The organism is Streptomyces sp. NPDC018031 (assembly GCF_044327625.1).
In the GTDB taxonomy this organism is placed as follows: Bacteria; Actinomycetota; Actinomycetes; order Streptomycetales; family Streptomycetaceae; genus Streptomyces.
This window is the reverse complement of sequence record NZ_JBIRFT010000016.1, coordinates 1-56,239: the sequence shown is the minus strand read 5'-3', so window position 1 is coordinate 56,239 and position 56,239 is coordinate 1. Positions and strand designations below refer to the sequence as shown.

49 protein-coding genes and 4 pseudogenes (1 of these 53 cut by a window edge) are annotated in these 56,239 nt (G+C 73.6%); 36 read left to right on the top strand and 17 right to left on the bottom strand.

Going from position 1 to position 56,239, the window contains the following annotated elements; all coding sequences use genetic code 11:
* From ACH4B3_RS27565 to ACH4B3_RS27555, 3 genes are all read left to right on the top strand, one after another.
* A protein-coding gene (locus ACH4B3_RS27565) for a lanthionine synthetase C family protein (protein WP_398467207.1) crosses the window boundary here: on the top strand, positions 1 to 920 show its 3' portion. Its footprint begins 448 nt before the window's first position; the window shows 920 of its 1,368 coding nt (coding positions 449-1,368); its start codon lies off the left edge, out of view; the stop codon is at positions 918 to 920.
* Positions 921 to 936: 16 nt separating this feature from the next.
* Entirely contained in the window at positions 937 to 4,233 is a 3,297-nt protein-coding gene (locus tag ACH4B3_RS27560) for a lantibiotic dehydratase (protein ID WP_398467205.1), read from the top strand.
* 334 nt (positions 4,234 to 4,567) lie between these two features.
* Positions 4,568 to 4,954 carry a RidA family protein gene (locus tag ACH4B3_RS27555; protein ID WP_398467203.1) on the top strand — a complete coding sequence of 129 codons (387 nt, stop codon included), beginning with the start codon at positions 4,568 to 4,570 and terminating at the stop codon, positions 4,952 to 4,954.
* 383 nt (positions 4,955 to 5,337) lie between these two features.
* On the opposite strand, the gene ACH4B3_RS27550 is transcribed toward ACH4B3_RS27555, so the two are convergent.
* Positions 5,338 to 5,853 (bottom strand): MarR family winged helix-turn-helix transcriptional regulator, encoded by a 516-nt coding sequence (locus tag ACH4B3_RS27550; RefSeq protein WP_398467201.1) that lies wholly within the window; start codon positions 5,851 to 5,853, stop codon positions 5,338 to 5,340.
* 112 nt (positions 5,854 to 5,965) lie between these two features.
* Here ACH4B3_RS27550 and ACH4B3_RS27545 point away from each other — a divergent pair, with 112 nt between their 5' ends.
* The 3 genes from ACH4B3_RS27545 to ACH4B3_RS27535 all read left to right on the top strand — a co-directional run bounded on the left by ACH4B3_RS27545 (position 5,966) and on the right by ACH4B3_RS27535 (position 8,216).
* Positions 5,966 to 6,748 (top strand): alpha/beta fold hydrolase, encoded by a 783-nt coding sequence (locus ACH4B3_RS27545; RefSeq protein WP_398467199.1) that lies wholly within the window; start codon positions 5,966 to 5,968, stop codon positions 6,746 to 6,748.
* A 47-nt stretch (positions 6,749 to 6,795) separates the two neighbouring features.
* Positions 6,796 to 7,320, top strand: a complete 525-nt coding sequence (locus ACH4B3_RS27540; protein ID WP_398467197.1) for a cupin domain-containing protein — start codon at positions 6,796 to 6,798, stop codon at positions 7,318 to 7,320.
* 239 nt (positions 7,321 to 7,559) lie between these two features.
* On the top strand, positions 7,560 to 8,216 hold the full coding sequence (locus ACH4B3_RS27535) for a DUF5701 family protein (RefSeq protein ID WP_398467195.1): 657 nt from the start codon (positions 7,560 to 7,562) through the stop codon (positions 8,214 to 8,216).
* A 117-nt stretch (positions 8,217 to 8,333) separates the two neighbouring features.
* Here the strand turns inward: ACH4B3_RS27535 and ACH4B3_RS27530 are convergent, their stop codons facing one another.
* Positions 8,334 to 9,578, bottom strand: coding sequence for an MFS transporter (locus ACH4B3_RS27530; RefSeq protein ID WP_398467193.1), 1,245 nt, complete (start codon positions 9,576 to 9,578; stop codon positions 8,334 to 8,336).
* Positions 9,579 to 9,717: 139 nt separating this feature from the next.
* Here ACH4B3_RS27530 and ACH4B3_RS27525 point away from each other — a divergent pair, with 139 nt between their 5' ends.
* A complete protein-coding gene (locus ACH4B3_RS27525; protein ID WP_398467191.1) occupies positions 9,718 to 10,653 on the top strand; it encodes a LysR family transcriptional regulator in 936 nt (311 codons plus the stop codon).
* 237 nt (positions 10,654 to 10,890) lie between these two features.
* Here ACH4B3_RS27525 and ACH4B3_RS27520 read toward each other — a convergent pair whose 3' ends face one another.
* On the bottom strand, positions 10,891 to 11,991 hold the full coding sequence (locus ACH4B3_RS27520; RefSeq protein ID WP_398467189.1) for a hypothetical protein: 1,101 nt from the start codon (positions 11,989 to 11,991) through the stop codon (positions 10,891 to 10,893).
* 2 nt (positions 11,992 to 11,993) lie between these two features.
* Complete coding sequence (locus tag ACH4B3_RS27515; protein WP_398467187.1) at positions 11,994 to 13,043, bottom strand: hypothetical protein; 1,050 nt, start codon at positions 13,041 to 13,043, stop codon at positions 11,994 to 11,996.
* Positions 13,044 to 13,314: 271 nt separating this feature from the next.
* Between ACH4B3_RS27515 and ACH4B3_RS27510 the strand changes: the two genes are divergently transcribed.
* Positions 13,315 to 14,454 (top strand): hypothetical protein, encoded by a 1,140-nt coding sequence (locus tag ACH4B3_RS27510; protein ID WP_398467185.1) that lies wholly within the window; start codon positions 13,315 to 13,317, stop codon positions 14,452 to 14,454.
* A 244-nt stretch (positions 14,455 to 14,698) separates the two neighbouring features.
* On the opposite strand, the gene ACH4B3_RS27505 is transcribed toward ACH4B3_RS27510, so the two are convergent.
* On the bottom strand, positions 14,699 to 15,352 hold the full coding sequence (locus tag ACH4B3_RS27505; RefSeq protein WP_398467183.1) for a TetR/AcrR family transcriptional regulator: 654 nt from the start codon (positions 15,350 to 15,352) through the stop codon (positions 14,699 to 14,701).
* Positions 15,353 to 15,484: 132 nt separating this feature from the next.
* On the opposite strand from ACH4B3_RS27505, the gene ACH4B3_RS27500 reads away from it, so the two are divergent.
* From ACH4B3_RS27500 to ACH4B3_RS27460, 9 genes are all read left to right on the top strand, one after another.
* Positions 15,485 to 16,447 carry an alpha/beta hydrolase gene (locus ACH4B3_RS27500; RefSeq protein ID WP_398467181.1) on the top strand — a complete coding sequence of 321 codons (963 nt, stop codon included), beginning with the start codon at positions 15,485 to 15,487 and terminating at the stop codon, positions 16,445 to 16,447.
* Positions 16,448 to 17,293: 846 nt separating this feature from the next.
* A complete protein-coding gene (locus tag ACH4B3_RS27495; RefSeq protein ID WP_398467179.1) occupies positions 17,294 to 18,703 on the top strand; it encodes a purine-cytosine permease family protein in 1,410 nt (469 codons plus the stop codon).
* Positions 18,700 to 20,262, top strand: coding sequence for a hydantoinase/oxoprolinase N-terminal domain-containing protein (locus tag ACH4B3_RS27490; protein WP_398467177.1), 1,563 nt, complete (start codon positions 18,700 to 18,702; stop codon positions 20,260 to 20,262). Before ACH4B3_RS27495 ends, ACH4B3_RS27490 begins: the two co-directional genes overlap by 4 nt.
* The gene (locus ACH4B3_RS27485) at positions 20,262 to 21,353 is read left to right on the top strand and encodes a DUF917 domain-containing protein (protein WP_398467175.1); all 1,092 of its coding nucleotides are present in this window, start codon (positions 20,262 to 20,264) and stop codon (positions 21,351 to 21,353) included. The genes ACH4B3_RS27490 and ACH4B3_RS27485 overlap by 1 nt, the downstream gene beginning before the upstream one ends.
* A gap of 70 nt (positions 21,354 to 21,423) precedes the next feature.
* Entirely contained in the window at positions 21,424 to 21,822 is a 399-nt protein-coding gene (locus ACH4B3_RS27480; protein WP_398467173.1) for an OsmC family protein, read from the top strand.
* Between the two features lie 213 nt (positions 21,823 to 22,035).
* Complete coding sequence (locus tag ACH4B3_RS27475) at positions 22,036 to 23,217, top strand: DUF917 domain-containing protein (protein WP_398467171.1); 1,182 nt, start codon at positions 22,036 to 22,038, stop codon at positions 23,215 to 23,217.
* Positions 23,190 to 24,779, top strand: a complete 1,590-nt coding sequence (locus ACH4B3_RS27470) for a helix-turn-helix domain-containing protein (protein ID WP_398467169.1) — start codon at positions 23,190 to 23,192, stop codon at positions 24,777 to 24,779. Before ACH4B3_RS27475 ends, ACH4B3_RS27470 begins: the two co-directional genes overlap by 28 nt.
* A 58-nt stretch (positions 24,780 to 24,837) precedes the next feature.
* Positions 24,838 to 25,341: a hypothetical protein gene (locus ACH4B3_RS27465; protein ID WP_398467168.1), complete on the top strand. Its 504-nt coding sequence runs from the start codon at positions 24,838 to 24,840 to the stop codon at positions 25,339 to 25,341.
* A gap of 372 nt (positions 25,342 to 25,713) precedes the next feature.
* Entirely contained in the window at positions 25,714 to 27,066 is a 1,353-nt protein-coding gene (locus tag ACH4B3_RS27460; RefSeq protein ID WP_398467166.1) for a M14 family metallopeptidase, read from the top strand.
* A gap of 541 nt (positions 27,067 to 27,607) precedes the next feature.
* On the opposite strand, the gene ACH4B3_RS27455 is transcribed toward ACH4B3_RS27460, so the two are convergent.
* Positions 27,608 to 28,504 carry an alpha/beta hydrolase gene (locus ACH4B3_RS27455; RefSeq protein ID WP_398467164.1) on the bottom strand — a complete coding sequence of 299 codons (897 nt, stop codon included), beginning with the start codon at positions 28,502 to 28,504 and terminating at the stop codon, positions 27,608 to 27,610.
* A gap of 389 nt (positions 28,505 to 28,893) precedes the next feature.
* Here ACH4B3_RS27455 and ACH4B3_RS27450 point away from each other — a divergent pair, with 389 nt between their 5' ends.
* The 5 genes and pseudogenes from ACH4B3_RS27450 (at position 28,894) to ACH4B3_RS27430 (ending at position 32,270) form a co-directional block, all read left to right on the top strand.
* Positions 28,894 to 29,499, top strand: coding sequence for a GNAT family N-acetyltransferase (locus ACH4B3_RS27450; protein ID WP_398467162.1), 606 nt, complete (start codon positions 28,894 to 28,896; stop codon positions 29,497 to 29,499).
* A gap of 186 nt (positions 29,500 to 29,685) precedes the next feature.
* Positions 29,686 to 30,084, top strand: a pseudogene (locus ACH4B3_RS27445) (DUF5701 family protein); the annotation flags it as partial.
* Positions 30,085 to 30,198: 114 nt separating this feature from the next.
* Positions 30,199 to 30,503: pseudogene (locus ACH4B3_RS27440) on the top strand (IS701 family transposase); the annotation flags it as partial.
* Between the two features lie 231 nt (positions 30,504 to 30,734).
* Positions 30,735 to 31,301, top strand: a complete 567-nt coding sequence (locus ACH4B3_RS27435) for a hypothetical protein (protein WP_398467160.1) — start codon at positions 30,735 to 30,737, stop codon at positions 31,299 to 31,301.
* 450 nt (positions 31,302 to 31,751) lie between these two features.
* Entirely contained in the window at positions 31,752 to 32,270 is a 519-nt protein-coding gene (locus ACH4B3_RS27430) for a GNAT family N-acetyltransferase (protein WP_398467159.1), read from the top strand.
* Positions 32,271 to 32,400: 130 nt separating this feature from the next.
* On the opposite strand, the gene ACH4B3_RS27425 is transcribed toward ACH4B3_RS27430, so the two are convergent.
* Positions 32,401 to 33,297, bottom strand: coding sequence for a winged helix-turn-helix transcriptional regulator (locus ACH4B3_RS27425; protein WP_398467157.1), 897 nt, complete (start codon positions 33,295 to 33,297; stop codon positions 32,401 to 32,403).
* A 90-nt stretch (positions 33,298 to 33,387) separates the two neighbouring features.
* Between ACH4B3_RS27425 and ACH4B3_RS27420 the strand changes: the two genes are divergently transcribed.
* Both ACH4B3_RS27420 and ACH4B3_RS27415 read left to right on the top strand, forming a co-directional pair.
* Positions 33,388 to 34,056, top strand: a complete 669-nt coding sequence (locus ACH4B3_RS27420; RefSeq protein ID WP_398467155.1) for an O-methyltransferase — start codon at positions 33,388 to 33,390, stop codon at positions 34,054 to 34,056.
* A 16-nt stretch (positions 34,057 to 34,072) separates the two neighbouring features.
* On the top strand, positions 34,073 to 34,900 hold the full coding sequence (locus ACH4B3_RS27415; RefSeq protein ID WP_398467153.1) for an MOSC domain-containing protein: 828 nt from the start codon (positions 34,073 to 34,075) through the stop codon (positions 34,898 to 34,900).
* A 200-nt stretch (positions 34,901 to 35,100) separates the two neighbouring features.
* On the opposite strand, the gene ACH4B3_RS27410 is transcribed toward ACH4B3_RS27415, so the two are convergent.
* Together ACH4B3_RS27410 and ACH4B3_RS27405 are read right to left on the bottom strand one after the other, a co-directional pair.
* Positions 35,101 to 35,331, bottom strand: coding sequence for a hypothetical protein (locus ACH4B3_RS27410; protein WP_398467151.1), 231 nt, complete (start codon positions 35,329 to 35,331; stop codon positions 35,101 to 35,103).
* A 400-nt stretch (positions 35,332 to 35,731) separates the two neighbouring features.
* Positions 35,732 to 36,427, bottom strand: coding sequence for a hypothetical protein (locus tag ACH4B3_RS27405; RefSeq protein WP_398467149.1), 696 nt, complete (start codon positions 36,425 to 36,427; stop codon positions 35,732 to 35,734).
* A 389-nt stretch (positions 36,428 to 36,816) separates the two neighbouring features.
* Between ACH4B3_RS27405 and ACH4B3_RS27400 the strand changes: the two genes are divergently transcribed.
* Positions 36,817 to 37,077 carry a hypothetical protein gene (locus ACH4B3_RS27400; protein WP_398467147.1) on the top strand — a complete coding sequence of 87 codons (261 nt, stop codon included), beginning with the start codon at positions 36,817 to 36,819 and terminating at the stop codon, positions 37,075 to 37,077.
* Positions 37,078 to 37,245: 168 nt separating this feature from the next.
* Positions 37,246 to 37,815 carry a hypothetical protein gene (locus ACH4B3_RS27395; protein WP_398467145.1) on the top strand — a complete coding sequence of 190 codons (570 nt, stop codon included), beginning with the start codon at positions 37,246 to 37,248 and terminating at the stop codon, positions 37,813 to 37,815.
* A gap of 170 nt (positions 37,816 to 37,985) precedes the next feature.
* On the opposite strand, the gene ACH4B3_RS27390 is transcribed toward ACH4B3_RS27395, so the two are convergent.
* Positions 37,986 to 39,422 carry an aminopeptidase P family protein gene (locus ACH4B3_RS27390; protein ID WP_398467143.1) on the bottom strand — a complete coding sequence of 479 codons (1,437 nt, stop codon included), beginning with the start codon at positions 39,420 to 39,422 and terminating at the stop codon, positions 37,986 to 37,988.
* Between the two features lie 530 nt (positions 39,423 to 39,952).
* Between ACH4B3_RS27390 and ACH4B3_RS27385 the strand changes: the two genes are divergently transcribed.
* On the top strand, positions 39,953 to 40,426 hold the full coding sequence (locus ACH4B3_RS27385) for a hypothetical protein (RefSeq protein ID WP_398467141.1): 474 nt from the start codon (positions 39,953 to 39,955) through the stop codon (positions 40,424 to 40,426).
* A 105-nt stretch (positions 40,427 to 40,531) separates the two neighbouring features.
* On the opposite strand, the gene ACH4B3_RS27380 is transcribed toward ACH4B3_RS27385, so the two are convergent.
* Both ACH4B3_RS27380 and ACH4B3_RS27375 read right to left on the bottom strand, forming a co-directional pair.
* Positions 40,532 to 41,215, bottom strand: a complete 684-nt coding sequence (locus ACH4B3_RS27380; RefSeq protein ID WP_398467139.1) for an ABC transporter ATP-binding protein — start codon at positions 41,213 to 41,215, stop codon at positions 40,532 to 40,534.
* Positions 41,212 to 42,300 (bottom strand): ABC transporter permease, encoded by a 1,089-nt coding sequence (locus tag ACH4B3_RS27375; protein ID WP_398467137.1) that lies wholly within the window; start codon positions 42,298 to 42,300, stop codon positions 41,212 to 41,214. Before ACH4B3_RS27375 ends, ACH4B3_RS27380 begins: the two co-directional genes overlap by 4 nt.
* 172 nt (positions 42,301 to 42,472) lie before the next feature.
* On the opposite strand from ACH4B3_RS27375, the gene ACH4B3_RS27370 reads away from it, so the two are divergent.
* From ACH4B3_RS27370 to ACH4B3_RS27355, 4 genes are all read left to right on the top strand, one after another.
* Complete coding sequence (locus ACH4B3_RS27370; protein WP_398467135.1) at positions 42,473 to 43,705, top strand: sensor histidine kinase; 1,233 nt, start codon at positions 42,473 to 42,475, stop codon at positions 43,703 to 43,705.
* Positions 43,702 to 44,337 (top strand): response regulator, encoded by a 636-nt coding sequence (locus ACH4B3_RS27365; protein WP_398467133.1) that lies wholly within the window; start codon positions 43,702 to 43,704, stop codon positions 44,335 to 44,337. Before ACH4B3_RS27370 ends, ACH4B3_RS27365 begins: the two co-directional genes overlap by 4 nt.
* Before the next feature lie 234 nt (positions 44,338 to 44,571).
* Complete coding sequence (locus ACH4B3_RS27360; RefSeq protein ID WP_398467131.1) at positions 44,572 to 45,993, top strand: MFS transporter; 1,422 nt, start codon at positions 44,572 to 44,574, stop codon at positions 45,991 to 45,993.
* Positions 45,994 to 46,604: 611 nt separating this feature from the next.
* Complete coding sequence (locus ACH4B3_RS27355; protein ID WP_398467129.1) at positions 46,605 to 47,204, top strand: lipoprotein; 600 nt, start codon at positions 46,605 to 46,607, stop codon at positions 47,202 to 47,204.
* Between the two features lie 109 nt (positions 47,205 to 47,313).
* On the opposite strand, the gene ACH4B3_RS27350 is transcribed toward ACH4B3_RS27355, so the two are convergent.
* Positions 47,314 to 47,793 (bottom strand): MarR family winged helix-turn-helix transcriptional regulator, encoded by a 480-nt coding sequence (locus tag ACH4B3_RS27350; RefSeq protein WP_398467128.1) that lies wholly within the window; start codon positions 47,791 to 47,793, stop codon positions 47,314 to 47,316.
* Between the two features lie 120 nt (positions 47,794 to 47,913).
* On the opposite strand from ACH4B3_RS27350, the gene ACH4B3_RS27345 reads away from it, so the two are divergent.
* A complete protein-coding gene (locus tag ACH4B3_RS27345; RefSeq protein ID WP_398467126.1) occupies positions 47,914 to 48,381 on the top strand; it encodes an SRPBCC family protein in 468 nt (155 codons plus the stop codon).
* Positions 48,382 to 48,445: 64 nt separating this feature from the next.
* On the opposite strand, the gene ACH4B3_RS27340 is transcribed toward ACH4B3_RS27345, so the two are convergent.
* The 3 genes from ACH4B3_RS27340 to ACH4B3_RS27330 form a co-directional block, all read right to left on the bottom strand.
* On the bottom strand, positions 48,446 to 48,736 hold the full coding sequence (locus ACH4B3_RS27340; RefSeq protein WP_398467124.1) for a hypothetical protein: 291 nt from the start codon (positions 48,734 to 48,736) through the stop codon (positions 48,446 to 48,448).
* 113 nt (positions 48,737 to 48,849) lie between these two features.
* A complete protein-coding gene (locus ACH4B3_RS27335) occupies positions 48,850 to 49,761 on the bottom strand; it encodes a hypothetical protein (RefSeq protein WP_398467122.1) in 912 nt (303 codons plus the stop codon).
* A gap of 210 nt (positions 49,762 to 49,971) precedes the next feature.
* On the bottom strand, positions 49,972 to 52,056 hold the full coding sequence (locus ACH4B3_RS27330; protein ID WP_398467120.1) for an AAA family ATPase: 2,085 nt from the start codon (positions 52,054 to 52,056) through the stop codon (positions 49,972 to 49,974).
* A 371-nt stretch (positions 52,057 to 52,427) separates the two neighbouring features.
* On the opposite strand from ACH4B3_RS27330, the gene ACH4B3_RS27325 reads away from it, so the two are divergent.
* On the top strand, positions 52,428 to 53,294 hold the full coding sequence (locus ACH4B3_RS27325) for a GNAT family N-acetyltransferase (protein ID WP_398467118.1): 867 nt from the start codon (positions 52,428 to 52,430) through the stop codon (positions 53,292 to 53,294).
* 233 nt (positions 53,295 to 53,527) lie between these two features.
* Here ACH4B3_RS27325 and ACH4B3_RS27320 read toward each other — a convergent pair whose 3' ends face one another.
* A complete protein-coding gene (locus tag ACH4B3_RS27320) occupies positions 53,528 to 54,142 on the bottom strand; it encodes a TetR/AcrR family transcriptional regulator (protein ID WP_398467116.1) in 615 nt (204 codons plus the stop codon).
* 118 nt (positions 54,143 to 54,260) lie between these two features.
* Here ACH4B3_RS27320 and ACH4B3_RS27315 point away from each other — a divergent pair, with 118 nt between their 5' ends.
* The 3 genes and pseudogenes from ACH4B3_RS27315 to ACH4B3_RS27305 form a co-directional block, all read left to right on the top strand.
* Positions 54,261 to 55,283 (top strand): hypothetical protein, encoded by a 1,023-nt coding sequence (locus ACH4B3_RS27315; protein ID WP_398467114.1) that lies wholly within the window; start codon positions 54,261 to 54,263, stop codon positions 55,281 to 55,283.
* 92 nt (positions 55,284 to 55,375) lie between these two features.
* Positions 55,376 to 55,762 (top strand): annotated as a pseudogene (locus ACH4B3_RS27310) (helix-turn-helix domain-containing protein); the annotation flags it as partial.
* 274 nt (positions 55,763 to 56,036) lie between these two features.
* Positions 56,037 to 56,239 (top strand): annotated as a pseudogene (locus tag ACH4B3_RS27305) (IS701 family transposase); the annotation flags it as partial.

Sequence of the window (56,239 nt, the reverse complement as noted above, 5' to 3'; positions counted from 1 at the left end):
CCGTGCTGCTGCCCCGGGTGATCCGGCTCGCCGACGAGCTGCGGGGCCCGCCGGACGGCCTCAGCGTGGGCGTCTTCGACCTGATCTCCGGGCTCACCGGCGTCGGCGCCCGGCTGCTGACCCGCCGGGAGGACGGCGGCGCGGCCCACGCGCTCACGGCGGTGCTGACCGGCCTGATCTCGATGTGCCAGGCCGGCGACCGGCTCCCCCCGTGGCACACGCCGCCGCACCTGATCGGCGACGAAGCCATGGCCCGCGCGAACCCCCACGGTGTGCTCAACTGCGGTCTGGCGCACGGGATCCCGGGTCCGCTGGCGCTGCTGGCGCTCGCTCTCGACCACGGGGTGGAGGTCCGGGGCCTGCCGGAAACCGTCGAGCGGCTGGCACACTGGCTGGTCGCCCACCGGCTGGAGACGGACACCGGGGTGGGCTGGCCCACGACGATCCCGCTCACCGCCGAGGGAAAGCTCGGCACACCGCCGCCCAGCCGTACCGCCTGGTGCTACGGGACCCCCGGCGTGGCCCGCGCCCTCTGGCTCGCCGGGCGGGCCCTGCACCGGGCAGACCTGTGCGACCTCGCGCTCGACGGCATGGCCGAGGTCTACCGGCGGGACACCCGTGACCGCGGCATCGACGCACCCACCTTCTGCCACGGAGTCGCCGGACTGCTGCAGATCACCCTGCGCTTCGCCCACGACACGCGCCGCCCCGAATTCGTCCGGTGGACCGACGCGCTGACGGACCAGGTGCTCGCGGCCTACGAGCCCGGGTCCTTGCTGGGCTACCGCGATGTGGAGCCCGGAGACCGGCCGGTGGACCGCCCCGGACTTCTGGACGGCGCACCCGGCGTCGTCCTGACGCTCCTGGCCGCCGGCACCCGAGTGCGGCCCGACTGGGACCGGCTCTTCCTGCTCTCCTGAAGGAGGGACCGCGTTCATGACGCGAACGACCGCACACCGCGACGGTGGCCGGGCACGTCCGCGGCCGCCCGCGACCGGCCGCTACCGGCTCCTGGACCAGGTCCTGGTACGGGCGCCGCTGCTGCCCGCCGAAACGTACTTCGCCCTGGGCCGCGACGTCCCCGCGGGCGGGGCGCGGGGCGAAGGAGGCACGGAACCCGACGGGCACGGCTCCGGCCCGGACGCCGGGCGGCTGATGCCCGGCGACCCGCGGATCCGCAGGGCGCTCGCGGTGGGCAGCCACGACCTGTACGAGGCACTGCGGCGGTCCGACGGCGACGGCGCGGACAGGTCCGCGCTCCGCGGCAAGCTGCTGCGCTACCTGATCAGGATGTCGACCCGGCCGACACCGTACGGGCTGTTCGCCGGAGTCGCGCTGGCCCGATGGGGGCCCGGCACCGACCTCGAGCTGTCCGGCGAGGCACCCGCGACCCAGACGCGGCCGGACATGGAGTGGCTGCTGCGCCTGGTGTTCGAGCTGGAGGCACGCCCGGAGATCCGCCGCCACCTGCGCTTCCTCACCCACTCCGAGGCCTTCTGCCACGCCGGCCGGGTCTTCCTCCCGGAGCGGGCACCCGGCCCGGGCACGGACGGGGCCGGGGCCGGGGCCGGGGTGTCGATCCGCGCGGGGCAGGCGGTGCGCCGCGCCATCGCCCTGGCCCGCACCCCGATCGGCTACCAGGACCTGGTCACGGAGTTGCTGCACACACCGGGGGCCACCCCGGAGAAGGCGGCCCACCTCGTCGACCAGCTGTGGGAGCAGACGATCCTGCTGACCGACCTGCGTCCGCCGCTCACCGTGGCCAGTCCGACGCGTTATGTGCTGGACAGACTCGGCGCCATCCCCGCCGCGCGGCAGGAGTGCGCCGTGCTGCGCCGGGTGCTGGACGCGATGGAGGACTGGGACGGGCTCGCCGTGGCACGAGGGCCGGAGGCCTACCGGGAACTGCTGACCCTGGCCGGCTCGGCGAACGCCGGCTCTGCCCGGCATGCGGTGCAGGTCGACATGGCCCTTCCGCTCGCGGGCCGGGAGATCAACAGGGCGGTCGGCGAGGAGGCCGTCCGGGCCGCGGAACTGCTCCTCGCGATCAGCCCGTGGCCGACCGGACCCCCGCACCTGGAGGCGTACCGGCAGGCGTTCGAGCACCGGTACGGAGAGGACCGCGAAGTGCCGCTGCCGGAGCTCCTCGATCCCGATCTCGGGCTCGGCCCGCCGGCGCTGTACGGGCAGAGTGCCGCTCCCCCCGGTGTCGACGCGGACGCCCTGGCGCGACGCCGGCGAACCCTGCGCGACCTGGCCCTCGAGGCCGTCCGCGACCACCGGCGGGCCGTGCGGCTCTCCGAGGACACGGTGGCCCGGCTGCGGACGTGTCCGCCGGAGCGGGCGACGTTGCCGCCCTCCCTGGACCTCGCACTGTTCGTGAGCGCCGAATCCGCCGCGGCGCTCGACGCCGGCGAGTTCCGGATCATCGTCGGTCCCAATCTCGGGGCGCCCGCTGCCGGACGCAATCTCGGCAGGTTCGCGCCCCTGCTCGGTCCCGAGGCCGAGCAGGTGCTGCGCCAGGTCGCCTCCGCCGAGCACGGCGGCGCCCCCCACTGCCTGTGGGCCGAGGTCTCCTACCTGCCGCAGGAGTTGCGCACGGCGAACGTGGTGGTCCGCCCCCTGGTCCGGGACCACGAGATCGTCGTCGGCGCGACGGCCGGCGGACCGGCCGAGCGTGTGGTACCCGCGTCCGAGCTGACCGTGGTGCTGCGTGACGGCCGGCTCGGCATCCGCTGGCCCGCGGCCGGCACGGAGTTGCGCGGTTGCGCCGGGCACATGCTCAACAGCTTTCGGGCACCCGCCGTGTGCCGCTTCCTCGATGAACTGCCGCAGGCGGGGGTGGCGCAGTTCAGCGGCTTCGACTGGGGGCCGGCCGCGGACTTCCCGTTCCTGCCGCGGGTGGAGTACGGCCGCATCGTCCTCTCCCCGGCCCAGTGGCGGCTGGAGGGCGCGCTGCCGGGCGGAACGCCGGAGGACGACGCCCGCGCGGTGAGCGACTGGCGGCGGACATGGCAGGTCCCCCGGTACGTGTACCTGACCGAAGGCGACAACCGGCTGCTGCTGGACCTGGCGGACGACACACAGGCCGGGCAGCTGCGCACCGCCTGCGAGCGCGGCCCGGGAGCGCTGTTGCAGGAGGCCCTGCCGTTCCCGGGCCAGGCGTGGACCCGCGGCCCGGAGGGGCACCACACGATCGAGCTGGTGGTACCCATGGCGCTGCGCCCCGGCGCGGCGGACCGGGAACCACCGGCTGCCGCGGCGCCGCCCGCCCAGGCCTCCCCCGGCTCCGCCGTCACCGCCGTCACCGCCGTCACCGCCGTCACCGCCGTCGAGCGGATGCGCCCACCCGGCAGCGACTGGCTGTTCGCCAAGCTGTACTGCCCGAAGACCTTCGCGGACGACCTGATCACCGGTCATGTCGCTCGGTTCTGCCAGTTCGTCTGCGGCAGCGGCCTGGCCGAGGACTGGTTCTTCGTCCGTTACGCCGATCCCGCGTTCCATGTCCGCCTGCGCTTCCGCGGTGACGCCGGCCGGCTGACCCACGAGCTGGCGCCCCAGCTCTTCTCCTGGGCGTCCGGGCTGATGGCGGACGACATCTGCACCCGTGTCTGCCTGGACACCTACGAGCGGGAGCTGGAACGGTACGGCGGACTCCAGGGCATGGCGGCGGCGGAGCGGCTCTTCTGCGCCGACAGCCGCGCGACCGCCGGGCTCCTGAGGGTGTGGCACGGCGCGCGGTCGGAGATCGACCCGACGCTGCTCGCGGTCCTCAACACCGACGATCTGCTCGCCGGGCTGGGCATGGGCGAGGCCCAGCGGCTCCGGTGGTACGGGGCGAACGTTCGCCCCAGCCGCGAGACCGGCGTCGAGTACCGGCGGCGGAAGGACGACCTCCGCAACCTGCTGGCCCATCCGGGACACCCACCGCCGGAAGCCGGGGGCAGTGCGGTGGCGGACGCCCTGTCATCCCGCCGCCGCGAACTGGCCGCCCTCTTCGGGGACCCCGCCGGACCGGGTGCGCACGGTCACGCGCCCGGTGCCGGCGACGAGAGTGACCTGTGGCGGCGCGCCGCGAGTTTCGTGCACCTGAGCTGCAACCGGCTGATGGGCCCCGACTGGCCCCCGGAGGGCCACGTCCTGGGGCTGCTGCTGCGGACGCGCACCGCACTGGACCGGTCCCCCGTCCGGCAGCCGGCAGCATCGCCCGAGCCGGCGGCGGGGCTTCGATGAGTACGGGTCCTGCCCCGGGGCGCCGGTTCCGACGGTGCCGCCGGGCCGCTGTTCCGGCAGGGTCGGCTCGGCGGCGCTGCCCATCGCCTCCCCCTGCGGCCGGCGGCGATCCGCGCCGCCCGCGGCCGGCCCGCTGAGCACCGCCCGCCGTCCTGCGGTGGCAGCGACCCCGGTACCCGGTGGCGAGGCCGTGCCGATTTCCCCCCGCCGCCGGCCAATCGGGTTCGCGGGCACCGCGGTTGCTCCGGGAAATGACTTTCCCGGCACCCCGGTCGTGCTCGATGATCGGTCCGCAGTCGTGCGCGTCCGCCCCCGAGAGCGAAGCAGGCAGTCCATGGAACTCAAGCCGCACAATCCGACCGAAGGCGTCTACCCCGCCACCGACGACTACGTGCACGCCATGGAGGTCCGAGGAGCCGACCGCCTGCTGTTCGTGGCCGGCACCATGGGCCTGGACCCGGCGGGGAAGCCCGGGGCCGACCTGGAGGCGCAGCTCGAGCTGATCTGGTCGAACATCCGCGCCATCCTCGCCTCTGCCGATATGACCGTCGACAACATCGTGCGCCTGACCAGCTACCTGCGAGACCCCGGCTACGCGGAGGCCAACGCCGCCGCCCGAACGGCCGCGCTCGGCGGCAGGCCCGTCCCGACGACCGCGATCGTCGCCACCACCCTGGTCAGCGACTGGCTCGTCGAGATCGAGGTCGTCGCCGCGGGCTGACGCCCGTGCTGCCCGGGTCTGAGCCAGCCCTTGCCGGGACTTTCCCGACGGGTCCGGTTCGGGCTTCGGCGGGTGAGCCGTGGTGGGGCCGGCAATCCGGCACCAGGGGATCGTGGGCCGGTCGCCGTGGGCGGAACGTGCGACTCGGCCACCGTCGAGCGCCAGGATGCCGGCGGCGGGCGGTAGCCCGCTGGAGTCAGCGGGTCCGCAGCGTCACTGCCGCCTTGTAGGTGCGCAGCACCGGGGCCGTCTCGATGTGCCGCACCCACGAGGTGTCCGACCGGCGCGCGAGCGCCATCGCGATGTCGTGCGCGCTGCGCGGCCGTGACGATGTCGTCTTCCCGCCTCGGCACGCGCCCCCGCGGGGTACGCGAGGACCGGGTCTAGCCGCCGGCCGCGCGGGGATTCGGGGTGTCGCCGTAGGACTGCAGAAGGGTCGTCAGCGTCGCCGCCAGGTGCCGGCGCTCGTCGGGGTCGAGTGCCTGGAGGAGACGGGCCTCGTTGGCCACGTGCAGGGGCAGGACGCGGTCGATGACCTCGAGGCCGCGGTCGGTGAGACGGATCTTGACCGAGCGGCGGTCGTTCTCGTCACGGTCCCGCGTGACCAGGCCTTTGTCCCGCATCCGGTCCACCCGCAGGGTGATGGCACCGGTGGTGACGAGTGACGTCTTGAGGAAGGCGCCCGCGGTCAGCTCGTACGGGGAACCGGAGCGTCGCAGCGTCGCCAGCACATCGAACTCGCCGGGCTCCAGGTCATGGCCGGCCAGGAAGTCCTTGATCTCCTTGTCCCACATGCGGGAGATCCGCATGATCCGCCCCACCACACCGATCGGCCAGAAGTCGACGTCGGGGCGCTCCCGGCGCCACTGCTCCAGCACCGCGGCCACTGCGTCGGTCATGTCGGCCACCTCCCGGAAATCATCTTAGCGCTCATTCAGTTGACACTCGCGCGAGCACTCATTACCTTAGCGCTCACTTAATGAGCACCGATTTAATGAGTGGTGGTTCACCATGCCTCACACGATGCTGCACAACGCCGAGATCCATTACGAAGTCGACGGCCGGGGCCCCGGCCTGGTGCTGGTCCATGGCACCGGCGGCGATGCCGACAGCGTCTTCGGCAACGTGGTGGACCACTTCACCCGGACCCGCACCGTGGTACGGCCCAATTTCAGCGGCAGCGGACAGACCACCGACGACGGCGCGCCGTTGACCGTCGAGCTGATAGCCGACCAGGTCGCCGCGGCCACCCGGGCCGCCGTGGCCGGACCGGTGGACCTGCTCGGCTTCTCCCTCGGTGCGGTGGCAGCGGCCGCGGTCGCGGCCACCCACCCCCAGCTGGTGCGCCGCCTCGTCCTGGTCGGCGGTTGGGCGCACTCCACCCACCCCCGCGACCAGTTCTACTTCCAGACCTGGCGAAAGCTGCTCGACACCGACCGGGAGCTGTTCAAGCGCTTCTCGACGCTGACCGGGTTCAGCCCGACCGCCCTGGACAGCTGGGGCCACCAGGGGCTCGCCGACTCACTGACCGACGCGTGGCCGCCGCCCGGCATCGGCCGGCAGATCGACCTCGGCGCACGCGTGGACCTCCGCCCCCTCCTTCCCGGGATCACGGCGCCCACCCTGGTCGTCGGATTCACCGGCGACGCCATGATTCCGGTCGAGGGCTCGCGGGAACTGAACGCCGCCATCCCCGGCAGCCGACTGGTCGAGGTGGCCCAAGGCCACATGGACTGGTTCGCCGATCCCACCGGCCTGGTCGCACTCACCCGTGATTTTCTCGACGCGGACTGACCACCCACCCCCGCACCGATCCGGACCCGTCCCCCGAGGAGCCATCCATGTCCCTTCCCCCGCCGTCCTACCCCGCACCGCGCTATGCCGGCGAGCACGGCGAAGTCAGCGCCATGTTCAGGCCCGCCACAGCCGAACCCGACTTCGTCTCGCGGCCCGTGGACACCGACGGCCCCCGTGTCAGCGGCGGAACCTCCTACCACTACCTGTCCACCACCGCCTCGACGGACGGCGAGTACGGGCTGTACCGGGTGGACATGGGGCCCGAGGCCGGCGGCCCGAGCACCCACTTCCACAAGGCGATGTCAGAGGCGTTCTTCATCCTCTCGGGCACCATGCGGCTGTTCGACGGGGAGAAGTGGATCGACGCCACGTCCGGCGACTACCTCTACGTCCCGGTCGGAGGACTGCACGCCTTCCGTAACGAGTCCGGTGAGCCGGCCTCGATGCTCATGCTGTTCGCCCCCGGCGCCCCTCGTGAGGAGTACTTCGAAGGCATCACCCGGCTCGGAGACCTCGACGACGCCGAGCGCGCGGAGTTCTTCCTGCGCCACGACAGCTTCTTCGTCTGACCACGCTCCGCGGCCCGTCCCCCACCGGGCGCCGCGCCCTGCCGCGGTACCCGCATCAAGCCACCGGGCGCGCGTACTGCCCGGCAACGAATTGCCGGTCTTCGGTCCGCCGGAGGCCGGCGTCGACCGAACACAGCACTCGGACCGCGGGCCGGCACCGGCTTCGCGCCACCCGCCCGCCACGGGTCCGCTGACGGCCTGCCCGTCCGCACCTCTCCACCACGAACCGAGGATCCACCGTGCCCGACACCCCTCCTCCCGCCTCAGTGCCCCCGCTGCCGTCGCTCGCCGCCCAGGCGGAGCACCTGATCGGCCTGGGGGTGCACGAGATCGCCGGGATTCCCGCCGAGGGCATCCGCGCCTTCGCCGCGGCCGCCGCCGGCCGGGCCGACGGCGCCCTGCTCGCCGTGCACCCGGACCACGCCCCCGCCTCCACCCTCGCGCCACTCCTCCGGCGCGACGGCAAGCCCGGCTTCGTCGTCACCGACATGCCCGACGTCGACCACTTCACCCCCTGCGAGGTGGAACTGCCCGACACTCCGCTCTACCTCGTCACCGGCGTCGACCGCGGGGACCACATGGCCAACTGGAGCCCGGACGAAGCACTCCCCGCCCTCGCCCGCGACGACCGCACCCCACTGCTGCTCACCGAAGGCATCCACTGGGTCCTCCAGCAGCCCGCCGCCCTGGAACGCAACCGCTGCTTCATGACCATCGGCTCCCGGCTGCGCAAGGCGAACGGCACCCTGGACGCCCGCACCCCGGCGATCTGGATCAGCAACGGCACCGGACGCGACGGGACGGAGCGCCGCAACGCCCCGAAGGTCGGCTGGTGCTGGTGGCGCAACCGCCACACCTGGCTCGGCTTCGCCTCCGCAACGGGCCGCGGCCACTGACCGGTCGATCCAGGCGATCCACCTCCGGCTGGGCGGCCGTCCGCGCGCCGGAGGTCGGGGTGCGGTCCGTGCGCTCGGCGAGTCCGGCGTCACTCCCCCGGCGGCCGGGCCGGGGGGTCATGGGCGGCCGCCGGGCAGTTCCGGCCCGCGCCTCGCCGTCCGGTGGTGCCGGGGAAGCAGCAGCGGGGTGGCCAGGATGAGCAGTCCCGCGGCCGTGAGAGCGGTGCGCGGGCTGGTGACACCGGCGAACAGCCCGCCGAGCGCGGTGCAGACGGCGATGGACGCCTGCTGGCCGATCGACCAGGCCGTCAGGGTGCGGGCGACGAGGTGCTGGGGGGTGCGTTCGAGCCGGTAGGTCGCGAGCACCGGGGTGTACAGGCTCATGCTGATGACGATCGCCAGCTCGACGGCCATCACGGTGACGAGTCCGACGACGCCGGGTCGGACGAAGGCCAGGCCGATCAGCCAGATGACGCGCAGGGTGCCGACGGTCCGGAAGACCCGGTGCCGGCCGTGGCGGGCCACGACACGGCGAGCCAGCCGCGAGCCGATCAGTCCGCCGGCACAGGGGACGGCGAAGGCGAGGCCGTACTCCCAGGGCGAGAACCCGAGCCGGCGAAGCAGGAGTACGGCCAGCAGCGGCTCGGTGGCCATGATCAGGCCGGAGACGAGCATGTTGTTGAGGTAGAGCGCCCGCAGGCCCGGATCGCCCATGATGTGTCGCCAGCCGTCGAGCAACGCACCCGCCCGGGCCTGGCTCTTGCCGGTCGGTCGCGGCGCTTCCTCCCGGTCGCGGATCGCGGCGAGGCCCAGTGCGGACAACAGGTGGCTGAGCGCGTCGGCCACCACGGTGGCGACCGGCCCGAACAGGCCGATCGCCGCGCCGCCCAGCGGTGGCCCGACCGCGAGGGAGCTCCAGTTCGTGGACTCCAACCGCGCGTTGGCCGTGAGCAGGTCCTCCGGCCGGACGAGCGCCTTGAGGTAGGCGCCGCCGGCCGCGTTGAAAGCGATCTTGGCCGCGGCGACCACGACCGAGATCACGAGCAGCTGGACGAAACCGAGCCGGCCGAAGGCATAGGCCACCGGGATCGTCGCCATCGCCGCGAACCGCGTCAGGTCCATGGCGATCATGACCGGGCGCTTGCGCCGAAACTCCACCCATGGCGCGAGTGGCACGGCGATCAGCGCACCGACCGCGGGTCCCACCGCGGACAGCGCGGACACCTCGGCGGGGCCGGCACGCAGCACCAGCACGGCGATCAGCGGCAGTGCCCCGAACCCCAGCCCGGAACCGTAGGCGCTCACCGCGTAGGCCGCCCACAGCCAGCCGAACCGCCGGCCCAGCGGTCTCCTGCCCACCATGTCAGGCACGCCCCCTTGACGCCTCACCGGAACAAACCGTCGTTGACCGGTGAGAGCCAATCGAGCAGCACAGCGGCAGGTCAAACAACCGTCCGGCCGGCCGTCCACAACCACCTGTTGTTCACTAGGGTGGATCGGCGTGGATCTCGAAGCAGTACGTACCTTCGTCGCGGTCGCGGAAGCGGGCCAGTTCCAGAGAGCCGCCGCCGACTTGTCCGTCACCCAGCAGGCCGTCTCCAAGCGGGTCGCCGCACTGGAGCGAAACCTCGGTGTGCGGCTGTTCATCCGCGCTCCCCGCGGCGCCGAGCTCACCATCGACGGTCAGGCGTTCCTGCCCCATGCGCGGGAGCTGCTGCGCGCCGCCGAGCGGGCGGTCGGGTCGGTGCGCCCCGGCCGCCGTCCGCTGCGCGTCGACGTGATCGCCTTACGCGGCGCCGCATCGGGGCTGATGCGTGCGTTCCACCGCGCGCACCCCGAGATCGACCTCGACGTGGTGACGCTGTTCGAGATCGAGACGGCCGTCGCCGCCGTCCGGTCCGGCACGGTCGACGCGTCCTTCCGCGCCGTCGTGGCGCCAGGACAGCGCCTTCCCGAGGACATCGAGTCCGTCCGCGTGCTCGACGAGCCGCTCCAACTCCTCACCGGCCCCGCCCATGCGCTCGCGGGCGCCCGGTCGGTGACGCTCGGCCGGCTCGCCGGGCACCGGATCTGGATGCCCGGCATCGTCCCCGGCACGGAGTGGGCCGCCTACTACGACGACCTCGTCGCCGAGTACGGGCTCACCATCGAGGCCACCGGCCCCAACTTCGGCTCCGACGCGCTCCTCGACACGATCGCCGACACCCCGGCCCTGGCCACCTTCATGGGCGAGCACACCCGCCTCGTCTGGCCCGCCGGCCACGGGCTGCGCCGCATTCCGGTGACGGGGCCCGTGCCCGTCTACCCGCACTCGCTCCTGTGGCACCGTGACAACCCCCACCCCGCGCTGACCACCCTCCGCTCCCATCTCGCCGCCACGGCGGCCGGCCACGACGCGGCCGGGACCTGGGCGCCGGACTGGGTGACTCCCCGCTGAACGCCGTCGCGTCCGGGACCACCGCGGACAGGACCGACCAGCGCCTCCCGGTCCGCCCCTCCGCGCCGTGGCCGGGCCCGGGCGCGGTGCCGGCTGCCGGATCCCCGGCGCCCGGGGGGGGCATGGCACGGGCGGGCCGAAGGGCCACTTCGTGCCCGGGCCGTCAACCGGGGCCGGGCGGTGGCCAGGACCCTGTCGGCGACTTCCGGTTCCTGACGACCGCGGCCGTTCGTCCGCTCAGCCGAACCGCAGGATGCGCGGGGCGAAGGTGGTCTCCGGGCCGGCGGCCCGACCGACCGCCCACACCGTCCCGGTGCCCGGCACCGGCGCCAGCCACAGCGCCGAGGAGTCACCCTCCCCGGCCACCTCCGGTTCGCTGTACCCGGTGAACGACTGTCCGTTCCAGGCGAGGAAGTCCGGCCCGGGGACCAGCGGCGGATAGCTGCCCGGCGGGCCCCACTTCTGCGAGCGGGCCACCGAGACCCAGCCCAGCCCGCCGGAGGCGGTGGGGGTCAGGGAGGTGATGCCGCCGAAGTCGGTGGGCATGGTCACCCGGCTCCACGTCTGCCCGTCCCAGCGGACCAGCAGGGGCGGGATCGGCCGGCCCGGCGGGCCGCCGACGAACCCGGCCGTGCCACCGGCCCATACCTCCGTCGGCGAGACCGCCAGCACACTGCCCACGGCGGACCGCGGGAACCCGTTCACGATCGTCTGCTGCCACGCTTTCCCGTCCCAGTGCGACACGGCCGCACCCGCCTCGGTGGCGCCCGCGGCCCAGACGTCGTCGGCCGCCAGGACGTGCAGGCCGTACACGGATCCCGGGGGCACCGGTACGTCCCGCCAGCCGCGCCCGTCCCAGCGCAGCAGCGCCTGTGCACCATCCCGCGAACCGATCAGCCAGGTCTCACCGCCGCCGGCGACGACCTTGGTCAGCACCACACCGCGCGGCGGCCTGCTCTCGGACCAGGCCGAGCCGTCGAAGCGGAGCAGGTGGGCGCCGCCCGCGGAGTCGCGGCCGACCGCCCAGACGGCGGTCGGTGAGGTGGCGGCGACGGACAACAGCTCCCCCTGCCAACCGATCCCGGGCAGGCTCTGGCGCTGCCACGCGGTGCCGTCCCAGCGCAGCACCAGCGGGAAGCCCGGCGCCTCGCGACCGACGGCGTCGGCCCCCACCGCCCACGCCCGGTCCGGCCCGGACGCCACGGCCTCGTTCAGCCCGGCCTGCGGCCGTACCTGGGCCGGGACCGGAACGTGTTGCCAGGACATCGTCTCCGCCGAGGCCGCGGGCACGATGGTCATGGCGGCGGCGAGGACCGCGACGAGAAGTCTGCGTACCATGGTCAGCCTCCCAGCCGCTCGCTCATGAGGTTCGGTTTCGTGCCGTAGGTCTCGACGGTCCCGAAGGACAGCAGCGAGAACCCGGCGGTCGCCAGTGCACGGGGTTTGACGTCGATCGCGTCCCTGCGCTCCGGACCGTAGGAGAAGGTGGTGCGGCGGCCGTCCACCCGCGCGTACTTCGACTGGAACGCGCGGTCGCTGCGCACCGGGAGCCACAGCGCCCCGTCCGGACCGCGCACCAGGTCCTCGGTGTGGGTGTCGCCCAGTGGCGGGTAGGTGGTGCGCCAGGCATGCCCGTTCCAGGACATCAGGTAGGTGCGGGCCACGCCGTCGGTGTACCGGCTGCCGCCGACGGTGACCCGGCCGGACGGTTCGAGCATGATCGTGTGTACGTTGGCGTTCGGCGGCAGCGGCACCTTCGCGTCCCGCCACTCCCCGCCGTTCCAGCGCAGGATGGTGGTTCCGGTGCTGGTGTCGGCCCAGGCCCAGGCGTCGGTGGCGGTCCGCGCGGTGATCCCCATCAGGTACAGCACACCGTCCGGGGTGGACTGCTCCGTCCAGCCGGAGCCGTCGTGGTGCAGTACCTTCAGCCCGGTGTCGTCCTCACCGACCACCCACGCGGCACCCGGTACCGCGGTGAAGTCCTGGTAGGTCCACAGGGTCTGCGGCAGTGGGACGGCACTCCATCCGCCCGCCGACCGGCGCAGGATCTCCCCCTCCCCGGCGCGGTTGTGGAAGATCCACACCTCCTCGCCGACGATCTGCGCCTTGCCGAGCCAGCCCGGCTCGCCGGCGCCGGGGAAGGTCGTGTCCCGGCTCCACGCCGTGCCGTCCCACCGGTGCAGCATCGGCCGCAGTCCGTCGGCGGCCTGCTCGTACCCGGTCGCCCACGCCTCGTCCGGACCGCGGGCGGCGAGATCGGACACGGTCACCGGCGGGGCCGCGGCCGGTACCGGCAGCGCCGACCAGCTCGGCGTGACAGCCGTGGCCGGCGACACCACCGCGGCAAGCGCGATCACCAGGCTGACGACGACTGCGCGGAGACCGTTCACGAGACCCCCCTGAACGCGCCGGTGGCACAGGGTATTGGCGTTCAACCGCCCGTGAACAGACGGCATTCGGCCGATCGCGCCCTGCCGGAGGCCTACGGTGCCGCCGGCTTGCCCGGGCCGTGAGGGGGGTCGCCATCGGCCGGAAACCGGCTGGCCTGATGGTCACTACTTCCTCCGGCGCCCATCCCGCACAATGTGTGATCCGGCAGGCATAGCGGCTTGCCTTCGGAAATTTCGCTTGGTATCCGGAGAGGAACGTTCGATGTTACGTGTGGTGACAGCACTGGCGATGGCAGTGGGGCTCATGGTGCCGTTGGGGTCCGCGCGGGCCGCGGAAAGTACAGCGGCGACGGGCATGGTGATGCGCGAGCTGCAGCCGCCGGAGGGCTACTCGACGACGTACGGCGAATTGCTGAGCAATGCGGGGCACGTCGTGGGCTCGGCCGGCGGGAACCAGGGAAGCGCCCATGTGCGGTGGGAGCCCGATGGTTCGGTCGCCCGTCTGAGAGGTCTGGATGGCAGTGAATACATCTCTCCCAGAGCCATCAACGACGACGGGATCATCGCGGGTTATGCCAGTGGCTCCGATAACAAGAGCCATGCCGTGACGTGGGACGCCTCCGGTACCTCCAAGCGTCTGGAGGAGCCCGAGGGCTACCTGGACAGCTGGGCCGAGGACATCAACAACCAGCACGTGGCAGTCGGCACGGCCACTCTCTACCACGACATCTGGGCGGTGCGCTGGGACCGTGACGGCAAGCCGACCTTCCTGGAACGGCCGCAGTACGCCATCGGCAGCCACGCGGACCGCATCAACGACAGCGGGGAGATCATCGGAGCCGCCCGCTTCGGGAACGGCATCACCCAGGCGGTGCGCTGGGACGCCGCCGGCAAGGTCAAGTACCTGGCCATCGACACCATCGCATGGCGTGCCGGAGCCGCGGACATCAACAACCGCGGAACGGTCGCCGGCACCGCACTCGACCCTTCCACACACACCTACCGGGCGGCGCGCGCACTCCGCTGCTGCATATTCCGTGTCATGCCGGGAGCGTCCAACGACAGCGGCCTGTACGACGTGAACAACCGCGACGTGTTCCTCGGCACCAACAGGATCGGCGACCGCACGGAGATCGCGCGGTGGGACAACGACGGCATGGTGGTGATGAAACCGGTCCCCGGCACCACGGGCCACACGGTGACCATGCTCAATGACGCCGGTCTCGCCGTGGGGTCCTCGGGTCAGCGTGCCGCCGTCTGGGACGCCGGTGGGAACGCCACCTTCCTGCCCGACGAGAAGCCCGGACAGATCCGGAAGAGCTCCTATGCAGCGGCAATCAACAACGCCGGGCAGATCCTCGGACGGGCCGAGTACTGGGACGTCCCCCCGCGTGCCGTCATCTGGAGTTGACCCCCTGTCACCATCGGGCCCGCCCGGGGCAACCGCCGTTCGGCACACGGTTCCGTGGCCGCCGAGCGGCGGCCGGCCTGGCCCGTGCACCACCACCTGACGCCTGGGCGCCGCGGAGTCCGAGCGGGTCCTGCGGCGCTTCCGCCGCGGCGGAGCCGAGCACCCGCCTCACGGGCGATCGAGGATCCCGGCGGGCCTGCGGCAGCGGCGCGACCCGACCGCCTGGCCCGCGTGATCCGGCACGTCAGGGGACCCGGGCCTCGATGTGGGCGAGGTGGGCGGCGAGGATTTCTTCGAATGCGGCGCGGCGGTCGGCTCCCAGGGGGCGGACGTCGCGGGCGAAGTGGGCCAGGGCGGGGAAGCGTTCGGGGTCGGCGCCGAGCACCGCGACGCGGAACTGCTCCATGCCCTGTTCGTACTCCTCGGGGGTGATGGTGCTGATACCGGCCTCGGAGGCGATCAGCGCGGCGAGGAGGATCACGATGCGGTGGTACCGCACCGGGACCTCCTCGTCGGGCAGTCCGGACGCGCGCAGGGCCTGCAGCAACTCCTCCATGACCAATCGGGATCCGGTGCCGCCGGACGCGTAGCGCCCCCACACCACGGCGAGTTGGGGTTGCTCGCCGAACGCCTCGCGCAGGCGCAGGGCCAGTGCGGTGACGCGCTGCTTCCAGTCGTCCTCGGGGCGATAGCCGTCCATGGCAGCCAGCAGGATCCGGTCGGCGACCGCGCGCAGCAGTTCGGTCTTGTTGCGGAAGTGCCGGTAGAGGCTGGAGGAGTCGGTCCCGAGCGCTGCGGCGAGTCTGCGCACGCTGAACGACTCGGCGTCACCCGTGCGCAGCAGTTCCGCCGCCGTGTCCAGGATCTCCTCGGTCGACCATCGCCTTCGGCCCGTCATCTCGCCCCTCTCGGTTCGAACTCAGTCTAACCTATGCACTTGTTGATGCACGCGGTGCGTGCATAATGAGGACAACGCGCTGTCCAGACGCAACGGCACACCCGGCATCGGGTCGGGAAGAGAGAAGGACCCATGAGTGACACCACTGCCGCGACACGGCCGCCGGAGCCGGACTTCTCGGCGATCACGGCCGAGGAGCTGCTCGCCTACCGCGACGAGGAGAACCGCTTCCGGGCCTCCGGCGCGGCACGGAAGGTCCTCGGAGAGCCGGACGCGGGCGCCGAGATCGCCTGGCAGGAGATCGCGCTGCCCGGCCGCGACCTACCGGTCCGGGTCTACCGGCCGGCCCCGACGGGAGACGCCGAAGCCGCGGCCCGAACCGACCTGCCACTCGTGGTCCATGTCCACGGAGGCGGCTTCGTGGGCACGGCGGTGCAGTGCGACTGGACCAACAGCCACCTCGCCGCGCGGCTGCCCGCCCTCGTCATCTCGGTCGAGCACCGCCTCCTCGCCCCCGGCAGTCCGCTCGCGCACGCCGCCGACGACGGCTGGGACGTGCTCCAGCGGGTGGTGCGGGACGCCGCGCGGTGGGGCGCCGACCCGGCGCGCGTGGCCGTCTTCGGTGAGAGCTGCGGCGCGCTGATCAGCGCGCTGACGGCCGTCCGGGCCCGGGAGGCCGGCCTGGAGCTCAAGGCGCAGGTGCTGGTCAACCCGGCAGTCGACGTGACCGGGACGATGTTCGACCATCCCTCGATGGCCGAGTACGCGTACAGCCCGACCCGGGCCCTGCCGCTGCTGCAATTCTTCCAGCGGCTCGCCGTCCCACCGGGTGCCGACGCCCGCGCGCTGTCGCCGCTGTACGCGGACGACCTGAGCGGGCTCGCCCCGGCGCTCGTGGTGGTGCCCACCCAGGACGCGGTCGCCGACCATGGCCGTGTCTACGCCGAGCGGCTGAGCGAGGCAGGGACCCCCGTGCGGCTCTCCGAGTACCCGGGAGCGAAGCATGCGTTCCTCACCCTGCCCGGTGTGGAACCACAGGCCCGGGCCGCCCAGGCGGAGATCCTCGCGTTCCTCCGCACGGCCCTGGGGCAGTGACGGAGGAGCGATGCTCTCCGCCCCGAGGCCCGAGGACCAGGCGGTCTCCCGGCTGCGCCCCGGCCGGATGAGCATGGCCGGCGTCGCCACCGACGACCTGCGCCGGACGCTCGCCACCGGCGCCGCGATCGTCCGCGCCATCCCGCTGCCCGCCGTGCGCGAGCGCCGCTCCGTCACCGTGACCTGCCCCTCGCACCCGGTGGTGGACTCGCTCTTCGAACAGCTGGGCGGAGCCCTCCCCGTCGCGGACGAGGAGGCGTTCGACGTCTTCTCCGCACTGACCGGGACGCTCAGCGCCCACTACGCCTACCTCTCCGCGCTCACCTCGTGGGCCACCGACCAGGGCATCGCCTCCGACGCCGCCGACCGGTACGTGCGGGGCCTCTTCCGGAACGTCGGCCGCTCCCTGGGCGACGAGACCCGTCCGCTGCACCGACTCGCCGCCGACCACGAGACACCCGGAGGGAACAACGAGCGCGTCCGCACCACCTGGTTCGACCCGGCGTTGGTTCGACCCGGCCAACGCCGCGGCCCTCAGGAAGGCATTGGACGGCCTCCTCGCCGACCTGAGGTAAGGGCGTCCGGCCGAGGGGAAACGGCCCGGCAGCCGTGCGCCACCACCGCTCCGCGAGGTGCGGCGGCGGTCCGCGGCCTGCCGGGCCCCTGGCGAACGGGCGCCGCGGCCCTCCCGGGCGCCGCGGACGACCGGGCCCCGGAAGGCGGGGCCCGGCGACCGGCGGCCGCGGGTGGGTGGCCGGATCGGCGGTGTGCAGGCTGCACACCCGGTGGCACTGATTCTGTGCATCGTGCCGCTTATGCGTGTCCGGAAGGGGCTCTACCGTCCGAATGCATTCGCTCACCACCCGCGGAAGCGAGGACGGTATGGAAAGACAAGCCATTCCCGAGGGCACCCTGGGAAATGACGACTACCCGTTGGAACGGGTTCCCGCGCATGCGCGGTATGCGTGGTTCAGTGTCGCCACTCAGCGTTTCGGACAGCTGTCGTCGTTCAGCCAGTTCCTGCTGGGCGCCACGCTCGGTTTCGGTATGACGTTCACGGACGCGCTGCTGGCGATCACGCTCGGCGCGGTGGTCCTGGAGTTCGCCACGATCGCCGTCGGCATCGCCGGGTGCCGGGAGGGACTGTCCACATCGGTGCTCGCCCGCTGGACCGGATTCGGGCGCGGCGGCTCGGCGTTGGTCGGCCTGCTGATCGCCGTCTCCCTCATGGGCTGGTTCGGCGTGCAGAACGCGGTGTTCGCCCAGGGGCTGCATTCGCTGGTCGGGGGCCTGCCGGAGTGGGGCTGGGCGCTGGTGGGCGGATTGGGCGTCAGCGCCCTGGTGGTGTGGGGTTTCCGCTTCATGACGTGGGCGGCCTATGTCACGGTGCCGGCGTTCCTGGCCCTCGCGGCGTGGTCGATCATCCCTGAGCTGGCCGGCGAGGACGCCGGTGCCCTGTTCACCGGGGAGCCGGCGGGGCCGCAGCTGTCCCTGGCGGCGGGGACCACGATCGTCGCCGGGGGCTTCATCGTGGGTGCGGTGATGACTCCGGACATGACGCGCTACAACCGCAGCCCGGGGGACGTGGTCAAGCAGACCCTGCTCGGTGTCACCCTCGGCGAGTACGTGATCGGCCTGATCGGGGTGCTGCTGGCGCACGCGGCGCGGAGCGCCGACATCGCGGCCGCGGTCACCTCGACCTCGGGGTTCCTCGGCACGTTGATCCTGGTGGCCGCGATACTGAAGGTCAACGACTGGAATCTGTACTCGTCGTCGCTGGGTGTGGTGAACACCTGCGATGTCCTGTTCGGCCGGCGGATCTCCCGGGTGACGGCCACGGTGGTCGTCGGGGTGTGCGGTTCGGTGCTGTCCGCGGTGGGAATCCTCGACCACTTCACGGATTTCCTGACCGTTCTCGGAGTCGCGACGCCGCCCGTCGCCGGCATCATGATCGCGGAGTATTTCGTGGTGCGAACGTGGCGAGCCGAGCTCGATCGGACGCGGGACGGGGCGGGGCTGCCGGCGGCGGCCCCCGAATGGGTGCCGGCGGCCCTGGTGTGCTGGGCGGCGGGCGGGCTGATCGGCCACTTCGCCGACTGGGGCATCCCCGCCATCAACTCCATCACCGTGGCCTTCGTGCTGTACGTGGTGCTCGGCAGGCTCGGCCTCGTTCGCGGGTACGGGACGGCGATGACGGCGACGCCGGCCCTCCACGGCCCGCTCACCGCACGGCCGACCGAGGGGAGCCGGTCATGACGGTCCGTATCGGCATCGACGTCGGCGGTACGAACACCGACGCGGTGATGATGAACGACCGGGACCAGGTGCTGGCCGCGGTCAAGAGCCCCACCACCGGTGATGTCACCTCCGGCATCGTGACCGCGCTGAAGGAACTGGAGGCACAGTCGCCGGCCGACCTGTCCACCGCCCGTGCGGTGATGATCGGGACGACGCACTTCACCAATGCCATCGTCGAGGCGTCACCGCTCCTGACTCCGACCGGCTGTCTGCGCCTCGGCCTCCCGGCGACCGCCGCGGTACCGCCGATGGCGGACTGGCCGGAACGGCTCACCCGGGCCCTGGGCGCGCACCACTTCCTGTGCCACGGCGGCCACGAGTACGACGGCCGGGAGATCTCCCCCCTCGACCCGGACGAGATCAAGCGCGCGGCCTGCGCGATGCTCGAACGCGGGGTCCGTGCGGTGGCGGTGACCAGCGTCTTCTCGCCGGCCAACCGGAACATGGAAGAGCGGGTCGCGGAGCTCCTGGCCGCGCACGCCCCCGAGTTGAGGGTCACGCTCTCGCATGAGCTCGGTCGCATCGGCCTGATCGAGCGGGAGAACGCGGCCATCGTCAACGCCTCCCTGGGCGAGCTGGCGGACGTGACCTGCGACGCGTTCCAGACCGCGGTGGACCAGGCCGGCATCGGCGCGCCGGTGTACCTGAGTCAGAACGACGGGACGCTGATGGACGTGGAGTACGCGCGCCGGCACCCGGTCGCCACGTTCGCCAGCGGCCCCACCAACTCCATGCGCGGGGCGGCGCTGCTCTCCGGCCTGAGGGACTGCGCGGTCGTCGACATCGGCGGCACCACCAGCGACGTCGGCATGATCGTCAACGGCTTTCCGCGCCCGGCGGGGACGGAGGTCGACATCGGCGGGGTACGCACCAACTTCCGTATGCCGGACGTGGTGGCCACCGGGATCGGTGGCGGCAGCATCGTCCGCGCCACCGGGGGTGCGGTGCGGGTCGGCCCCGACAGCGTCGGCTACCGGCTGACGGACCGGGCCCTGCTGTTCGGCGGCGACACGCTCACCGCCTCGGACATCGCGGTCGCCGCCGGCCTGGTCTCGTTCGGCAACCCCGCTGCGGTGTCCGGCCTGGACAAGGACCTGGTCCGCCGGGTGCTGTCGCATATCGCCGACGAGGTCGCGGCACTGGTCGACCGGATGCGGACCTCCTCCGTACCCGTCCCGGTGGTTCTCGTCGGGGGCGGGAGCGCGATCGTGGGCGACGGACTCCCCGGCCTGGAGACCGTGCGCCCCCGGCACTACGCCGTCGCCAACGCGATCGGCGCCGCCATCGCGCAGGTGGGCGGCGAAGTCGACCGGGTGGTGTCACCGGAGGGCCGCTCCCGCGAGCAGGTGCTGCGGCAGGCCGAGGAAGAGGCCACGCGCAAGGCCGTGGTGGCGGGGGCCCGCGCGGACACCGTCCGCGTCGTGGAGCGCGACGAGATCCCGATGGCGTACCTGCCGGGCAACGCCGTGCGCGTACGTGTCAAAGCGGTGGGCGAGCTGTTGCTGGAGGAAAAGTGATGCGGCACATCGGACTCGCGGAGCTCGACGACCTGGCCCGCGGGGCGGCGGTGCTCGGCACCGGCGGCGGTGGCGACCCCTACATCGGCAAACTCATCGCCGCCGAGGCGATCCGCGCCTGCGGACCGGTGCCGGTGGTCGACATCAGCGAGGTGGAACCCGACGCGGTGGTCCTGCCGGTGGCCGCCATCGGCGCCCCCACCGTGCTGCTGGAGCGCATCCCGGCCGGCACGGAGGCCGAGCTCGTCCTGAACTCCCTGCGCGAGGTCCTGGGTCACCCCGCCCGGTACATCGCCTGTCTGGAGGCCGGAGGGCTCAACTCCATGATCCCGGTCGCCGCCGCCGCCCGGACCGGCCTTCCCCTGATCGACGCCGACGGCATGGGCCGCGCCTTCCCGGAGATCCACATGGCCCTGACCACCCTGGCGGGGATCCCCGCCACCCCGATGGCCCTCGCCGACAGCCACGGCAACACCGCGGTGCTGCGCACCGTGGACAACCTGTGGGCCGAACGCCTGGCGCGCGCCGGCACCGTCGAGATGGGCGGGGCGGCGTTCATGGCCCTGTACCCCCTGCGGGGCCGCCGGCTCGCCGACGCCCTGACGCCACGGACCCTCACCCAGGCCCACCGCGTCGGCACCGCCATCCGGCGCGCGCGGGCCGCCCACACCGACCCGTTGTCCGCCGCCGCACGGTCTCTCGGCGGAACAGTGCTGTTCAGGGGCAAAGTGGTGGACGTCGAACGACACACGGAAGGCGGGTTCGTCCGGGGCGAGGCCACCATGGACGGTCTCGACACCGACATCGGGCACACGCTGCGCCTGCACTTCCGCAACGAGCACCTGCTGGCCGTGCGCGACGGCAGGCCCGTGGCGAGCGTGCCCGATCTGATCTGCGTCCTGGACTCCGGGACCGGCACGCCCGTGACCACGGAGTCGATGCGCTACGGCGCCCGGATCGGGGTCATCGGCGCACCGTGCGATCCCCGCTGGCGCACCCGGCGGGGGCTGGAACTCACCGGCCCCCGGTACTTCGGCCACGACCTGGACTACGTCCCGGTGGAGGACCTCGCCGCCGCCGGCACGACCTGAGCGAGGGGCCGCCCGTCCGGTACCGCCCACCGCAGACCGCAGACCGCACACCACCGAGAGGACACCCACCATGGACCACACCGTCACCGTCCGGTGCGACGGCCGGACGGACCTGACCGCCACCAACGGCCGCGCCGAAGCCGGCATCAGCTGGGGCCCCGAGCCCGGCCGGTGGATGGCCACCGAGCTGTTCCTGACCGGCCTCGGCGCGTGCATGCTGGCCACCCTGGCCGACTACGCGACGACCCACCACATCCCCATCGAAGGCGCCTCGGTCCGGGTCGAGGCCGGCAGCGCCACCCGCCCGAGCAGGATGAACGCCCTCCGCATCACCTACAGCCTCCCGGCGGGGCTGTCCGAGAGCCAGGTAGCCGCACTGGTCCGGGCCGGCGATCGCTGCAAGGTCCACAACACCCTGCACCACCGCCCCGACATCACGGTCGCCACCGCCTCCACCGCCGCCCCCTGATGACGCACCGCACCGCGGCGCACGCCGAGGGGGCCGCGGCCGGAAGGGCCGGTTCTCCCTGCCGGTCAGCGTCCGCACCGCGGGCGATGTGCCGGTGCACCGGCAGAGGTGATCGGCGGTGCCGGAACCCGCTACATTGACACCCGTCATGACGATGCGTACCCATCCGCTCACGCGTTCGACATGACGGGTGGGGTCGGAGAACGGGGCAGAGTGCCGGAAGCACCGGCGCTCCGCCCGGAGAAGCGCTTGTCCGGGGGAGTCGTCGTCAGCCAGGTCATCCCTTCACACGCGGCAGTCCTCCACCCGCCCGGCCGGCGCATCGGCGTGCCCGACGTGGACGACCTGGCGGCGGGCGCGGCCGTCCTGGGGTCGGGCGGCGGCGGTGACGTACGCACCGCCGCCGCCATGGCCAGGCACCAGCTCGCCACGCACGGCCCGCTGCCGCTCCTGCCGCTGTCCGACCTCCCCGCCGAAGCCCTCGTCGCCTGCGTGGGAGCGGTCGGCTCCACCACCGCCCTGAGCGAACGGCTGCCCGGTGGGGACGAGTTCACCACGGTCCTGGACACCCTCAGCCGGCAGCTGCCCACTCCGCTCACAGCGGTCCAGCCCTTGCAGATCGGCGGAGTCAACGCCCTGCTCGCCGTCGTCGCCGCCGTCCGCGCCGGGCTGCCGATGGTCGACGCCGACGCCATGGGGCGTGCCTTCCCCCGGCTGGACCAGACCACTCTGTCCGCCGCCGGACACCCCGCCTCCCCGACCGCCATCGCCGACGCCCGCGGCACCGCCCTGGTCGTCACCACCCCGGACAACCACACCCTGGAACTGCTCGTCCGCAAGGCCCTGCCGGCCCTCGGCGGCTGGTGTGCCATCGCCACCCACCCCGGCACCGCACACGCATACGCAGGGGCCGTCGTCGACCACTCCGTCACCCGCGCGCTCGCCCTGGGAGCCGACTTCCGCCGGGCCGCCGCCGAGCCCGCACACCGCGCCGCCTTCCTCCGGCGATGGCAGGGCACCCCGCTGCGCGGCGGCACGGTCACCGAGATACGCCGCGCCCCGACGCCCTCCGGCACCCGGACCACCATCACCGTGCAGGACCACACGGACCCCGCCCGCACCCTGCGCCTGGAAGCAGCCGAGGAGTACCTGCTCCTCCTCGACGACGGGCGGCCACTGGCCGTGACGCCCGAGATCATCTGCGCCCTCGACCCCCGCACCTGGAACCTCGCCCCGCCCGACCGACTCACCGAGAACCAGCACATCAGCCTCTTCGCCCTGCCCGCCGCCTCCGCCTGGCACCCCCCACCCACCGACCTCGTCGGACTCCCCTCCTACCACCTCCGCGACCTCCCCGAAGGGGCACCATGCCCGCGCCCACCCTCCGCGACCTGATCGCCGCCCAGCCGGCAGAGAACTTCCACCTGCTCGCCGGACACGCCGGTCTGGACGCCCCGGTCACCGGGGTCCGGGTGGCCGACATCGCCGATCCCGGCCCAGCCGTCGCGCACCTCACCTGCACCGATCTCCCGCCGCGCACCGGACTCAGCGCCACCCACCTCGTCGACGTCGCGCTCCACCGCCACCACGCCACCGGCGCCTCGGGCCTGCTCCTGTGCCAACTGCCGGCCGATCACCTCGCACAAGCCTCCCGGCGACTGGCCGACCGCAGACGTCTGCCGCTCCTGGTGGCCCCCCTCCACACCAGCGCCCAGGCCGCCACCGAGCTGCTGCTGTGGATCCACGGACCCCAGGTGCAGCGCGCACGGCAACTCACCGGCATCGCCCGCGCCCTGCGCACCACTTCCCACTCCCTGACCCACATCACCAGCACCCTGGCCCGCCATCTCAACGCCCGGACCGCCGCACTCGCCGCCGACGGCGCCACCATCGCCGGCGACGATCTGGGCAGTGATCTCCTGCCCCACCTGCACACCCCCGCGCCCATCACCGGCACCGCGGGCGACCGGGCGTTCGCCGCCCACCCCCTCCGCGGTGAGAACGGCGCCCCAGACCTGTGGCTGGCCGCCACCAACTCCCACGGCGGGCCGCAGTGGGCCGAACGCGCCCTGGCGGGACTCGCCCTCGCCGAGGCCTACGCCTCCGTCTGGCTCGCCACCTCGGTCATGCGTGCCGAACGCAACGCGCGCTTCCGTACCACGCTCCTGTCCGAGATCCTCGCGGCAGGCGACGCCGTCCCCGCCAACACCGCCGCGATCGCGGCGCGCGCCGGCTGGCGCCTCACCGGATGGCACACCGCCATCCACCTCTTACGCCTCATCCACAACGCACCGCCGGCCACCACCGCGGACGACCTCACGCGCGCCCTGGCCCAGAGCGACCTCGCCCTCGGGCCACTGGTCGAGCAGTCCGACGGCTGGGCCGCCTGGATCACCTCCGACCACCCCCCGCGCCCCGGCGACGGAGCCACCGTCGTCGGCAACCTCGCCCAGGCCCTGCACACCTACCACGCGAGGATCAGCGCGACCCCCGTCGTGGCCGGCATCGGACGCCCCGCCAACGGCCCGGCGGGGCTGGCGACCTCCATGGCCGAAGCCCGCCACGCCGCCCTCGCCACCGCTCTGGCCGACATCCCCGGACGCGTCCAGCACGCCGACCAACTGGGCATCACCCAGATCCTCATGGCCACCTGCAACTCCCCCGCCATGCGCGAGACCGCCGCCACCCTGCTCACCCCACTCCTCGACGACCCCGCGGGACCGGACCTTCTCCGCACGATCGAGACCTACCTCACCTCCGGCTGCTCCACCGCCGACACCGCACGCCGGCTCAACCTGCACCGCAACACCGTCACCCAACGCCTGGCCCGCGCCTGCGCGATCCTCGGCATCACCCTGGACACCGCCGACGAACGCCTCGCCATCCAGCTCGCCTGCCGCGCGCACCGCCTCCCCCACGCCACCGGCCACCACCACCGGAAGGCGCCGGACCGGTGACCCGGCCGGGGACCACCCTGCCGGGCCTCGCCGCCCGACCGGCGGGGATGATGGTGCGGTGACATCTCTGGACAGACGCCTCATCGGAAGCTGGTTCGGCCCCGTCGTCAACGTGATGGAGTCGACCGACATCGTGTTCCTTCCCGACGGATGGGGCTGGAGCAGGCTGGACAGTGTCAGCGGAATGCTGGCCGTCTCCCGGTTCCGCTGGTCCTGCCCGTCCGCCGGCGTACTGCGGCTCCGCCACACGCGGATCATCAGCGGGCAGGCCGACACCCGGGACGGTTTCCGGACCGTCGACCACAACGAGCCCACGGACGAGATCGACGAGACGGGCTACCGGATCACCCGGCAGCCGCCGCCGTTCTCGACGACTCCGCAGACAGCACTCCTGGTCGACCAGTCCATCGACTACGAGAACACCTTCTACCGCGGCGACGACAGGACCCCCACCGCCGCGGACGACCCCTCGGCCGTGTTCGTCCCCTACCCGCCCCCGCCCCGCCCCGGCCCGCCGCACCCCCGCGGGTCCGGCACCTCACCCGCGGGCCGGCCGAGGTGAGCCGCGCGGCGACCGGCACGCCCGCGGTGCCCCGCCCGTCACGTCCGCGATGACGGAACCCTTGGCAGGCCGCCGGGGAACGCCTGCCCGGCCGCCGGTCGGTGTACCCCGGACGCACACGGTCACGCCTGCGCGTCTCCCGCCGCCCGGCCGGTGGCGGGGCGACGCGGCGGGCAGGCCCGCCACCAGGCATCGGCGTCCGACTCCCGCGCACCGTACGGCACCAGGCCCCGGCCCCGGCCGCCGGCCGGCACATCCGCGTACTTGACCGTGCGGCGTACCAACCCTAACGATGTGCCCCGGCGCCCTCTTCGGCATCACCGGGCGCCCAACCCCCCACCCGTCGCACTGGAGAACCCAGGAGACGAAACGATGCGACTGCGTATCCGCGGCCGGCGCTCCACCGCCATGGCCGCACTTCTGACGGTGGCACTCGCCGTGCCCATCGCCGCCCGGGCCGACGATTCGGCCACCCCCCACACCCCCACCGCCGGAGCCGCTTCCGCGTCCGGCGCCGAGACCGCCCGGCAGTACGAGGTGACCGGCCCGCGCAGCACCGCGCAGCGCACCGGGCTGGCCCGTACCGGAGTGTCGATCGACGCCGTCCGGGAGCGTTCGGTGGTGATCACCGCGGACGCCGACCAGCTGCTCCGGGTCCGTGGACTCGGCTACCAGGTCCGGGAGTTGCCCGGTCCGCCCAAGCGTTCGTCGGGCCACAAGGACCGGGTCAAGGACTTCCCGGACGAGGACTCCGGCTACCACAACCACCAGGAGGCGATGGAGGAGATAGACGCCGCCGTCGCCGCGCACCCGGAGATCATCAGCAAGCAGGTCATCGGGAAGTCCCACGAGGGCCGCGACATCATCGCCGTGAAGATCAGTGACAACGCGGGCACCGACGAGGACGAGCCGGAGGTGCTGTTCACCCACCATCAGCACGCCCGTGAGCACCTGACCGTGGAGATGGCGCTCTATCTGATCCGCGAGTTCGGCGGGAAGTACGGCAGCGACGACCGGATCACCAAGGCCGTGGACGGCCGCGAACTCTGGATCGTGCCCGATGTGAACCCGGACGGCGGCGAGTACGACATCGCCACCGGCCAGTACCGGATGTGGCGCAAGAACCGGCAGCCCAACGAGGGTTCGCAGGAGGTCGGCACCGACCTGAACCGCAACTGGGCGTACAAGTGGGGCTGCTGCGGCGGCTCCGACGACGACCCGGGCTCGGACGTCTACCGGGGCCCGGCCGCCGAGTCCGGCCCGGAGACCAAGGCGGTCGCCGACTTCGTCCGCAGCCGGGTGGTGGGTGGCAAGCAGCAGATCACCGCCGCCATCGACTGGCACACCTACAGCGAGCTGGTGCTCTGGCCGTACGGCTGGACCGAGGACGACACGGCCGAGGGCATGACCCAGGACGACCACGACGTCTTCGCCACCATCGGCAAGGACATGGCCGCCAGCAACGGGTACACCCCGGAGCAGTCCAGTGACCTGTACGTCACCGATGGCTCGATCGACGACTGGCTGTGGGGCGACCAGAAGATCTTCGCCTACACCTTCGAGATGTACCCCGGCGAGAACGGCTCGGACGGCTTCTACCCGCCCGACGAGGTGATCGAGAAGGAGACCGGCCGCAACCGGGAGGCGGTGCTGAAGCTGCTGGAGAACGCGGACTGCATGTACCGGGCCATCGGCAAGGAGGAGCAGTACTGCCAGGCCGGCTGAGTACCCGGCGCTTCCGCGCGCAGCCGTGAAGGGGCGCCCCCGTGGAGACCACGGGGGCGCCCCTGCCGGCTACGGCGTGACCGCCCGGGTCCCGCGGCGAGTTGCGGGCCCGGGCGTCTCCGTCGCCGCACATCGCCTGGCGGGACAGCTCCCGCAGCGCGTCGCCGATGGGGTGGTGCTGCGGCTCCCCCGCCGGATCCGGCTTGGTCCACCTCGCCATGTTGACCGCCACGGACATCTGACGCTTGCCGTCGGCCCTGGTCAGGGCGACGGTTCCGGCTCCCCACGCCGACCCGTCGTGGCCCCGGAAGGTGCCGCGGACCTCGGTGCCGCGGGATCGAGGCCGGTCGAGGGGCCGGTGCCGGCGGCCGGAGCGTTCGCGGTCCCGGCGGGCGGTGCCGGGGCCGCCGCCACCATCCCCGCACACATGCTCAGCGCGGCCGCACTGCCGCAGAGCGCCATGAAGAACCTCAAGTCGTCCGTCCTTTGGTGGTCGGTGGGTGCCACGGGGCGCTGCCCCGTGGCTGGTCTCGGGCCGGACTCAGCCGGCGAGGGCGCGGCGCAGTACGGCGCCGAGTTCGGCGTTCTGCCGCTGGGAGACGTCGGCGGACAGCAGCGCCTGCGATCCGTGGAAGGTGCCGGGCCACTGGTGCAGTTCGACCGCGACCCCGGCCTGGAGCAGGCGCAGCCCGTAGGCGAGGTCGTCGTCGCGGTTCGGGCAGAGCTCCGCGGTGCCGACATAGGCCGGGGGCAGACCGGAGAGGTCGGTGGCCCGGGCGGGGGCGGCATACGGGGTGGCGGGGCCGGAGCCCAGGTAGTGCCGCCATGCCTCGGTGGCCTTGGCCCGGTTCCACCAGGGCGTGTCGGTGAAGTTCCGCGCCGACCACGACTCCTGCCGGTCGTCGAGGGTCGGCTGGTTGAGCAGTTGGAAGCGGATCGCCGGCCCCTGCTCGTCCCGGGAGCGCAACGCCAGCGCCGCCGCGATCCCGCCGCCGGCGCTGTGCCCTCCGACCGCGATCCGTGCCGGGTCGACCCCGAGTTCGGCCGCGTGCGCGGCGGTCCAGGTCAGTACGGCGTAGGCGTCGTCCAGAGCGGCCGGGAAGGGATGTTCAGGGGCGAGGCGGTAGGCGACGGAGATCACCACGGCGCCGGAGCCGGCGGCGAGCCGGGCGGCCCACGGGTGCTCGGTGTCCAGGCTCCCCACGGTGAACCCGCCGCCGTGCAACCAGACGAGGGCGCCCTGGGCCTGCCGCGGACGGTAGATCCGCACGGCCACGTCCGGGTCGGCCGGCACCGTGCGGTCCTCGATGTCCATGTCGGTGGTGTCGGGGGCCGGCACCCCGGTGGCCAGCTTGGCGTAGGTCTCGCGTGCGGTGACCGGGTCGGTCAGGTCGGTTCGCGGGAAGAACGGGATGAACGCTTCGAGTTCGGGATCCATGACGACCATCCTCACGGCCGCGCGCCGGAGGGTCACCCGCCATCCGTCGCGCATCAGGCGCCGAAGACGCACCGATCGGCAGGTCGCCGGAGCGGGCCGCGGACCGGACGAGTGGCCGCCTCGGAGCGCGGGACCCGGCGGTGGGAGGGGCGACGGCCGCCCGCGTGGAGGACGGACCGCACGGCAGGGCCCGCGTGCCGGGGCCCCGGCACGCGGGCGGCGGTGGGGCCGGGGCCGCCGGCCGGGCGGCGGGGTGCGGGGCGGGGCGTCCGGCCCGGGGCCGGCCCCGCCGCGCCGGTGCGTGCCCCGCACCGGCCCAGCCTCCGTACCTGGGGTAATCGGTAGAATGACCGATGCCCGGGGAGGATCTCGGAACCTACGTTGTCCCCATGCAGTCACCGAACACACCCACGCCGATCGAGACCGGCGACGCTTCCGAGATCACCCGCATCCTGGCCCGCTCCTTCGCGGACGATCCGATGATGCTGTGGCTCTTTCCCGACGAAGAGGGCCGTGCGGACCGTCTCGCCCAGTGGTTCGACGTCATGCTCACGCACAAGTACGGCCCGCTCGGCCACTGTGAACGCACCAGCGCCGCCGCGGCCTTCTGGACCCCGCCCGGCACGGCCGAGCAGCACCCGGACGAAGAGACCCTGGCCCGCATCAACGGCCTGTTGGGCGAGAACGTGGCCCGGCTGGGAGAGATGCTGGAACTGGTCGGCGCGGCAGCCCCTCAGGAGCCCCACTGGTACCTGGCGGTGCTCGGTGCCGACCCGGCGGCACAGGGCAACGGTCACGGCGCCGCCCTGCTGCGTTCGGGTCTCGCCAAGGCGGACGCGGCCGGGTTGCCGGCACACCTCGAATCGTCGAAGGAGTCCAACATCGGCTTCTACGAGCACTTCGGGTTCACCGTGCAGCATGAGATCCGGGTCCCCGGGGGCGGCCCGACCCTGTGGTCGATGTGGCGCACCGCGCGCGGCGACGCCCGCGGGTAGACACCGTGCCCGCCCGGCCGGCTCCCGTCCCGGCCGGGCACCGACCGGGACACCGGGTGCGCCGGCCTCGGCGGCGCGGGCCGGATTCCGGAGCGGGCGCGGAGCCGGTTCGCCGGTGCCCGCCGAGGACGACCGGGCGCCCCGGACCGGCCCTGCCGCACGGGAGTGCCGCGGCGTCCGCCCCCGCAACTGCCCGACACTCCGCTCTACCTCGTCACCGGCGTCGACCGCGGGGACCACATGGCCGACGGGAGCCCGGACGAAGCACTCCCCGCCCTCGCCCGCGACGACCGCACCCCACTGCTGCTCACCGAAGGCATCCACTGGGTCCTCCAGCAGCCCGCCGCCCTGGAACGCAACCGCTGCTTCATGACCATCGGCTCCCGACCGCGCAAGGCGAACGACACCCTGGACGCCCGCACCCCGGCGATCTGGATCAGCAACGGCACCGGACGCGACGGGACGGAGCGCCGCAACGCCCCGAAGGTCGTCTGGTGCTGGTGGCGCAACCGCCACACCTGGCTCGGCTTCGCCTCCGCCGGCGGCCGGGAGCTCCGGCCTCCCGTCAGCGGGGGACGCGCCTGACGGGGCGGGCGGCCCTGCTGCGCTCAGTTTCGCGCCGCCGCCCTGACCCGGATGAGCTGAACCTTCCGGCTGTTCAAGCAGACCCACGTCGCCCACGCGCCCAACGGCACCACGGTCGCCGACCTGGTCCGGGTCGCCGGATCCAGCTGGGCGATCGAGGAAGCCTTCCAGGCCGCCAGGAACGAGTGCGGCCTGGACCAGCACGAGGTCCGCCGCCACCCGGCTGGTACCGGCACATCACCCTGGCCACGCTCGCCCACGCCTTCCTGGCCGCCCCCGCGACCCAGGCCACCGGAAAACGGGCAGCAGAAGCGACACCACCAGCACCGTCCCCGTCACCTTGGCGGAGGTACGGCGACTCCTGGACGTACTGCTTCCGCGCCCCGAACCCCGAGGCGGCACCATCACACACGCCCTGAGCTGGTCCCGCTGGCGCAGCCGCCACCAGGCCACGGCCCGGCACTGCCACTACGGAAGAAGAACCATCTCAGGCAACGATGTCTGACTGGAGCACCAAGACGTGTATCGCACACCGCCGGCCCTCCGAGCCCGGCGGAAGGACTCGTTCCGCCCTTGATAGTCTGGCGCGTGCCTGTCAAAGCCAGGCGCTCAAACTGCTCGCATCAGTAGGCAATCGGGGGAATGAACGCATGAAGCCCACTGGAGTCCGTGCCGTCGCCACGGCCGCTGTCGCCGTGATCGCCCTGGCCGGAGTGACCGGTTGCGGGGACGGCAAGAAGCGCCGCTCCGCCGGATCGAACGACGGCTTCACCTCGTCCGGCGGGCTGGGGAACTCCGGCGGGCTGTCCGGCACAGGTGGCCAGACCGCCGGCACCACCACCGGCGGCACCACCACCGGCGGCACCACCACCGGCGGTCCGACCACGACGCCGCCGACGGGCCCGCTGAGCACGACCCCGCCCGAGGACGACATCACCGTCACCGCCTGCGACTTCGACTTCCAGGGCGACCGGTCCTCCGCCACCATCAGCATCACCAACGGCAATTCGCAGGGCAAGGCCGGCTACAACGGCACCGTCGAGATCGTCGACGGGAACGGCCAGTACCTGGACGGCCTGCTCTTCAGCGTGAACGATGTGCCCGCCGGCCAGACCCGGACCAAGTCGCTGTCGGCCGAGATCAGCATCCCGCCGTCCTCCGCGCCCGCCGCTTTCCGGTGCCGGCTGGGCCAGGTGTGGAAGTCGATCGCCCTCTGAGGGCGACACGCACTGTCGAAGTCGCGCCGTCGGGTGGCCGGGAGCCGGCCGCCCGACGGCGCGCCCCGTCATGGACCTGGTCGGCGGCCCGCACGGCGCGGCGGTCGCCAGGCGCACAACGGCGACCGGCGGGCGGGTGCACATCGGCGGCCGGCCGCAGACCCTGGCTCGCCCCGCAGCTCGGCAGGCCCCTCGTCGTCCTCTGACCCGAACGCCGGCCGTCCCCGGAACGTCCCCGGCAACGGGCGGGACGGCGGGACGACGCACCAACCCGAAGGTCGGGCGCGGGGACGCATGAGCCCGACGGAGTCGGGTGCGGGGGTGCGACAGTCCGGCGGAACGCCCCACCACGGGGTCCGGTGATCGCCGGGAGGCCCCCGAAGTTCACCGGTCATGGCAGCGCCGTAGTGTCGCCAGGGCACCACCACGGGCAGCGGTCGGACGGGGGACATGGAAGCCATGGAGATCGGTGTTGTCGAGACGGACCGGCTGAGCCTCGTGCCGCTCGCCGTCGGGCACGCGGACGAGATGGCCGAGGTGCTCTCCGATCCGGCTCTGCACGCCTTCATCGGCGGTGTCCCGTTCTCTCCGCAGGCGTTGCGGGCGCGGTACGAACGCCTGGTGGCCGGTGCGCCCCACCCTTCCGAGACGTGGTGGAACTGGGTGATCCGGCTCCGCGGGGAGGAATGCCTGGCCGGGACGGTGCAGGCGACGATCACTGCCGACGAGCGCGGGTGTGCGGCCGAGGTCGCCTGGGTGGTCGGAACTCCGTGGCAGGGACGCGGGATCGCCACCGAGGCGGCCCGAGCGCTGGTCACCTGGTTGAGCGGGCACGGCGTCCGGGGGATCCGCGCCCACATCCATCCGGATCACCAAGCGTCCGCCGCGGTCGCCGCCGCAGCCGGCCTGGCACCCACCGGTCACTGGCACGACGGCGAGATCAGGTGGGAGCTTCCGGCGGCGCGGTGAAACCGGTCGGCGACGGCGGAGACGGTCGCCGCACCGGAGTGCGATCGCGACGCCGTCGTGATCCCGAGGACGCACCCGGACCTCCGGCCTGAGCCGCGGCGTTGGGAAGCCGTCCACCGGGGTGGCCCCCCTACACCATCCGTACCCTCTCGCGGGTTTCGGTCGCGAGGGCGAGTGCCTGCGAGACGGCGGCGGGGATGTCCGTGACCGGGAAGATGGTGTGCCGGATGACCCGGTCGGGTCCCACCACGAGGATGAGCCTCTTGATCCTAAGGCTCTGACCCGCGCGGAAGGTCGGCAGGCGCAGCGCCGCGGTGAGGTGGAGCTGGGCGTCGGACAGCAGGGGGAAGGGCAGGTGCTCCGCCTCGGCGAAGGCGGCTTGTTCCTGGGGAGACTGGGTGCTCACGCCGCGGACGGCGATGCCCTCGGCGTCGAACCGGGGCCAGGCGGCGCGGAACCGGCGGCTTTCGAGCGTGCAGCCGGCGCTGCCGGGCACCGGTGTGCCGGCGAGGTCGGCGGGGATGCCGGGGACTCCGGTCGCCGGGTAGGCGAACAGAACCGTGGCGCCTGCCCGGGGCGGCAGGGGGTCGTGGTCGCGGCCGTCGGTGCCGGGCAGCCGCAGGCCCTCGGGGACGGCCTCGCCGGCCAGTGCCGCGACGCGACGGGCTTCCGCGCCGCCGTCGGCCGCCCGTCCGGTGAGGGTGCCGTCGCCGAGGAGCCACCGGTCGGCCCAGTCCTGCAGTGAGACCAGGACGGGCATCAGCCCGAGACCCTGCTCGGTGAGGACGTACTCGTAGCGGGGAGGACGGTCCTGGTAGCGGCGGCGCTCCAGGACGTTCCGGTCGGTCAGGGTGCGCAGGCGTTCGGAGAGGACCTTGCGGGAGAGCCCGAGTTCGTCCGCGAGCCGGTCGAAGCGGTGGTGGCCGCGGGCGATCTCGCGCAGCACCAGAAGGCTCCACCAGTCGCCGACGACCGCCGCAGCCTGCGCGATTCCGCAGGCGTCGTCGGGAACGCGCCGTGTACTCATCGTCTCACTCCGGAAAACCGTTGACAGCGGCCAGCACGGCCATAGTAGGTTCCCGTTCGGAACTTAGTAAGTTTTGAAAGGGAACTCACTATGGCTCAGCAGACCTGGACGGCCGTCGACGACTACTTCAACGGCCTCCTGGTCGAAGAAGACGCCCCGCTGCTCGCGGCCGCCGCGGAGAGCGACGCGGCCGGACTCCCGCCGCACCAGGTCGCCCCCAACCAGGGCAAGTTGCTGCATCTGCTCGCCCGTATCCACAACGCCCGAACCGTGCTGGAGATCGGCACCCTCGGCGGTTACAGCACCATCTGGCTCGCCCGCGCGCTGCCGGGCGACGGGCGTCTGGTGACCCTGGAGGCCGACGACCGGTATGCCGCCGTGGCCGCTGCCAACATCGCGCGCGCCGGCCTCGACCACGTCGTCGACATCCGCGTCGGCCGGGCCCTCGACTCGCTGCCCCGGCTCGCCGAGGAGGGCGCGGGCCCCTTCGACCTCGTGTTCATCGACGCCGACAAGCCCGCCAATCCCGACTATCTGCGATGGGCCCTCGAACTGACCCGGCCCGGCAGCGTCATCATCGGCGACAACGTCGTCCGCGACGGCGCGGTCACCGATTCCACCAGTAGCGACCCCCGGGTGCGGGGCGTACGCCACTTCACCGAGCTCATCGCCGCCCACCCCCGGCTCACCGCCACCACGGTGCAGACCGTCGGCGCCAAGGGCTACGACGGCTTCACCCTCGCCCTGGTCACCGGCTGACGGGGGATCCGGAGCCATGTCCCGCGTCGTCGCGTTGTCGTACTACCCCGTCAAGGGCTGCGCCGGTGCGCCGGTCGCCGAGGCCCAGGTCACCCCGGCCGGACTCGCGCACGACCGCAGCTTCATGGTCGTCAGCGAGCAGGGCGTCTTCCGTACCCAGCGCCGCGACCCCCGCCTCGCCCTGGTCCGGCCCGCCGTCGAGGCGGACGGCCGACGGCTCACCCTCCGGGCCTCCGGTACCGAACCGCTCACCGTCCACGTCGACACCACCGGCGCCCGCCGGGCCGTGGACCTGTTCGGCGCCCCGTTCCAGGGCATCGACCAGGGCGACCCGGCCGCCGCCTGGCTCTCCGACGTGCTGGGCGCCCGCAGCCGTCTGGTGCGCGTCCCGCCGGAGCACCACCGGGTGACCGACGGCAGGACACCCGGCACCTCCGGCTATGCGGACAGCTGCGCCCTCCATGTCATCTCCCGCGCCACCCTGGAACTGCTCGACCTCGAGCTGGCGGCCCGCGGGAACCCGCCCGTTCCCGCCGACCGCTTCCGTGCCAACATCGTCATCGACGGCTGGGACGATCCGCACACCGAGGACCGCGCCCACCGCCTCGACATCGGCGCCACCCACCTCGGATACGCCAAACTCGCCATCCGCTGCGCCGTCACCATGGTCGACCAGGAGACCGGCACCCGGGCCGGCCCAGAACCGCTGCGGACCCTCGCCGGCTACCGGCGAGCCGCGGAAGGCGGCATCGCGTTCGGCGCCAAGTTCGCGGTCCTCACCCCGGGGAAGATCGCTGTCGGGGACGAGGTGACGGTGACGGCCTGGGGCCGGTCCGAACTCTGAGGCGCGCACCACGAGCCCCCGGCAGCTCCGCCGCCGCGGGGCGAGGCGACGCGGTGGCCCGGACGGTCCACCACCCGGTCGCCCGGCCCTGCGTCCGCCTCGCCGGTCCGGGCCCCGGCTTCCGCGAAGGGGAGCGACGCACGGCCCCGCCACGTGCCCGTGGTCCGGGGCCCGCGCGGGTGGCTGTCACCTCCAGACGATCAGGTACCACCCTCGAGGTGCAACTGGTCGCAGTAGGAGTTCCGCGAGTTGTAGCCGTAGTACTCGCCCATCTCCTGGCACCAGCTCAGGCTGTCGTAGGGGCCGCTGTGGAGCTGCCACCCGGCCGCTGCCGACGGGGAGGAGCTCCGCTCCGGAGCGGCCTGGGCCGTGGCGGGGAGGGCGAGGGCGGCGGCTGCGGCGGTGATGGCCGAAACGGCGGCAGCTCGCACGGTGGGCGGGTATCTCGCCGGCGAGCGCCAGTGAACACGTCGGCACCCTGCGCCGCGCCGGGCTGACCGCTCTCGCCCGGGAGGGAAAGACCGCCTTCCACACGCTGACGCAGCTCGCCACACCCTGCTGAACGGCAGCAGCTGACCTGACCTCCGGCCGTACCCCTTCGGCCGTACCCGTGGCGCTGGCACAGGCGCGGGCCGACGGGGGCGGCCGGCGGAGCCGGGCGGCGAGTCGGTTGCGGGCGAGGTCGCCAGGCAGTGGGCGAGTCACGGTCCGCCCGAGCCGTCACGGCGACGGTCCGGGTGGCCTGCGCGGCCGGCGTCGGCGGGGCCGGCCGCGTGCCCGCGCCGCGGCTCGTACGGCTCCGGGCGGCTCGTCCGCGGCGGCGAATCCGGGTCAGCCGCCCGGCGCCACCGCCGGCGCCGCGCCGTGCCACTGCCACTGCGTACGCCGCGCCAGCCCGGGCAGCGCGGTCCGTCCCGTGCACCACAGCAGGGCGGCCGCCGCGCCGGTCCCGGCCGGGGCGTCGGGGAAGAGCCGGGCCACCGCCGGGGCGCACAGCTCTTCCGGCGGGGCCCAGTCCAGCCCCAGGGTGCGGGCGATGTCGTAGGTGTGCATGGTCAGCTCCACGACGCCCATGGCGGCAAACCCCGGCGCGTCCGAGTGGCCCCACGGGTGCCAGGCCCGCGCCTCCGGTTCGGTCTGCCGGACCACCGAGGCGAGCAGCGCCGCCGCGATCCGGATGCCCTCCAGCCGGACCGGCACCGGCGCCTGCGGGTCGAGCGAGGCGAACAGCGAGATGTAGCGATCCGCCGGGCGGGCCACCAGCAGCCCCGCGTAGCCGACGACGCCCAGCGCCATGTGGTCAAGGGTGGCGTGGCAGCTCCACTCCAGTTCCCCGTCACCCGCGGGCTCCTCCCACCGCTGCGCGCCCGCGGCGGCGGTGGCCCGCTCCAGCACGGCGGTGCACTCCCCCGCGGCCGAAGTCAGCAACTCGGGCCAGGGCGCCGCCGCCCCGGTGCCGACGTGGTGCCGAGGGTCACCGCCGGCGGTGACCAGGACACTGACGGGCGAGCGGACCTCGTGGTTCATGCGTGACTCCCGTGGACGATCGGTTCCCCGCCACACTCTCGCGGGCGGTCGCGCGGGGCGAGTGGTGCGAGTGCCGTGATGCGCACAAATTCGTGCCACGCCAGGCCCGGTCAGCGCACGCGCCACGCCGCGACCCGGCTTCGCGGTGGGACCCGCGGGAGCCGGGTGTCAGCCGCATCGGCTTCGGCACCCCGCGGCGGCGGCGCGCCGTCTCCGGCGTCATGGCGCCCGTCCGTTGCGTGGGCTCCGCCCGGGCTACGAGGGTGCGCGGTCACCCGTCCGGCCGGTCACCGCACGCGCTCGGCGTGCCCCGCGCCGCGCCCCGGCCGAGGGTGGACAACGTGCGGGACTGAGCCCGTCGGACATCGAGGTGAGAGGAAGGCCGGACGATGGCCCATGACGTCAATGAACCCTTCATCGAGGCATTCAAGGAAGTGCACACCCCGGACTCCTTCGCCCGGGCGCTGATCGGCCACGTCCTCCGGGCCGCCCCCGGGAAGATGAGCCAGTCGAGCGATGAGAGCGTCGAGTTCAACGCCCGGTTCTCGGTGGCCCGCCCGGGCAAGCACGCGACCACCACCCAGGGCGGTGGTCTGTGCATCTGCATCACGGTGGACGGCTGGGAGATCTGCGGCTGTCTTGAGGTGTGACGGGTCCGCGCGCCTCGCCCCGGGGCACCGGGGCGGCGGCGCGACGCCGCCCGGTCGGCCCGGCGGCCCAGCGGTGTCATGTTGGTCACAAAGGCCGACCGCGAGTCGGCCCGCTCGCCGGACGGGAGCACACTTTGGCTACTTCGCCCGCTCCCGACCAGAGGAACCATGCGCCACTACATCACCGCACCCCTGCTCGCGGCGGTCTGCTGTCTGAGCCTCACCGCCTGCACCGGCAGCGACGACGGAGGAAGTCCGCCGCCGGGTCCGCGCACCACGCTCCGCCTGGGCCAGGGCACCGACACGGCCGGCGCCGGCGGCAGGGGAACGGTGCGCATCACCCCGGACACCGTGGTCTACGTCGACCGGACCCGCACCGGCACCCCGGAGCACGGTCTCTTCGCCGTCGTCACCTTCAAGGCCGAGAACCGGGCCGGGACCCCGGTGCGGACCACCGCCGACGACGGCGGCTTCCGGTGGAAGGCGCCCGACGGGCACACCGTCGGGGCGGGGAACGGAGAGGGCGCCAGGAGGATCGCTCCCGTCGGCTTCAGCGAGGGCGTGCCGACCGTGGGGCCCGACACCTTCCAGGTCGACACCGTCGCCTTCGACATCACCACCGCCGGGAAGGGGGGCACCCTCGTCTACCGCGGCGGCGACGGGGCCGTCTTCCGCTGGAAGCTCCCGTCCACCAGTTCCGGGCCCGTGGTCGCCGCGCTGGAGTCCGCGTTGCGGTGAAGCGCCTCACGGGGCACTGACCGCGTGCCGGGCGCGCGGCCGCGGAGGCCCGTCGCCCGGCTCCCGTCCCGGCCCGAAGGGCCGAATTGCTGCCGGCCGGTGGGATGCCGGGGGTACACCGGGCCGCGCACGGCGGTCCGGTGTACCCCCGGCCGGACGGGCCGGGCGGGTCAGCTCCGCAGCCGGGCCATCCACGCCTCGACGTCGTCCGCGGTGCGCGGCAGGCCGTCCGAGAGGTTCTCGTTGCCGCCGTCGGTGACGAGGATGTCGTCCTCGATGCGAACGCCGATGCCGCGCAGTTCCTCGGGGACCGTGCGGTCGTCGGACTGGAAGTACAGCCCCGGCTCCACGGTGAGCACCATGCCCGCCGCCAGCGTCCCGTCCACGTACGACTCGGTCCGGGCCCGGGCGCAGTCGTGGACGTCCAGACCCAGCATGTGGCCGGTGCCGGCCAGCGTCCAGCGGCGGTGCAGTCCCAGCTCGTAGGCCTCCTCCGCCGACCGGTCGCCGAACAGGCCCCAGGCGGCCAGGTGCTCGGCCAGGACCCGCTGGGCGGCGTCGTGGAAGTCCCGGTAGGCGGCACCGGGCTTGACCGCCGCGATCCCGGCCTCCTGCGCCGCGTACACCGCGTCGTAGACCTTGCGCTGGACCGGGGTGAAGCGGCCGTCGACGGGCAGGGTGCGGGTGACGTCGGCGGTGTACAGATTCCGGCTCTCCACGCCGGCGTCGAGCAGCAGCAGGTCGCCGGGGCGGGCCTCGCCGTCGTTGCGGACCCAGTGCAGGGTGGTGGCGTGCGGTCCGGCGGCGCAGACCGATGTGTAGCCGACGTCGTTGCCCTCGGTCCGGGCGCGCATCCAGAAGGTGCCCTCGATGGCGCGCTCCGGTGTCGGCGTGTCCGTTCCGAGGATGCGGACCACGTCCTCGAAGCCGCGGACGGTGGCCGCGCACGCGAAGCGCAGGTCCGCGATCTCGAACTCGTCCTTGACCAGGCGCATTTCCGACAGCGCCACACGGAACTCGTCGTCGCGCTCGGCGGTCACCTTGTCCCGCAGGACGGCGTCGACTCCCGCGTCGTGCCCGCGCAGCAGGCGGATCGGGCCGGTCGCCGCGCCGAGGCGCCCGACCAGCGTACGGATGTCACGGCAGGGCAGGCCCAGCAGCCGCTCGTTCTCGGTGAGGCTGTTGCGGCGGCCGTCCCAGAGCTCACCGTGGTAGTCGAGCCAGAACTCGCCGTTCTCCCGGTCGGACCGAGGGCGCAGGTAGGCGACCGCCTGGTGGCTGCCCTCCGGGCGCGGCTCCAGTACCACGACCGCGTCCTGGGACTGGTCCCCGGTCAGGTAGACGTAGTCGGAGGAGGGCCGGAAGGGGTAGTCGGTGTCGTTGGAGCGGACCTTCGGGTTGCCGGCCGGTACCACCAGCAGCTCGCCGGGGAAGCGGGCGGAGAGTCGGGCCCGGCGGTGCTCGGCGTGCGGTGCCTGTGCGAGGGGGGCGAGGTCGCGCCGCTCGGTGTCGGCCCAGCCCCGCTTCATGTTCTCGGCGAGTTCGGCGCTCACCCCCCGGTACAGGCCGTTCTTCCGCTCCTTGCTCTCGTCCTTCGCCTGGGTCACAAGTGCCTCCTGACACGGATCGGTCACGCACTGCCTCGTCGATCGCAGGGAGCCCGCGGCCGCGGACCGGCCCGAGAGCTCCGGGCGGCAACGGCGATGCGTCGTCACGGGCTCGGCCGGACCTCCGCACCCGGGCGATGCCGGCGGTCGCGACCTGCTGACGAGTGCTCCCCGTGGACCCGCCCGGGGCGGAACCAGGCGGCCCGGTCGCAGGTGTCGGCGCTCGAAGTCCCCTGTCCGGCGCCCCGCGCGAGCTTGCTGCGAACGGCAGCCTGGCAGAGATCCGCACGGCATCGCTTCATACACCCGTATGAAGATCAACGCTGCTTTTGTGTCATCTGTCGATGAGGGGATCCGGACGGCCCGCCGGGTTGGTCCGCCCGCCCGCCCGACGGGTCGTCCGCCCCACGGGCCGGCGCCCCGGAGGTCTCCGCACAGCGCGCCGCCGGGCCACCGGGGCGGCGCGCCGCCCACCGTCACCGGCCGCGGGTCCGTCGTCCGGCCCGGCCCGGGAAGCCGTCTGCTTCCGGATGCCGGCCGAGAGGTACGGCGACACCGCCTGGCGATCGGTCCCCCGGGAGAAGACCGTGGTGCACTCCCTCCCCCGCGCGCCGATGAACGACCCGGAACACGTCCTGCGCCAGGTGGCCCGGACCCGCGGCTTCACGAAGGCCGGCGAGGAGACGGTGGCCGGTGCACCGGTGGTGCGGTACCGCGGAAAGCTCACCCACGACACGCTCACCCTCCGCATGGCGCGGGACATGCGCGCGAAGCTGGACACCGGCCGCCGGCGCATGGGTGGCGACATCCCGGTCCTCGCGGAGGTGTGGATCGACCGGTCCGGGCACGTCGTGCGTACCCGCTTCACCTGCGACATGGGCTCGGGCGGCGTGGCGGCCGGCATGGACTTCACGGACATCGGCAAGCCCGTCCGGCGGCCCGGGGCACCGGACGACGCCCAGCCGGTGCCCGCGGACGAGGCCGGCGGACCGCTGCTGGGCTGACCCGCGCACCGGCGAGGCCCGTCGTGGTCCGACACGGCCGTCGCCGGGAGCCGGGACCGCGCGGGCCGTCGGGCCGCGGCGCACGGAGACGGCCGGGGCGGAGCCTCAGCGGGGTGCCGCCGACGGACGGAGGCGTCCGTCGTGGACTTCTACGATCCGGTCGGCGGCGGTGAGGTGGGTGCGGTCGTGGGTGACCAGGACGGTGGCCGTGGCCCGCAGGCGGGTGAGCCGGGTGATCAGGTCGATGACGGCGGCACCGCGTTCGTGGTCGAGCGCGCCGGTCGGTTCGTCGACCAGCAGCACGGTGGGGTCGTTCATCAGGGCGCGGGCGATGTTGACCCGCTGCCGCTGACCGCCGGAGAGCTGGTGCGGCCGGTGGCCGGCCCGGTCGGCGAGGCCGACCGCGTCGAGGAGTTCCAGCGCCCGGCTGCGTACGCTGCGGGGCTTGCAGCCGTCGATCCGGGCCATGACCTGGAGCTGCTCGGCGGCGGTCAGCGAGGGCAGCAGGTTGGGCTGCTGGAAGACGATGCCGATGCTGCGGCGGCGCACCGCGGTGAGTTCGCCGCGGCTCATGCCGGTGGTGGAGGTGCCGTCGATGGTGACGGTGCCGGCGTCGGCGGTGATCAGGGTGGCGGCCACGGCCAGCAGGCTGGACTTGCCGGAACCGGAGGGGCCCACCACGGCGGTCAGGTTGCCGCGCGGAACGTCCAGACTGACCCGGTCCAGCGCGGTCAGCCGGGTGTCGCCGTCGGGGTAGGTGAGGGTGATACCGGTCAGGCGCAGGCTCATCGGGCGTTCCCCAGGGCGGTCAGCGGGTCGACGGAGGTGATGCGGCGGACGGACAGGGCGGCCCCGAGGACTCCGAGGACGATCAGCACGGCGGCCGGGAGCAGGACGGTGGCGGGGGTGAGCAGGAACGGCACGGCCGAGCGGGAGAGGAGCGCCCCCAGGCCGGCCGCGATGCCGGTGCCGATCAGGGTGCTCGCGGCGAGCAGCACGACCGCCTGGCCGAGGGCGTCCTTGAGCAGGTCGGCGGTCGAGGCGCCGAGCGCCTTCAGGACGGCGATGTCGCCGCTGCGCTGGATGGTCCACACGCTGAAGAAGGCCCCGATGACGAGGGCGCAGATGACGAACAGGGAGCCGCGCATCAGCTGCAGGGAGCCGTTCTCGGCGGTGTAGGAGCCGATCGCGGACAGCGAGTCGCCGGTGCTGACCGTCCTGGTGCCGGCCTGCCGGTCGGTGGCCGCGACCTCGGCCCGGGAGGTGGTGTCCAGGGCGATGACGGTGGCCGTGGGCCCGTCACCGGTGCCGGTGGGGGGCGCGGTGCGGCGCCAGGTGTCCAGACTGGTCCAGATGACCGGCGTGTGGCTGAAGAAGGCGTCACCCCGCACCGCGGCCACCTTCAGCGGCCGCCCGGCCAGGGTGAAGGAGTCGCCGGCCCGCACCCCGAGGTCGCCGGCCGCCGCGGTGGACAGCACCGCCGACCGGTCGTCGATCCTGCGGCCGTCCGGGGCGAGGCGGGAACCGGGCCGGACGCCGAAGGCCGAGACCCCGGTGCTCCGGTCCCCGGCGGTGGCCTTGGTGGTGGTGATCCCCAGCGGTTCGGCGCTTTCGACGCCGGGGGCCGCGGCCCACCGCCGCCACTGCCGCTGGGTGACGGTGGAGTCGGTGTACGACAGGTCCTGCCCGCCGCCGGGGGCCTGGAAGGCGATCCGGTCCACCGGCAGGCCGGTGATCGCGGAGATGTTCTGCTGCCCCAGTCCGGCCGTCAGACCGGACAGCAGCCCGACCAGCAGGGTGATCAGCACGATGACGGTTCCCATCAGGGCGAAGCGCCCCTTGGTGAACTTCAGGTCCCTCCAGGCGACGAACACGGCCCTGGCCAGTCCTTTCCGGCGGTGGAAGCGGTACAGCACCACCCTCGCCGCCGCCCCCCGGTGCGCGCGTCCGGCACAGGACGGCACTTCCGGGGGCGAAAGGCGGCCCGCGGGTTCCAACTTTCGATGGAGGCCCCCGGGCGCCCGCCTTCGTAGCCTGGGAGGCACTGTGAACGCTTCCGCCCCCTCCCCCACCCTCGCCCTCACCCCGACCACCCGGGCCCTGGCCTGGTGCCTGCACCTGCTGATCGTCGGTCTGCTGGCGCTGGCCGCCGGGCGGGCCGTGGCCGACGGCCGGCCCCGCGCCGGGCTGATCGTCGCCGTGGCGGCGGCCTGTGCCCTGGTATACGCCGCCGGGCCGCTCTGGCCCCGGATCCGCCTCTCCCGGCCCGCCGCCGCCTGGTGGCTGGCCGCCGTGGGCGCCGTGTGGGTGGCGCTGCTGGCGCTGTCCCCGGAGGCCGTGTGGGTCGCCTTCCCGCTGTACTTCCTCCAGCTCCACCTGCTGCCCCGCCGCGCCGGGCCGGCCGTCGTGGCCGCCACCGCGGCCGCGGCCGTCGCCGGCTTCGCCGCCCACCAGCGGTCCTTCAGCCCGGCCATGGCGATCGGCCCGGCTCTCGGGGCCGCCGTCGCGGTGGCGGTGGTGTGGGGATACCAGGCGCTGTACCGGGAGAGTGAACGACGCCGCCGGCTGATCGAGGAGCTCACCGCCACCCGCGCCGACCTGGCCCGGGCCCAGCACACCGCCGGGGTGCTCGCCGAACGGGAACGGCTGGCCCGCGAGATCCACGACACCCTCGCCCAGGGCCTGTCCAGCATCCAGTTGCTGCTGCGTGCCGCCGAGCGCGCCCTGCCCGGCCGGCCCGACGTCGCCGCCCGCCATGTGGAGGCGGCCCGGCAGGCCGCCGTGGACGATCTCGCCGAGGCCCGTCGCTTCGTCGCCGCCCTCTCCCCGCCAGCCCTCGAAGGCACCACCCTGGCCGACGCCCTGGCCCGCCTGTGCGCCACGACCGGCGCGCGGCACCCGCTCACCGCCCGCTTCCACCTCACCGGCGAGGCGGCCCCGCTGCCGACCGCGTACGAGGTCGCCCTGCTGCGCATCGCCCAGTCCGCCCTGGCCAACACCGTCCGCCACGCGCGGGCCGGCACCGCCGAGGTCACCCTCAGCTACCTCGGCGACCACATCGCCCTCGACGTCGTCGACGACGGCACCGGGTTCGACCCCGACCGGCTGCCCGCGCCCGACCCCGGAAGCGGCGGCTTCGGCCTGGCGGCCATGCGTGCCCGTACCCACGCGCTCGGCGGCACCCTGACCGTCGAGTCCGCCCCCGGCCACGGCACCGCCCTGGCCGCCCGGCTCCCCCTCACCCCGCCCACCGACACCGAGCCCGAGGCCCGCCCGTGACCGACAGCCCCATCCGCCTCCTCCTCGCCGACGACCACCCGGTCGTTCGAGCAGGACTGCGCGCCGTCCTCGAAACCGAACCCGGCCTGGTCATCGTGGCCGAAGCGGCCACCGCCGAGGAGGCCGTCACCCGCGCCGCCGAGGGCGGCGTCGACGTCGTCCTGATGGACCTGCAGTTCGGCACCGGCATGGGCGGCGCCGAGGCCACCGCGCGGATCACCGCCCAGCCGGGCGCCCCCCGCGTACTGATCGTCACCACCTACGACTCCGACGCGGACACCCTGCCCGCCATCGAGGCCGGCGCCACCGGCTACCTCCTCAAGGACGCCCCGCCCGAGGACCTCGCCGTCGCCGTACGTACGGCCGCCGCCGGGCGCACCACCCTCGCACCCGCGGTCGCCGACCGGCTCCTGCACCGGCTGCGGACCCCCGGCACCACCCTGACCCGGCGTGAGACGGAGGTCCTCGCCCTGGTCGCGGACGGCCTGTCCAACCAGGCCGTCGGCCACCGCCTGCACCTCACCGAGGGCACCGTCAAATCCCACCTGGCCCGGGTCTACGCCAAGCTCGGCGTCGAGTCACGCACCGCGGCCGTCGCCACCGCCACCGACCTGGGCCTCATCCGCCGCTGACCGGGCGGGTGCGGTCACCGCGGCCCCGGGCACGGCGGGACCCGCACGCCGAGGTGCCGTACCGCGCCGTGCTGCCGGCGGCTGGCACGCACTGCGTGTCGCCGGTCGAGGGCGGCGGTCTCCGCCCGGCACCGCGGCCACGGTCCGGCGATGTGGGTGATATGTCGCCTAATGTGGCTTCGTCGCTTCAAGGCTTCCGGCGCGGGGCCACGCGGACGGGATGGAGTTGAGGCCGTGGCGTTCGCGGAGTCGGCCGGTGGCGGCGGTTCCACGTCCTCCCCGGAGTCGGCGCGGAAGTCCGCGCCGCCGTCCCCGGCCCCGCTGCTGGCGGTGTGCGCCGGGTACTTCATGGTGATCCTGGACGTGACGGTGATCAACGTCGCCGTGCCGGTGATCGGCCGGGAGTTGTCCACCTCGCTCACCGGCATGCAGTGGATCACCAACGGGTACACGCTGGTCTTCGCCGGGTTCCTGCTGACCGGTGGCGCGCTGGGCGACCGGTGGGGCAACCGCCGGGTCTTCTGCTCGGGTGTCGTGGTGTTCACGGTGGCCTCGGCCGCGTGCGCGCTCGCCCCCGGCACCGCCTTCCTGGTCGCGGCACGACTGGTGGAGGGGCTCGGCGCGGCCCTGATCGTGCCCGGTTCGCTGGCTCTGCTGCAGCAGGCCTACCCGGCGCCGGCCGCACGCTCGCGGGCCTTCGGGCTGTGGGGGTCGATGGCGGGCATCGCGGCCGCCGCCGGTCCGCTGCTGGGCGGGCTGCTCGTCGCCGTGGCGGGCTGGCGCTGGGTGTTCCTCGTCAACCTGCCCGTCGGCGCGGTCTGCCTCCTGCTGACGTGGCGTCATGTGGGACGCTCGCCCCGGCGCGCCGACCGGGCCATGGACTGGCCGGCGCAGTGCGCGGTCGTCGCGACGGTGGCCCTGCTGACCGGGGCGCTCAACGAGGCCGGACGGCGGGGCTGGTCCGATCCCGCCGTGCTCGCCGGGCTGGGTCTGGCCGTGCCGGCGGCCGCGTCGTTCGTGCTGCGGGAGCGGCTCGCCCGGTCTCCCGCCCTTCCGCTGAGCCTGCTGCGCTCGCGCACGATGGGCGGCGGCGCCGTCATCGGCCTGCTGTTCAACTTCGGCTTCTACGGGATGGTGTTCACCGCGAGCCTGGAGTTCCAGCGCCAGCGCGGCTTCAGCGCCCTCGAGACCGGGCTGGCGCTGTTCCCGGCGGTGGCGATGACCATGTTCGCCTCCGTCCTGTCCGCCCGGCTGGCCCGCCGCACCGGCGATCGTCCGCTGGTGGTCTCCGGCATGCTGCTGGCGGCCCTGGGGCTGGCCGGCTGGGCCGCGGCGGGATCCCACGCCGCCTACCCGCTGCTGGTGGCCCCGATGATGGCCGCGGGCTTCGGCACCTCCTTCGCCCTCACCGGCTCGACCGCCACCGTGATGGGTGCCGCACCCCCGGCGTACTCCGGCGCCGCGTCCGCCCTGTTCAACACCACCCGCCAGATCGGCAGCGCCACCGGGGTGGCACTCGGCGGCAGCCTGCTCGCCACCGACCCCGCAACCGGGGTGCGCACCGGCATGGCCATCGGCGCGCTCGCCTATCTGACCGCCGCGGGCATCGCCTGGCGGTGCGTGCCGGCGAAGCCGCGCGAGCCACGGGCCCGCTGAGCCCACGGGCGGGCCGCGGCCCGCGTTCCCCTGCCGTCGGGGCGGGTGGCGCTCCCTGGCCGCCGCCCGGGCGGGTACCGAACGCCTCAGCGGCCGATCGGCCGACACCCCTGGCCCGCCACGTCGCGGGACCGGGACCAAGGCCCGGGCCCGGGCCCGGGGACGGCACGATCGCGCACCGCCGCACCCGGGTCGCCAGGCCGGTGCCGCCCGACCGCCGCGCGACCGGGGAGGTGTCCGCGGGCACGGCGGGCGGCGGCCCGCTCAGGGACGGCGCCCGGGCACGGGCCGCCGGGTCAGGGGCTCGGCCATGGCGGCCCGGGCGGGGACCCGGGACCGGCGCTGGGAGCAGGTGCGCGACATGGTGGACGAGCTGCCCGCGGCCGCCGCTCCGGCGTGCCCGCCCGGACGGGTGGCTCCCGCGGCGGGACCGGCACCGCCGGGCCGGTCGGGCCACGGACCGGTGCCGGTCGCCACGCCGCCGGGCGGACAGGCGCGGCCACGCCCTCCATGCGGCGCAGGCGCGGCCTGTGTGGTCCGGGATCGCGCTTCTCGTATAGGCTGCGGCGAATTTTCCGGATCATGTGGGCTCGGCTGGGGGGATCGCGGGGATGCGCAGGGTGTCGCGGGCCGTGGTGGGTGCGGTGGTGGCGATGGGCGTGCTCAGTGGCTGCTCGTCCGGCGGGGGCGAGGAGCCGAAGGCCGCCGAGAAGAAGCTGGGCGACCGGGGCACCGCGTGCGAACTGCCGGTGCACTTCACCCTGGCGACGTCCTGGAAGGCGGAGGCCATCACCCCGGCGACGGTGGACCGGATGGGCCCGCTCGGCCGTCAGGGGCCGCTCACGCCCGCCTGCGAGCTCGACGCCAGGCCCACCGGGCACACCGGCTTCCTCACCGTGTGGTCCGGCACCGGGGGCGCCGCCGCGCCCGGCGGCACACCCCGCGCCCTGCTGGAGAAGTTCGTCGACGACGAGAACTTCGCGAGTGACATCGAGTACCGCGACACCAGGGCCGGTGGCCTGCCCGCCACCGAGGTCGGCTACACCGTCGCCGACCTGTCCGCCGGTGAGGTCAGGCCCGAACGGGCCCTGGCCGTGATGACCGGGCACGGCGGTGTGGTCATCCATCTCGGCGGGCTCAATGCCGCCGAGCACCAGGCGCTGCTTCCGGCGTTCGAGCTGGCCAAGCGGACCCTCGGCCCGACCTCCTGAGGCGCGGAGCGGGAACCTCCGAACCTGCCCGGGCCCGGCGGCAGCCGGACGGCCGCTGAGCGCAGCGGCGATTCCGGCACCGCGGGCCGGTGGCGGAGGCGGCCGCCCGTCAGCCGCCGTCGGCGCCCCCCGCTCGGCCACCGGGGCGACCGGGCGGGTCGGCCGGCTCGCGGAGGTTGTCCTCGATCCTTCCCAGCAGCGTGGCGATGGTGGCCCGTTCCGGCTCCGCGAGGCCGTGCAGGGTGAGGTCTTCCAGCTGTTCCCAGGCGTGCAGGACCTGTTCGTGCAGCGCCTGGGCGGCGGCGGTCGGTTCGACGACGACGGCGCGGCGATCGGTGTCGCTGCGGCGCCGGCGGACGAAACCCGCCTGCTCCAGTCGCTGGACCATCCGCGTCACCGTCGACGCGTCCAGACCCAGTTCCTCGATCAGCCGGCTCTGCGGCTGCGGGCCGTGGTCCCACAGCTGCATCATCAGCAGCTCCTGACCGGGATACAGACCGGAGCGCCGCAGCAACTGCCCCGCGGCGGCGCGGTGCAGGCGGGCGACGCGGGTCACGGCATGACTGATGGTGTCGCGAGGCTCGGTCATACGCTCATTGTACCGACAAGGAATATCCCCCTTCCAAGCGCACTCTCCCCGGTCTGCTTGCGCAGAGAGCCGTCGAGGCATTTAATTGGCCGCACAAGCAAATGGCGCTCAGGAGGAACCATGCGCACCATCAGCGCGACCGTGCCCGTCAATGACCCCGACCTCGCCGACCAGGTTCGTCTGGACCGCGACGACGTCTGGTCCGGACTGCTGCGCAAGGCCCGCAACGCGGTGCCCTTCGTGCCGGCCATGACGGAGTGCACCGTGGTGGAACACACCCCCGAGGGCCTGGTGCGCGAGGTGGTCCTCCACGGGGAGCGGGTACGGGAGGAGGTGGCCTTCCACCCCAAGCGGCGGGTCAGCTTCTCGCGCCGGGACGAGCGGGCGACCTGGCTGATCCACAACGACATCGGCGAGGACGAGACCGGCCTCACCCTCACCTTCAGCGCCACGGTGGCCCTCGGCCAGGGAGAGGAAGACGAGCGCGAGGCGGAGCGGATGCGGGCCGGCTACCTGCAGGCCCTGCGGACCACCCTGGCCCTCACCCGCGAGAGTGTCGCCGGCGGCAGCGCGACCCCCGCGCCCTGAGCCCCGCCCGCCGGGCCCCGTTGCCGCCGCTCCGTGCCATTCACCGGGCAGCGGCCCCGCGCCGTCAGGCGTCCGACGGGTGCGGACGGCCCGCGGCGCAGCCGGGGCACCAGGCCGCGCGGCCCTGCCGGCGCAGGGCGCGCTCGGCGTTCTGCGTCGGCACCGGGGTGTACTCCCGGTGCCAGGGGCAGGCCAGTGCCCACCGGGTGCCGGCGCCCTCGCCCTGCCGTATCACCAGATGCGGGTCCGGGCCGCTGGTGTGGTCGTACGCGATGTCCCATCCGGGGATCGGCGACGGCCCCTCGGGGACCTTCCGCCGCCGTCCGTCGCTTTCGATGCGGGTCTCCACGGCCATGCCGGGCACTCTAAGCCGTCCCGCGCGCCCGCGAAGGGCCTTCCGGGGAATCCCGGCGAGCGGCCGCCGGCGGCGGTGCGGCGCCGGCTCTCGCGTCCCCCGGGCGAGGGGCGTCAGACGTTCATGTGGACCACGAAGAACGGCAGGTGCACCCGCAACCGGCAGTCGGCGTAGGAGTGGCCGAAGAAGATGTCTCCGGACTGGTCCGTGAAGACGCTCAGCAGAAAGTTGACGTTGCATACCTGACCGGCCGTCAGGGTCACCGTGGGTGCGATGTCGGAAGCGAAGAAGGAGCCGGATCCGGCTCCGCCCGCGCCGGTCTGCGAGGTGTGGCTCCAGAGCTGGATCGTCCGCTCCCCCTGGGGGCCCAGCACCGCTCCCGAGACGGGATCCTGGACCACCACCGTGCACACTCCGCGGGTGTGCGCGGAGAACACGTTCGCGTCGATGGACCACCGCCAGGTGTCGTCCATGGGCGGCGCAATCCGCGCGACCCCGTCGACGGTGGCTTTCAGCGCCACCCCCACACCCGCGGTCGCCCAGCTGGCGCCGCTGCCGAAGTACCCCTGGACGAAGGCCTCGAACGTACCCGCCGCCTTGTCCGCGACGGCTTCGCCCGCGTTGTGCACCGGATCGCGGATCTCCCAGTCGTAAGGCAGCCCGATGACGTTGATTCCGTGCTGTACGCCCCTGAACGCGTCCCTGACCCGGTCGTCCCAGGTGTGCGTGGTCCCGGTCCCGGCACCATCCCACTGCCGGGACCGGGCAGCGCGCCGCAGTTCGGTGAGTTCCCGGGCGGCGGCCGCGGCGTCGGCGTCCTGCTCCACGATCCGCAGCGCAGGGGTGTAGGCCCGTCGCTCCGCCTCGGAGATGCGCGCGCCCGTCTCGGCATGGGCCTTCCAGGGCGTCTCGACGAGGTGTCGGATCTCCGCCCGGTGCACGGCGGTGAACGCTTCGCGGTTGTCGTCGGGCCGACGAACGGCCGGCTCCGCGGTCGGACCCGTTTCGGGTATGACACGGTCCATACGGCAAGTCTCACGGCGCCGTTCGTGGGCTGCAACTCGGGTGCCGGGCCGGGTGATCACGCCCCGTCCGCGGCAGATCGCGAGGCGAGCCCCCCGCGGCGGACGGGCCGGCGTGCGGTTCACGGGTGCCCGCCGTGCGCCGTCGCGGAACGGCTCGCCGGTACCGGGGAACGCCGCGTCCGGGCCGGCCACTCGTCCCGGTCGCGGCGGTCACAGGCGGCCGGGGCAGGGCGGGCCGGCTCCGGTCGGGGCGGCCCGCCCCGCTCCTCGGATCAGCCCGCGGTCGCGTTCCTGCGGCGTATCAGGCGGATGCCGGCCACGCCGGCGAGCAGGGCGGCGGCACCGGCGCCGAGCGCTGTGCGGACCTCCGGCGAGTCGGTGGCGGCGGAGGTACCGGACGCGGTCGCCGGTGCGTCGGGCGAGAACCCTCCGAGCTTCCCGGAGCGCTGGTAGGCGGAGCCGGGCAGCTTGTCGGCGTACCGGCCGTGGACCAGTTTCTGGTAAGCGGCGGTGGTGATCCCCCGCGCGCCGACCGAGCGGCGCGCGGTGTCGTTGAGCGGCAGCACCCGGCCGCCGTCGACCTTGTACCAGGCAGCGATCTGCGGCTCGGTGAAACACCTTGGTCCCGGCCGCCTGGCGGGAGTAGGCGATCTCGTCGATGCCCGACAGGACCGTGGTGACCTCCCATTTCCGGGTGTGCGGGTCCTGTTCGGTCTGCACGGTGGCGGTCCGGCCGGTCGCCGAGCGGGCCTCGGTGGCGACGTAGGCGAGCCGGGCCACCGGGGTGCCGGCCGGGCTGCGGCCGCGCACGAAGTCGGGGCTGAGGGAGTAGACGGCGATCGGCGCACCGACCAGGCGTGGCGCTTGGGCGGCCGCCTCCCGGGCGCTGACCGGGGCGTCGGTTCCGGCCGGCGCGGCGCCCTCGTCCTCATAGCGGTCGAGGCGGACGAAGAAGGCGGCCAGCCGCGCGGCGGCCGCCAAGGCGGCGGCCAGTTCCTCGTCCGGCCACGGTGACGCCAGGGGCTGGTGGCGCGCCCGGTGGCCGGTCTCCGGGAGGGTCTCGGCGAGCCGGGCGTGTGCCCAGCGGCGGCAGGCAGGGCTCGCGGCCGCGTACGACGCGGCGGCGAACAGCGGTTCCGCGAAACGCAGCCGGTCCCCGTCGTCGTCCACCACGAGTACGCCGGAGTGCAGCGCGGTGAGGAGGGCGTGGACCACCGTCGTGGCGGGCCTGCCGGGCGCCGGCGGGCAGTGCGGCGGGAGCTGTCCGGGGAACCGCGGTTCCCCGGACGGCGCGTGGGGCGCCGAGCCGCCCGGTGGGGTACCGGGGGTGCCGCACAGCAGCCGCACGGTGGGGCGCGGCGCGCAGGCGGCCAGTACCAGGAGGTCCCGCACCGCGGGGTCCGCGCCATGCAGTCGGGCGGCCAGGGCGTCCCGGACCCGGCCGGGTACCGGCAGCGGCGCGTCCCGGTCAGGGTGGGCCGCGCAGTGGTCCAGCAGTCCGGTGATCTCCAGGGCGTCCCGGAGGTTGCCCGCGCACGCCTGGTGCACGGCGCGCAGCAGCCAGCCCGGAGTTCTGCGCCGTGTCCGCCCGTCCACCAGTTCGCGGAGTTCGGCGAGGTCGGCCGGCGGGAGGTCGAGGAGCAGCGGCTCGCCGGGGCACAGGGCGCTGCCCGGAACCACCGCGCGCGGCGTCCCGGTGCTCTCGGTGCTCTCGGTGCTCTCGGTGCTCCCGGTGCTCCCGGTGCTCTCGATGACCACGGCCCGTAAGGCGTGGCCGGTCAGCCGCCGGGCCGCGTACCGCAGGATGTCCGCGCTGGGATTGTCGATGTGCTGGGCGTCGTCGACGGCGAGCAGCACCGGGCCACGGTCGGCGAGTCGCCGCAGCAGACCCAGCGCGCCGAGCCGGAGTGCGAGCGGGTCGAGCCGGTCGGGGCCGGCCGAGTGCGGTGGTACGGGCTCGCGGCGGACGGCGGCGAGCAGCGCGGCTCGCTGCGGTGCCGGCAGCGGCGCGAAGTCCGGCGCCGGTACGGCGTCCAGCAGGTCGGCCAGCGAGCTGAACGGCACCGTGCGTTCGGCCGGGCCGGGTCCGGCGACCAGTACGGTCTCGCCTCGCTCGCGTGCCCAGGCCACCACGGCCCGCAGGATCCAGGTCTTGCCGGACCCGCCCGGCCCGCGCACCACGACACCTCCGTTCCGGGCGAGCTGCCGTCGGGCTGCCGTCTCGATGTCCCTCCGGGTGAGGGGAACGGTGCACGTCAAGGTGGTCCTCGCTCGGGCCTCGAGCCGTACGGCCACCGCGCCGTGCTCCGCCGCGCGGGCGGGCGGCGGGTGGCCGTGCGAACAGGCGGAAGGGGGACCACATGCTCACGCCGGGCCGGTGCCGGAGTCAACAACTCCCGGCCCGCCGTGCCGGGTCCGACCGGAGGGGGCCCTGGCGTGGCCGGTACTCCGGCCGGGCTCCCGCGGCACGGTTCCCCCACCGCGCGGCGCCCGCCGGCGCGCTGCCGGCCGGGCCGGCGACCACTGGACCGGCGCCGCGGCGCGCGACTCCGGAGGGACTCCGCGCCGACCGCCGGCCTGAAGAGGCCGTGGCCAGAGCCCTGGCCCACGCCGGCCGGTCGGAAACCGGATGCGGACCGCCGGTGTCGTGGTGTGTGATCGGCGGTATGGCGATCGCATTGTCCGAACCGGGAGTCGACGGGCTGGGTGGCGTTGTGGACGTGCTGCGGGAGTGGCAGGACGACGGGGCGCCGATGCAGCTGCATCCGGGGGACCTGGGCTGGTTCTGGCGGTCGGGTGCGGAGACGACGGCCGCGGCGGTCCGGACGTGGAGCCGGGACGGAAGGACTCTCGCCGTCGGTCTGCTGGACGGTCCCGGGCTGCTGCGGCTGACGATCGCGCCGGACGCCCGGCGGGACGCGGAGTTGGCACGGCGGCTGGTCGAGGACGTGACCAGGCCCGAGCGCGGCGTGCTGCCCGAGGGGAAGGCGAACGTCGAGGCTCCGACGGGCGCGCTGGTCCACGATCTGCTCTTCGCGAGCGGCTGGAACGCCGATGAGCCGTGGACGCCGTTGCGCCGGGGCCTCGCCGAGCCGGTGGAGAACCCGGGCATGCGGATCGAGGTGGTCGGACCGGAGAAGGCCCGTGCGTTCGCCGCGGTGCTTCGGGCAGCGTTCCACGGGTCGACGTTCACCGACGAGCGCTGGCACGCGATGGCGGCCGGATCGCCGTACGCCGACGCCCGGTGTCTGCTCGCGTACGACGACCGGGGCAACGCGGTGGCGGCGGTGACGGTGTGGTCGGCCGGCCCGGGCAGGCCCGGGTTGCTCGAACCGATGGGCGTGCACCGGGAGCACCGCCGTCGCGGCTACGGCAAGGCGATCACCATGGCCGCGGCGGCCGCGCTCCGGGAACTGGGCTCGTCGAGCGCGACCGTCTGCACTCCGAGCTCCAACGTCGGCGCCGTCGCCACCTACACCTCAGCCGGTTTCCAGCGGTGCCCGGAGATGCGGGACGCATACCGGGACGCGTAGCGCCTCGCGGTGTCGTTCCCGGTGCTCTGCCACGGGCCGGGCCTCTCGGGCACGTCAACGCCCGGGGTGCGAGGGAGGAACCCGGTGGGGCGGACCGGTCCTGGCTGGTTGTACCGCCGACGAGTGTTGTTGACGGTCGGGTGGCGGGAACAGCGCTCGGCCCGTTGTGCCGGGGCACGACCGAGTGGTCGGGCAGGGCTGAAGATCACGACCTGCGGAGGTGCGTCGGTGTTTCAGGACGGTGGCGCGCTTCGGACGCGCACCAGTGGCAGGTACACCTCGTCGACGATCTCGACGAGGACCTCGTCGGGGGCGGCGGGGGTGCCGCGTACGACGAATTCGTTGCGCAGCAGGACCATGGCGACGGTGGCGACCCGGGGGTGGAGCGCTTCGGGGGAGGCTTCACCGCGCGCGACCGCGCGCCCCAGGATGGTCAGCCAGGGCTCGGCGGCGCCGGATTGCTCTTGGAGTTGCGCCAGGAGGTCAGTGGCGCCGCCGGCGGCGGCGAGCAGTTCGCGCAGGAGCGCCCCCTGGGGAGAGCTCCAGTAACGGTTGGCCTGGCGGAGCCATTCCAGGACGTCGCCGCGCAGGGTGCCGGTGTCGGGTGGCTGGACGGCGGTGGCCAGCCGCCGGTAGGCGGCGATGGCGAGGGCGAGGCGGTTGGGCCAACGGCGGTAGAGGGCGTTCTTGTTGGTGCCGGCGCGGGCGGCGACCTTGTCCATCGTGAAACCGGAGAGTCCGGATTCGGCGAGTTCGTCCACCGCGGCACGCAGGATGGCCTCTTCCAGGGCGGCACCGCGGCGCCGCGTCTGCCCGGCGCCGGACGGGCCCGGCGATGGCTCCGGCATGGTCTCCCACTCGCGATCGGTACTCGTCGTACCTGCTCATCTTGACGACGCTCGTTGATCCGTCGCAAATAAGGTACGGTCAGTACCCTAAAGGCTTCGGCGGGAGAGAGGGCGACGCATGCGCGCCAAAGGCATCAGCTACGACACCGGATTCGCCTGCAACGGCCGGCTCGGCCGGGAGCGGTTCGACGCGGAGGTGGTGAGGCGCGAGCTGACGATCATCCGCAACGACCTGCACTGCACCGCGGTGCGCATCATGGGCGGCGATCCCGACCGGATCGAGCTCGCCGCGGGATACGCCGCCGACCTCGGCCTGGAGGTCTGGTTCTCCCCCTATCCGCTGGAGCTGACCACCGACGAGATGCTGTCGTTGTTCGCGGACTGCGCCGAGCGCGCGGAGCGGCTGCGGCAGCGGGGGGCCGAGGTCGTGTTCGTCACCGGCGCCGAGCTGAGCCTGATGAACAAGGGATTCCTGCCGGGCGACAGCACCGACGAGCGCGTCGCCCTGCTCAGCCGCCCCGAGCAGGCCCGGGCGCACATTGCCGAGACCGGCGCCCGGGTCAACGAGTTCCTGGCCGAGGCCGTCGACGTGGTCCGCGCTCGCTTCGGCGGCAAGGTCACCTACGCCGCCGTGCCGCTGGAGAACGTCGACTGGACCCCCTTCGACATCATGTCCCTGGACCTCTACCGGTCCGCCGAAATCGCCGACCGGTTCGCCGGCGGCATCCGCCACCTCGTCGCCCAGGGCAAGCCGGTGGCCATCACCGAGTTCGGAGCCGCCGGCTACCGGGGCGCCGGTGACATCGGCGCCCGCGGCCTGGAGGTCGTTCAGTACGACAGTGACAGCCGTGTGCCCGTGCGGCTGGACGGGGAGTATGACCGCGACGAAGCCGGTCAGGCCACGTACGTGCGCGAACTGCTGGAGGCGTTCGATGCCGGCGGCATCGACACCGCCTTCGTGTTCACCTTCGCGCTCTACGATTTCCCGCACCGCCCCGACGGCGACCCCCGCGACGACCTGGACCTCGCCAGCTACGGCATCGTCAAAGTCCTCGAAGACGGCCCCGGCGCCACCTACCCCGACATGCCGTGGGAGCCCAAGGCCGCGTTCAGCGCCGTCGCCGACTGCTACCGCGACTGAACGGCTGAGACCAACGGTGGCCGCCCACCTCGTCGAAGGTGGGCGGCCACCGTCGTATGCGCTCGTCCTCACCTCACACGGCGAAGGCCCTCGTGCCACATCCCCTTGCCCGGCTGACCGTCCACGGCAGGCGGCTCCTGATCGACCGGGTCCGGGCCGGCAGGCCCGTCGCTCACGTCACCGAAGAGATGGGCACCTCCCGCACTCCGGCCCTCAGGTGGGTACGCCGCCGGCGCACCGAGGGCGACGCCGGCTTGTTCGACCGTCCCAGCCGGCCTCGGACGACCCCGCAGCGAACTCCCGTGACGTCGATGCCCGGATCTGCGAGCTGCGGCACGAGCTGAAACCCGGGCCCGGCCCGGATCGGCCCGATCCTGGACATGCCCGCCTCCACCGTCCACCGCGCCCCGACTCGCCACCACGTCAACCGCCTGCGCCGGATGGACCGGCCCACCCGCCAGATCATCCGCCTCGCCGAGACGCTGAGCGCCGCCGGCAGTTGCCGTACTTCTCCGGCAGGTGGACCCACTGCGTCCCGGTCCGGAACTCGAAGTCGCGTCGATCACCCGCCGGTGATTCCGCCAGCGGCCACCCCGCCTCGGCGTCCGGTCCGGCAACAACGGCTCAATCCGCGCCCGCCGCACATCGGTTGACGGCACACCCGGCCTGACGATCGGACGATCCGAACGAAAGGGACCAGTACGGCAACGGCGTCTGCCGTGACTGATGGTCAGGTTGGTCGTCGGTGCGGTCATGGGTGGGGACCTTGCTGATGTCAGGTTGTGGGCGGGCGAACTGGATGCTGTGCATGAGCGGTTCGTGCACCGTTTCAGCAGGTCGGAGCCCCGGGAATCCGCACTGGCTTGTATGCGGGGCCTGATCGCTCCGCTGCAACGGAAGAACGGCTGGACGCTGGCTGAGGAAGCCGGCCACGCAGGCCCGGACCGCATCCACCG

Coding starts and splice junctions, on each gene's coding strand:
- ACH4B3_RS27385 (WP_398467141.1), top strand. CDS start 39,953: ATGCCGGCCGAGAGGTACGGCGACACCGCCTGGCGATCGGTCCCCCGG.
- ACH4B3_RS27335 (WP_398467122.1), bottom strand. CDS start 49,761: ATGGACCGTGTCATACCCGAAACGGGTCCGACCGCGGAGCCGGCCGTT.
- ACH4B3_RS27430 (WP_398467159.1), top strand. CDS start 31,752: ATGGAAGCCATGGAGATCGGTGTTGTCGAGACGGACCGGCTGAGCCTC.
- ACH4B3_RS27395 (WP_398467145.1), top strand. CDS start 37,246: ATGCGCCACTACATCACCGCACCCCTGCTCGCGGCGGTCTGCTGTCTG.
- ACH4B3_RS27490 (WP_398467177.1), top strand. CDS start 18,700: ATGACGGTCCGTATCGGCATCGACGTCGGCGGTACGAACACCGACGCG.
- ACH4B3_RS27520 (WP_398467189.1), bottom strand. CDS start 11,991: ATGGTACGCAGACTTCTCGTCGCGGTCCTCGCCGCCGCCATGACCATC.
- ACH4B3_RS27555 (WP_398467203.1), top strand. CDS start 4,568: ATGGAACTCAAGCCGCACAATCCGACCGAAGGCGTCTACCCCGCCACC.
- ACH4B3_RS27480 (WP_398467173.1), top strand. CDS start 21,424: ATGGACCACACCGTCACCGTCCGGTGCGACGGCCGGACGGACCTGACC.
- ACH4B3_RS27415 (WP_398467153.1), top strand. CDS start 34,073: ATGTCCCGCGTCGTCGCGTTGTCGTACTACCCCGTCAAGGGCTGCGCC.
- ACH4B3_RS27380 (WP_398467139.1), bottom strand. CDS start 41,215: ATGAGCCTGCGCCTGACCGGTATCACCCTCACCTACCCCGACGGCGAC.
- ACH4B3_RS27425 (WP_398467157.1), bottom strand. CDS start 33,297: ATGAGTACACGGCGCGTTCCCGACGACGCCTGCGGAATCGCGCAGGCT.
- ACH4B3_RS27545 (WP_398467199.1), top strand. CDS start 5,966: ATGCCTCACACGATGCTGCACAACGCCGAGATCCATTACGAAGTCGAC.
- ACH4B3_RS27455 (WP_398467164.1), bottom strand. CDS start 28,504: ATGGATCCCGAACTCGAAGCGTTCATCCCGTTCTTCCCGCGAACCGAC.
- ACH4B3_RS27460 (WP_398467166.1), top strand. CDS start 25,714: ATGCGACTGCGTATCCGCGGCCGGCGCTCCACCGCCATGGCCGCACTT.
- ACH4B3_RS27325 (WP_398467118.1), top strand. CDS start 52,428: ATGGCGATCGCATTGTCCGAACCGGGAGTCGACGGGCTGGGTGGCGTT.
- ACH4B3_RS27485 (WP_398467175.1), top strand. CDS start 20,262: ATGCGGCACATCGGACTCGCGGAGCTCGACGACCTGGCCCGCGGGGCG.
- ACH4B3_RS27530 (WP_398467193.1), bottom strand. CDS start 9,578: ATGGTGGGCAGGAGACCGCTGGGCCGGCGGTTCGGCTGGCTGTGGGCG.
- ACH4B3_RS27500 (WP_398467181.1), top strand. CDS start 15,485: ATGAGTGACACCACTGCCGCGACACGGCCGCCGGAGCCGGACTTCTCG.
- ACH4B3_RS27560 (WP_398467205.1), top strand. CDS start 937: ATGACGCGAACGACCGCACACCGCGACGGTGGCCGGGCACGTCCGCGG.
- ACH4B3_RS27450 (WP_398467162.1), top strand. CDS start 28,894: ATGCAGTCACCGAACACACCCACGCCGATCGAGACCGGCGACGCTTCC.
- ACH4B3_RS27355 (WP_398467129.1), top strand. CDS start 46,605: ATGCGCAGGGTGTCGCGGGCCGTGGTGGGTGCGGTGGTGGCGATGGGC.
- ACH4B3_RS27320 (WP_398467116.1), bottom strand. CDS start 54,142: ATGCCGGAGCCATCGCCGGGCCCGTCCGGCGCCGGGCAGACGCGGCGC.
- ACH4B3_RS27400 (WP_398467147.1), top strand. CDS start 36,817: ATGGCCCATGACGTCAATGAACCCTTCATCGAGGCATTCAAGGAAGTG.
- ACH4B3_RS27540 (WP_398467197.1), top strand. CDS start 6,796: ATGTCCCTTCCCCCGCCGTCCTACCCCGCACCGCGCTATGCCGGCGAG.
- ACH4B3_RS27315 (WP_398467114.1), top strand. CDS start 54,261: ATGCGCGCCAAAGGCATCAGCTACGACACCGGATTCGCCTGCAACGGC.
- ACH4B3_RS27550 (WP_398467201.1), bottom strand. CDS start 5,853: ATGACCGACGCAGTGGCCGCGGTGCTGGAGCAGTGGCGCCGGGAGCGC.
- ACH4B3_RS27505 (WP_398467183.1), bottom strand. CDS start 15,352: ATGACGGGCCGAAGGCGATGGTCGACCGAGGAGATCCTGGACACGGCG.
- ACH4B3_RS27340 (WP_398467124.1), bottom strand. CDS start 48,736: ATGGCCGTGGAGACCCGCATCGAAAGCGACGGACGGCGGCGGAAGGTC.
- ACH4B3_RS27420 (WP_398467155.1), top strand. CDS start 33,388: ATGGCTCAGCAGACCTGGACGGCCGTCGACGACTACTTCAACGGCCTC.
- ACH4B3_RS27350 (WP_398467128.1), bottom strand. CDS start 47,793: ATGACCGAGCCTCGCGACACCATCAGTCATGCCGTGACCCGCGTCGCC.
- ACH4B3_RS27470 (WP_398467169.1), top strand. CDS start 23,190: ATGCCCGCGCCCACCCTCCGCGACCTGATCGCCGCCCAGCCGGCAGAG.
- ACH4B3_RS27495 (WP_398467179.1), top strand. CDS start 17,294: ATGCATTCGCTCACCACCCGCGGAAGCGAGGACGGTATGGAAAGACAA.
- ACH4B3_RS27405 (WP_398467149.1), bottom strand. CDS start 36,427: ATGAACCACGAGGTCCGCTCGCCCGTCAGTGTCCTGGTCACCGCCGGC.
- ACH4B3_RS27435 (WP_398467160.1), top strand. CDS start 30,735: ATGAAGCCCACTGGAGTCCGTGCCGTCGCCACGGCCGCTGTCGCCGTG.
- ACH4B3_RS27345 (WP_398467126.1), top strand. CDS start 47,914: ATGCGCACCATCAGCGCGACCGTGCCCGTCAATGACCCCGACCTCGCC.